60 protein-coding genes and 1 other RNA gene (2 of these 61 only partly in view) are annotated in these 53,403 nt (G+C 68.6%); 38 read left to right on the top strand and 23 right to left on the bottom strand.

Going from position 1 to position 53,403, the window contains the following annotated elements; all coding sequences use genetic code 11:
- The 10 genes from ACZ6ZD_RS24955 to ACZ6ZD_RS24910 all read left to right on the top strand — a co-directional run.
- Window positions 1-149, top strand: partial view of a Cgl0159 family (beta/alpha)8-fold protein gene (locus ACZ6ZD_RS24955; protein WP_465676010.1) — the final stretch only. 739 nt of this gene lie to the left of the window's left edge; only the last 149 of its 888 coding nucleotides appear in the window; its start codon lies beyond the left edge, outside the window; the stop codon is at window positions 147-149.
- Window positions 146-1,045 carry a 5-deoxy-glucuronate isomerase gene (gene iolB / locus ACZ6ZD_RS24950; RefSeq protein ID WP_465676008.1) on the top strand — a complete coding sequence of 300 codons (900 nt, stop codon included), beginning with the start codon at window positions 146-148 and terminating at the stop codon, window positions 1,043-1,045. Before ACZ6ZD_RS24955 ends, iolB begins: the two co-directional genes overlap by 4 nt.
- Window positions 1,042-2,949 carry a 3D-(3,5/4)-trihydroxycyclohexane-1,2-dione acylhydrolase (decyclizing) gene (gene iolD, locus ACZ6ZD_RS24945; RefSeq protein WP_465676006.1) on the top strand — a complete coding sequence of 636 codons (1,908 nt, stop codon included), beginning with the start codon at window positions 1,042-1,044 and terminating at the stop codon, window positions 2,947-2,949. Before iolB ends, iolD begins: the two co-directional genes overlap by 4 nt.
- 1 nt (window position 2,950) lies before the next feature.
- Window positions 2,951-3,844, top strand: coding sequence for a sugar phosphate isomerase/epimerase family protein (locus ACZ6ZD_RS24940; protein ID WP_465676004.1), 894 nt, complete (start codon window positions 2,951-2,953; stop codon window positions 3,842-3,844).
- Window positions 3,845-3,924: 80 nt separating this feature from the next.
- Window positions 3,925-4,920 (top strand): sugar ABC transporter substrate-binding protein, encoded by a 996-nt coding sequence (locus tag ACZ6ZD_RS24935; protein WP_465676002.1) that lies wholly within the window; start codon window positions 3,925-3,927, stop codon window positions 4,918-4,920.
- 9 nt (window positions 4,921-4,929) lie between these two features.
- On the top strand, window positions 4,930-5,976 hold the full coding sequence (locus ACZ6ZD_RS24930) for an ABC transporter permease (protein WP_465676000.1): 1,047 nt from the start codon (window positions 4,930-4,932) through the stop codon (window positions 5,974-5,976).
- Window positions 5,973-6,836 carry an ATP-binding cassette domain-containing protein gene (locus ACZ6ZD_RS24925; protein WP_465675998.1) on the top strand — a complete coding sequence of 288 codons (864 nt, stop codon included), beginning with the start codon at window positions 5,973-5,975 and terminating at the stop codon, window positions 6,834-6,836. Before ACZ6ZD_RS24930 ends, ACZ6ZD_RS24925 begins: the two co-directional genes overlap by 4 nt.
- Window positions 6,833-7,852 carry a Gfo/Idh/MocA family protein gene (locus tag ACZ6ZD_RS24920; protein ID WP_465675996.1) on the top strand — a complete coding sequence of 340 codons (1,020 nt, stop codon included), beginning with the start codon at window positions 6,833-6,835 and terminating at the stop codon, window positions 7,850-7,852. The genes ACZ6ZD_RS24925 and ACZ6ZD_RS24920 overlap by 4 nt, the downstream gene beginning before the upstream one ends.
- 18 nt (window positions 7,853-7,870) lie before the next feature.
- On the top strand, window positions 7,871-9,373 hold the full coding sequence (locus tag ACZ6ZD_RS24915; RefSeq protein ID WP_465675994.1) for a CoA-acylating methylmalonate-semialdehyde dehydrogenase: 1,503 nt from the start codon (window positions 7,871-7,873) through the stop codon (window positions 9,371-9,373).
- An 80-nt stretch (window positions 9,374-9,453) separates the two neighbouring features.
- Complete coding sequence (locus tag ACZ6ZD_RS24910; RefSeq protein ID WP_465675992.1) at window positions 9,454-11,523, top strand: family 43 glycosylhydrolase; 2,070 nt, start codon at window positions 9,454-9,456, stop codon at window positions 11,521-11,523.
- Here ACZ6ZD_RS24910 and ACZ6ZD_RS24905 read toward each other — a convergent pair.
- The gene (locus ACZ6ZD_RS24905) at window positions 11,504-11,941 is read right to left on the bottom strand and encodes an RICIN domain-containing protein (protein WP_465675990.1); all 438 of its coding nucleotides are present in this window, start codon (window positions 11,939-11,941) and stop codon (window positions 11,504-11,506) included. The genes ACZ6ZD_RS24910 and ACZ6ZD_RS24905 overlap by 20 nt on opposite strands.
- A gap of 113 nt (window positions 11,942-12,054) precedes the next feature.
- Window positions 12,055-13,050, bottom strand: a complete 996-nt coding sequence (locus tag ACZ6ZD_RS24900) for a Gfo/Idh/MocA family protein (protein WP_465675988.1) — start codon at window positions 13,048-13,050, stop codon at window positions 12,055-12,057.
- A 200-nt stretch (window positions 13,051-13,250) separates the two neighbouring features.
- Between ACZ6ZD_RS24900 and ACZ6ZD_RS24895 the strand changes: the two genes are divergently transcribed.
- The 8 genes from ACZ6ZD_RS24895 (at window position 13,251) to ACZ6ZD_RS24860 (ending at window position 18,749) form a co-directional block, all read left to right on the top strand.
- Window positions 13,251-13,994, top strand: a complete 744-nt coding sequence (locus ACZ6ZD_RS24895; RefSeq protein ID WP_465675986.1) for a GntR family transcriptional regulator — start codon at window positions 13,251-13,253, stop codon at window positions 13,992-13,994.
- Window positions 13,995-14,193: 199 nt separating this feature from the next.
- Window positions 14,194-15,471 carry a CpaF family protein gene (locus ACZ6ZD_RS24890; protein WP_465675984.1) on the top strand — a complete coding sequence of 426 codons (1,278 nt, stop codon included), beginning with the start codon at window positions 14,194-14,196 and terminating at the stop codon, window positions 15,469-15,471.
- Complete coding sequence (locus ACZ6ZD_RS24885; RefSeq protein ID WP_465675982.1) at window positions 15,471-16,331, top strand: type II secretion system F family protein; 861 nt, start codon at window positions 15,471-15,473, stop codon at window positions 16,329-16,331. The genes ACZ6ZD_RS24890 and ACZ6ZD_RS24885 overlap by 1 nt, the downstream gene beginning before the upstream one ends.
- A complete protein-coding gene (locus ACZ6ZD_RS24880) occupies window positions 16,328-17,266 on the top strand; it encodes a type II secretion system F family protein (protein ID WP_465675980.1) in 939 nt (312 codons plus the stop codon). Before ACZ6ZD_RS24885 ends, ACZ6ZD_RS24880 begins: the two co-directional genes overlap by 4 nt.
- Window positions 17,267-17,280: 14 nt before the next feature.
- Window positions 17,281-17,475 carry a hypothetical protein gene (locus ACZ6ZD_RS24875; RefSeq protein WP_465675978.1) on the top strand — a complete coding sequence of 65 codons (195 nt, stop codon included), beginning with the start codon at window positions 17,281-17,283 and terminating at the stop codon, window positions 17,473-17,475.
- A gap of 49 nt (window positions 17,476-17,524) precedes the next feature.
- Window positions 17,525-17,875, top strand: a complete 351-nt coding sequence (locus ACZ6ZD_RS24870; protein ID WP_465675976.1) for a TadE family protein — start codon at window positions 17,525-17,527, stop codon at window positions 17,873-17,875.
- Window positions 17,872-18,321 (top strand): TadE/TadG family type IV pilus assembly protein, encoded by a 450-nt coding sequence (locus ACZ6ZD_RS24865; protein ID WP_465675974.1) that lies wholly within the window; start codon window positions 17,872-17,874, stop codon window positions 18,319-18,321. The genes ACZ6ZD_RS24870 and ACZ6ZD_RS24865 overlap by 4 nt, the downstream gene beginning before the upstream one ends.
- Window positions 18,318-18,749 carry a pilus assembly protein TadG-related protein gene (locus ACZ6ZD_RS24860; RefSeq protein WP_465675973.1) on the top strand — a complete coding sequence of 144 codons (432 nt, stop codon included), beginning with the start codon at window positions 18,318-18,320 and terminating at the stop codon, window positions 18,747-18,749. Before ACZ6ZD_RS24865 ends, ACZ6ZD_RS24860 begins: the two co-directional genes overlap by 4 nt.
- On the opposite strand, the gene ACZ6ZD_RS24855 is transcribed toward ACZ6ZD_RS24860, so the two are convergent.
- Window positions 18,726-19,310: a dihydrofolate reductase family protein gene (locus ACZ6ZD_RS24855; protein WP_465675970.1), complete on the bottom strand. Its 585-nt coding sequence runs from the start codon at window positions 19,308-19,310 to the stop codon at window positions 18,726-18,728. The two genes, ACZ6ZD_RS24860 and ACZ6ZD_RS24855, sit on opposite strands and share 24 nt — an antisense overlap.
- An 83-nt stretch (window positions 19,311-19,393) precedes the next feature.
- Between ACZ6ZD_RS24855 and ACZ6ZD_RS24850 the strand changes: the two genes are divergently transcribed.
- On the top strand, window positions 19,394-20,188 hold the full coding sequence (locus ACZ6ZD_RS24850; RefSeq protein WP_465675968.1) for an SDR family NAD(P)-dependent oxidoreductase: 795 nt from the start codon (window positions 19,394-19,396) through the stop codon (window positions 20,186-20,188).
- A 97-nt stretch (window positions 20,189-20,285) separates the two neighbouring features.
- Entirely contained in the window at window positions 20,286-21,578 is a 1,293-nt protein-coding gene (locus tag ACZ6ZD_RS24845) for a carbohydrate-binding protein (protein WP_465675966.1), read from the top strand.
- Here the strand turns inward: ACZ6ZD_RS24845 and ACZ6ZD_RS24840 are convergent.
- The gene (locus ACZ6ZD_RS24840; protein WP_465675964.1) at window positions 21,575-22,363 is read right to left on the bottom strand and encodes an SDR family oxidoreductase; all 789 of its coding nucleotides are present in this window, start codon (window positions 22,361-22,363) and stop codon (window positions 21,575-21,577) included. The two genes, ACZ6ZD_RS24845 and ACZ6ZD_RS24840, sit on opposite strands and share 4 nt — an antisense overlap.
- 70 nt (window positions 22,364-22,433) lie before the next feature.
- Here ACZ6ZD_RS24840 and ACZ6ZD_RS24835 point away from each other — a divergent pair, with 70 nt between their 5' ends.
- Genes ACZ6ZD_RS24835 through ACZ6ZD_RS24825 form a run of 3 tightly spaced genes read left to right on the top strand, consistent with a single transcriptional unit; the run spans window position 22,434 to window position 24,957 of the window.
- Window positions 22,434-23,051, top strand: coding sequence for a TetR/AcrR family transcriptional regulator (locus tag ACZ6ZD_RS24835; RefSeq protein WP_465675962.1), 618 nt, complete (start codon window positions 22,434-22,436; stop codon window positions 23,049-23,051).
- 18 nt (window positions 23,052-23,069) lie between these two features.
- Window positions 23,070-24,191 (top strand): peptide chain release factor 2, encoded by a 1,122-nt coding sequence (gene prfB, locus ACZ6ZD_RS24830; protein WP_465675960.1) that lies wholly within the window; start codon window positions 23,070-23,072, stop codon window positions 24,189-24,191.
- A complete protein-coding gene (locus ACZ6ZD_RS24825) occupies window positions 24,175-24,957 on the top strand; it encodes a pentapeptide repeat-containing protein (protein WP_465675958.1) in 783 nt (260 codons plus the stop codon). Before prfB ends, ACZ6ZD_RS24825 begins: the two co-directional genes overlap by 17 nt.
- On the opposite strand, the gene ACZ6ZD_RS24820 is transcribed toward ACZ6ZD_RS24825, so the two are convergent.
- Together ACZ6ZD_RS24820 and ACZ6ZD_RS24815 are read right to left on the bottom strand one after the other, a co-directional pair.
- Complete coding sequence (locus tag ACZ6ZD_RS24820) at window positions 24,935-25,411, bottom strand: hypothetical protein (RefSeq protein WP_465675956.1); 477 nt, start codon at window positions 25,409-25,411, stop codon at window positions 24,935-24,937. The two genes, ACZ6ZD_RS24825 and ACZ6ZD_RS24820, sit on opposite strands and share 23 nt — an antisense overlap.
- Before the next feature lie 38 nt (window positions 25,412-25,449).
- A complete protein-coding gene (locus ACZ6ZD_RS24815) occupies window positions 25,450-26,868 on the bottom strand; it encodes an MFS transporter (RefSeq protein ID WP_465675954.1) in 1,419 nt (472 codons plus the stop codon).
- A gap of 101 nt (window positions 26,869-26,969) precedes the next feature.
- Here ACZ6ZD_RS24815 and ACZ6ZD_RS24810 point away from each other — a divergent pair, with 101 nt between their 5' ends.
- Window positions 26,970-27,812 (top strand): helix-turn-helix transcriptional regulator, encoded by an 843-nt coding sequence (locus tag ACZ6ZD_RS24810; RefSeq protein ID WP_465675952.1) that lies wholly within the window; start codon window positions 26,970-26,972, stop codon window positions 27,810-27,812.
- Between the two features lie 130 nt (window positions 27,813-27,942).
- Here the strand turns inward: ACZ6ZD_RS24810 and ACZ6ZD_RS24805 are convergent, their stop codons facing one another.
- The 4 genes from ACZ6ZD_RS24805 to ACZ6ZD_RS24790 form a co-directional block, all read right to left on the bottom strand.
- Complete coding sequence (locus tag ACZ6ZD_RS24805; RefSeq protein WP_465675950.1) at window positions 27,943-28,953, bottom strand: glycoside hydrolase family 5 protein; 1,011 nt, start codon at window positions 28,951-28,953, stop codon at window positions 27,943-27,945.
- A gap of 38 nt (window positions 28,954-28,991) precedes the next feature.
- Window positions 28,992-30,008, bottom strand: coding sequence for a glycoside hydrolase family 5 protein (locus tag ACZ6ZD_RS24800; RefSeq protein ID WP_465675948.1), 1,017 nt, complete (start codon window positions 30,006-30,008; stop codon window positions 28,992-28,994).
- 84 nt (window positions 30,009-30,092) lie between these two features.
- Window positions 30,093-31,136, bottom strand: coding sequence for a glycoside hydrolase family 5 protein (locus tag ACZ6ZD_RS24795; RefSeq protein WP_465675946.1), 1,044 nt, complete (start codon window positions 31,134-31,136; stop codon window positions 30,093-30,095).
- A 131-nt stretch (window positions 31,137-31,267) separates the two neighbouring features.
- A complete protein-coding gene (locus ACZ6ZD_RS24790; RefSeq protein WP_465675944.1) occupies window positions 31,268-32,176 on the bottom strand; it encodes a LysR family transcriptional regulator in 909 nt (302 codons plus the stop codon).
- Between the two features lie 74 nt (window positions 32,177-32,250).
- On the opposite strand from ACZ6ZD_RS24790, the gene ACZ6ZD_RS24785 reads away from it, so the two are divergent.
- Entirely contained in the window at window positions 32,251-33,174 is a 924-nt protein-coding gene (locus ACZ6ZD_RS24785; protein WP_465675942.1) for an EamA family transporter, read from the top strand.
- Here the strand turns inward: ACZ6ZD_RS24785 and ACZ6ZD_RS24780 are convergent.
- The 3 genes from ACZ6ZD_RS24780 to ACZ6ZD_RS24770 are packed head-to-tail and all read right to left on the bottom strand — an operon-like array spanning window position 33,089 to window position 35,487.
- On the bottom strand, window positions 33,089-33,715 hold the full coding sequence (locus ACZ6ZD_RS24780) for a flavin reductase family protein (RefSeq protein ID WP_465675940.1): 627 nt from the start codon (window positions 33,713-33,715) through the stop codon (window positions 33,089-33,091). The genes ACZ6ZD_RS24785 and ACZ6ZD_RS24780 overlap by 86 nt on opposite strands.
- Window positions 33,716-33,751: 36 nt before the next feature.
- A complete protein-coding gene (locus tag ACZ6ZD_RS24775; RefSeq protein ID WP_465675938.1) occupies window positions 33,752-34,480 on the bottom strand; it encodes a TIGR03943 family putative permease subunit in 729 nt (242 codons plus the stop codon).
- Window positions 34,477-35,487 carry a permease gene (locus ACZ6ZD_RS24770; RefSeq protein ID WP_465675936.1) on the bottom strand — a complete coding sequence of 337 codons (1,011 nt, stop codon included), beginning with the start codon at window positions 35,485-35,487 and terminating at the stop codon, window positions 34,477-34,479. The genes ACZ6ZD_RS24775 and ACZ6ZD_RS24770 overlap by 4 nt, the downstream gene beginning before the upstream one ends.
- Before the next feature lie 193 nt (window positions 35,488-35,680).
- On the opposite strand from ACZ6ZD_RS24770, the gene ACZ6ZD_RS24765 reads away from it, so the two are divergent.
- Window positions 35,681-36,814: a serpin family protein gene (locus ACZ6ZD_RS24765; RefSeq protein WP_465675934.1), complete on the top strand. Its 1,134-nt coding sequence runs from the start codon at window positions 35,681-35,683 to the stop codon at window positions 36,812-36,814.
- Here ACZ6ZD_RS24765 and ACZ6ZD_RS24760 read toward each other — a convergent pair.
- A complete protein-coding gene (locus ACZ6ZD_RS24760) occupies window positions 36,798-37,328 on the bottom strand; it encodes a TetR family transcriptional regulator (RefSeq protein WP_465675932.1) in 531 nt (176 codons plus the stop codon). The genes ACZ6ZD_RS24765 and ACZ6ZD_RS24760 overlap by 17 nt on opposite strands.
- Window positions 37,325-37,741, bottom strand: coding sequence for an SRPBCC family protein (locus tag ACZ6ZD_RS24755; protein ID WP_465675930.1), 417 nt, complete (start codon window positions 37,739-37,741; stop codon window positions 37,325-37,327). The genes ACZ6ZD_RS24760 and ACZ6ZD_RS24755 overlap by 4 nt, the downstream gene beginning before the upstream one ends.
- A 128-nt stretch (window positions 37,742-37,869) precedes the next feature.
- On the opposite strand from ACZ6ZD_RS24755, the gene ACZ6ZD_RS24750 reads away from it, so the two are divergent.
- The 5 genes from ACZ6ZD_RS24750 (at window position 37,870) to ACZ6ZD_RS24730 (ending at window position 41,653) form a co-directional block, all read left to right on the top strand.
- Window positions 37,870-38,049, top strand: coding sequence for a hypothetical protein (locus ACZ6ZD_RS24750; protein WP_465675928.1), 180 nt, complete (start codon window positions 37,870-37,872; stop codon window positions 38,047-38,049).
- A gap of 91 nt (window positions 38,050-38,140) precedes the next feature.
- Complete coding sequence (locus tag ACZ6ZD_RS24745) at window positions 38,141-38,317, top strand: hypothetical protein (RefSeq protein ID WP_465675926.1); 177 nt, start codon at window positions 38,141-38,143, stop codon at window positions 38,315-38,317.
- Window positions 38,318-38,380: 63 nt separating this feature from the next.
- The gene (locus ACZ6ZD_RS24740) at window positions 38,381-39,223 is read left to right on the top strand and encodes a nitrilase-related carbon-nitrogen hydrolase (RefSeq protein WP_171672098.1); all 843 of its coding nucleotides are present in this window, start codon (window positions 38,381-38,383) and stop codon (window positions 39,221-39,223) included.
- Window positions 39,224-39,235: 12 nt separating this feature from the next.
- The gene (hydA, locus tag ACZ6ZD_RS24735; RefSeq protein WP_465675924.1) at window positions 39,236-40,639 is read left to right on the top strand and encodes a dihydropyrimidinase; all 1,404 of its coding nucleotides are present in this window, start codon (window positions 39,236-39,238) and stop codon (window positions 40,637-40,639) included.
- A gap of 9 nt (window positions 40,640-40,648) precedes the next feature.
- Entirely contained in the window at window positions 40,649-41,653 is a 1,005-nt protein-coding gene (locus ACZ6ZD_RS24730) for a TIGR03842 family LLM class F420-dependent oxidoreductase (RefSeq protein WP_465675922.1), read from the top strand.
- Window positions 41,654-41,894: 241 nt separating this feature from the next.
- Here the strand turns inward: ACZ6ZD_RS24730 and ACZ6ZD_RS24725 are convergent, their stop codons facing one another.
- The 4 genes from ACZ6ZD_RS24725 to ACZ6ZD_RS24710 form a co-directional block, all read right to left on the bottom strand.
- Window positions 41,895-42,299: a cytidine deaminase family protein gene (locus ACZ6ZD_RS24725; RefSeq protein WP_465675920.1), complete on the bottom strand. Its 405-nt coding sequence runs from the start codon at window positions 42,297-42,299 to the stop codon at window positions 41,895-41,897.
- Window positions 42,299-43,567, bottom strand: a complete 1,269-nt coding sequence (locus ACZ6ZD_RS24720; protein ID WP_465675918.1) for an ABC transporter substrate-binding protein — start codon at window positions 43,565-43,567, stop codon at window positions 42,299-42,301. The genes ACZ6ZD_RS24725 and ACZ6ZD_RS24720 overlap by 1 nt, the downstream gene beginning before the upstream one ends.
- Before the next feature lie 85 nt (window positions 43,568-43,652).
- Window positions 43,653-43,817, bottom strand: a complete 165-nt coding sequence (locus ACZ6ZD_RS24715; protein WP_465675916.1) for a hypothetical protein — start codon at window positions 43,815-43,817, stop codon at window positions 43,653-43,655.
- On the bottom strand, window positions 43,810-44,187 hold the full coding sequence (locus ACZ6ZD_RS24710; RefSeq protein WP_465675914.1) for a hypothetical protein: 378 nt from the start codon (window positions 44,185-44,187) through the stop codon (window positions 43,810-43,812). The genes ACZ6ZD_RS24715 and ACZ6ZD_RS24710 overlap by 8 nt, the downstream gene beginning before the upstream one ends.
- Window positions 44,188-44,305: 118 nt before the next feature.
- On the opposite strand from ACZ6ZD_RS24710, the gene ACZ6ZD_RS24705 reads away from it, so the two are divergent.
- The 5 genes from ACZ6ZD_RS24705 to smpB all read left to right on the top strand — a co-directional run bounded on the left by ACZ6ZD_RS24705 (window position 44,306) and on the right by smpB (window position 49,163).
- On the top strand, window positions 44,306-45,370 hold the full coding sequence (locus tag ACZ6ZD_RS24705; protein ID WP_465675912.1) for a carbohydrate kinase family protein: 1,065 nt from the start codon (window positions 44,306-44,308) through the stop codon (window positions 45,368-45,370).
- Between the two features lie 160 nt (window positions 45,371-45,530).
- Window positions 45,531-46,220, top strand: a complete 690-nt coding sequence (gene ftsE, locus ACZ6ZD_RS24700; protein WP_465675910.1) for a cell division ATP-binding protein FtsE — start codon at window positions 45,531-45,533, stop codon at window positions 46,218-46,220.
- Between the two features lie 30 nt (window positions 46,221-46,250).
- Entirely contained in the window at window positions 46,251-47,162 is a 912-nt protein-coding gene (ftsX, locus tag ACZ6ZD_RS24695) for a permease-like cell division protein FtsX (protein ID WP_465675908.1), read from the top strand.
- A 69-nt stretch (window positions 47,163-47,231) separates the two neighbouring features.
- Window positions 47,232-48,662, top strand: coding sequence for a peptidoglycan DD-metalloendopeptidase family protein (locus ACZ6ZD_RS24690; RefSeq protein ID WP_465675906.1), 1,431 nt, complete (start codon window positions 47,232-47,234; stop codon window positions 48,660-48,662).
- Between the two features lie 21 nt (window positions 48,663-48,683).
- Complete coding sequence (gene smpB, locus ACZ6ZD_RS24685) at window positions 48,684-49,163, top strand: SsrA-binding protein SmpB (protein ID WP_465675904.1); 480 nt, start codon at window positions 48,684-48,686, stop codon at window positions 49,161-49,163.
- 107 nt (window positions 49,164-49,270) lie between these two features.
- On the opposite strand, the gene ACZ6ZD_RS24680 is transcribed toward smpB, so the two are convergent.
- Window positions 49,271-50,233, bottom strand: a complete 963-nt coding sequence (locus ACZ6ZD_RS24680) for an SDR family oxidoreductase (protein WP_465675902.1) — start codon at window positions 50,231-50,233, stop codon at window positions 49,271-49,273.
- Entirely contained in the window at window positions 50,230-50,661 is a 432-nt protein-coding gene (locus ACZ6ZD_RS24675; protein WP_465675900.1) for a MerR family transcriptional regulator, read from the bottom strand. Before ACZ6ZD_RS24675 ends, ACZ6ZD_RS24680 begins: the two co-directional genes overlap by 4 nt.
- A gap of 119 nt (window positions 50,662-50,780) precedes the next feature.
- On the opposite strand from ACZ6ZD_RS24675, the gene ACZ6ZD_RS24670 reads away from it, so the two are divergent.
- Both ACZ6ZD_RS24670 and ssrA read left to right on the top strand, forming a co-directional pair.
- Window positions 50,781-51,341, top strand: coding sequence for a magnetosome magnetite crystal formation protein family (locus ACZ6ZD_RS24670; RefSeq protein ID WP_465675898.1), 561 nt, complete (start codon window positions 50,781-50,783; stop codon window positions 51,339-51,341).
- Between the two features lie 85 nt (window positions 51,342-51,426).
- Window positions 51,427-51,807, top strand: a transfer-messenger RNA (tmRNA) gene (gene ssrA, locus ACZ6ZD_RS24665).
- Window positions 51,808-51,853: 46 nt separating this feature from the next.
- Here ssrA and ACZ6ZD_RS24660 read toward each other — a convergent pair.
- Window positions 51,854-52,504 carry a hypothetical protein gene (locus tag ACZ6ZD_RS24660; RefSeq protein ID WP_465675896.1) on the bottom strand — a complete coding sequence of 217 codons (651 nt, stop codon included), beginning with the start codon at window positions 52,502-52,504 and terminating at the stop codon, window positions 51,854-51,856.
- 316 nt (window positions 52,505-52,820) lie between these two features.
- Window positions 52,821-53,403 carry the 3' portion of a hypothetical protein gene (locus tag ACZ6ZD_RS24655; RefSeq protein WP_465676107.1) on the bottom strand. 533 nt of this gene lie beyond the right edge of the window, so the window shows 583 of its 1,116 coding nt (coding positions 534-1,116); its start codon lies beyond the right edge, outside the window; it ends in the stop codon at window positions 52,821-52,823.

The following is a 53,403-nucleotide window of genomic DNA, read 5'->3' as shown; positions in this document are numbered from 1 at the left end:
AAGAAACCTATGCACGCTGGGGTAAAGCACTGACCCTCCCGTCCGTCCGCGGTCTGGTCGTCGGCCGCGCACTGCTCTTCCCGCCGGACGGCGACGTCGCCTACGCCGTCGACCAAGCTGCTGCTCTCGTTCACGGAGGCGCCGAATGACCGAGTGGTTCAGGCCGGCCGGTACGACGGCCCGCGACGGCTTCGACGTCGCGGTGACACCCGGCGAGCAGGACTGGGAGCACACCGGCCTGTACGTCGCGACGCTCCGCCCCGGCCAGACGATCGAGTTCGCCACCGGCGACTGCGAGTACCTCGTCCTGCCGCTCAGCGGATCGGCCGAAGTGATCGTGGACGGCGAAATGCTGCCGCTCGGCGGTCGGGCCGACGTCTTCGCCGGCCCGACCGACCTCGCGTACGTCCCGCGCGCCGTCACCGTCGCCGTCACCAGCGCCGGTGGAGCGCGCATCGCCTTCCCGCACGCAAGAGCCGCCAACGATTACCCCTTCCGGCGGATCGGCGTCGAGCAGGTGGAATCCGAGCTGCGCGGCGCGGGGGTCGCCTCACGCCAGGTGCGCAACTTCGGTACGCCGGGCGTCCTGGACGCCGACTCGATCATCGCCTGCGAGGTGCTCACCCCGGCCGGGAACTGGTCCTCCTACCCGCCGCACAAGCACGACGAGCACAAGCCCGGTCAGGAGAGCGTGCTCGAGGAGATCTACTACTTCGAGCTGCAGCTCTCGGACGCGGCCCCGGAAGGTGTCCAGGGCAACGATCCGATCGGCTACCAGCGGGTGTACGGCACCGGCGACCGCCCGATCGACGTCCTCGCGGAGGTCCGCAACGGCGATCTGGTCCTGGTACCGCATGGTTGGCATGGTCCGGCAATGGCGCCTCCTGGTTACGACATGTACTACCTGAACGTGATGGCCGGCCCCGGCGCGCAGCGCGAGTGGCTGATCACCGACGACCCCCAGCACGGCTGGGTTCGTGAGTTGTGGCCGAGCCAGCAGATCGACCCGCGCCTGCCTTTCGGAGCTGAAGGAGAAGAGTCATGACGGTGCGTCTCACGGTCGCGCAGGCCTTGGTGCGATTCCTGAGCGTCCAGTACTCGGAGCGCGACGGCGTGCGCCAGCGGCTGATCGCCGGCACCCTGGGCATCTTCGGCCACGGCAATGTCGCCGGTGTCGGCCAGGCGCTGCTCCAGGCCGAGCTGCAGGACCCGACGGCGCTCCCGTACATCCTGTCCCGCAACGAGCAGGCCATGGTGCACACGGCCGCCGCCTTCGCCCGCACCCGGGACCGGCTGCAGACCTACGCCTGCACGGCGAGCGTCGGCCCGGGCTCGACCAACATGGTGACCGGCGCGGCCTTGGCCACGATCAATCGGCTGCCCGTCCTGATCCTCCCTTCGGATGTGTTCGCAACGCGGGTGGCGACCCCCGTGCTGCAGGAGCTGGAGAGCTTCGGCGCCGGTGACGTCTCGGTCAACGACGCCTTCCGCCCGGTGTCGAAGTACTTCGATCGCGTCTGGCGCCCCGAGCAGCTCCCCTCGGCGCTGCTGAACGCGATGCGCGTGCTGACCGATCCGGTCGAGACCGGCGCGGTCACGCTGGCGCTGCCGCAGGACGTGCAGGCCGAGGCCTACGACTGGCCCGAGGAGCTCTTCGCCGAGCGCACCTGGTACGTCGCCCGCCCGTTGCCGGAAGCATCAATTGTCGACAAGGCGGTAGATCTCCTACGGTCCGCGCAGCGGCCGCTGATCGTCGCCGGCGGCGGTGTGCACTACTCCGGCGCCGAGGACGCGCTCCGGGCGTTCGCCGAGCAGACCGGTATCCCGGTGGCCGAAACCCAGGCCGGTAAGGGATCTCTGCGCTACGACCACCCGCAGGCGATGGGCGCGGTCGGCTCGACCGGGACGACGGCGGCGAACGCGCTGGCCCGCGAGGCCGACCTGGTGATCGGGATCGGCACCCGCTACAGCGACTTCACCACCGCCTCCCGGACCGCCTTCCAGCAGCCGGGGGTCAAGTTCCTCAACATCAACGTGGCGCGTTTCGACAGCGCAAAACATGCCGGCCTCCCTCTCGTGGCAGATGCGCGGGAAGCCCTTGTTTCCTTGGGCTCCGCACTTGGCGACTGGTCCGTCGACGTCCAGTACACGTCGCACGGCACGGAACTTTCAAGGAACTGGGACGGAACTGTTTCGGCCCATTACGGACCCCCGGCCGAGGTGACCGCGAAACTCGCGGACGGGCTGCTCACCCAGGGCCAGGTCCTCGGCGCCGTCAACGAATTGTCGGCGCCGTCTGATGTGGTGGTGTGCGCGGCCGGATCGATGCCCGGCGACCTGCACAAACTCTGGCGGACTCGCGACCCGAAGGGATACCACGTCGAATATGGCTTCTCCTGTATGGGTTACGAGATCGCCGGTGGGCTGGGCGTCCGGCTCGGCGCGCCGGAGCGCGACGTGTTCGTCATGGTCGGCGACGGGTCGTACCTGATGATGTCCAGTGAGCTGGCCACCGCCGTCCAGGAGAACCTGAAGATCATCGTCGTCCTGGTGCAGAACCACGGCTTCGCCTCGATCGGCGCGCTCTCGGAGTCCCTGGGCTCGCAGCGGTTCGGGACGGCGTACCGCAAACGCAGCGGTGACGGCCGTCTCGACGGCGACTACCTGCCGGTCGATCTCGCGGCCAACGTGCGCAGCTTCGGGATCGAGGTTCTGGATGTCCGCAGCCTCGACGAGCTGGAGAAGGCCATCGGGACGGCGAAGGCCGCCACCGGGCCGATCGCGATCCATGTCACGACCGATCCGCTGATCGGCGCGCCCGACAGCGATTCCTGGTGGGATGTCCCGGTCAGCGAGGTCTCCGAGCTCGAGAGCACCCGGGCCGCCGCCGCGGCGTACGAGGAGAGCAAGAAGGTCCAGCAGCCCTACGTCACCCCCGCGGAGGGCTGACATGGGCGCGATCAACGTCGGTACGGCGCCGGACTCGTGGGGAGTCTGGTTCGCCGACGACCCGAAGCAGACGCCGTGGGCGCGGTTCCTCGACGAGGTCGTCGCGGCCGGTTACCGGCGGATCGAGCTGGGCCCCTACGGCTACCTGCCGACCGATCCGCAGCAGCTCAAGGCCGAGCTCGACCAGCGTGGCCTGACGATGACCGCCGGGACGACGTTCGAGCAGTTGCATCGGCCTGACGGCTGGGAGTCGACGTGGCAGGGTGTCGCGCCGACCGCCGAACTGGCGGCGGCGATGGGCGCGAAGCATCTGGTCGTGATGCCCTCCATGTGGCGGGACGCCGACGGCAGCATCGTCGAGGAGCGCCTGGACCACGCCGCGCAGGCCGCGCACGGCAAGCAGGTGACGGAGCTCGGTCGTCGCGTCGCGGCGGAGTTCGGCGTCCGCCTGCAGTATCACCCACATGCCGATGGCCACGTCGACAACCAGCAGACCGTCGAGCGCTTCCTCGAGGAGACCGACCCCGAGCATGTGGGCCTGTGTCTCGACACCGGTCACATCAGCTACTGCGGCGGTGACAATCTCGACCTGATCCGCAAGTACCCGGAGCGGATCGGCTACCTGCACCTCAAGCAGGTGAATCCCGAGGTGCTGGCCGCGATCGAGGGCCAGGAGCTGAGTTTCGACCAGGCGATCGAGCGCGGCGTGATGGCCGAGCCGCCGGCCGGCGTCCCGGAGTTCCCGCCGTTGCTCGACGAGCTGGCGAAGCTCGGCGCCGACCTGTTCGCGATCGTCGAGCAGGACATGTATCCCTGCCCGCCGGAGGTGCCGTTGCCGATCGCGGCGCGGACCGCGGCCTATCTGAGATCCCACGGGGGTGGCGTATCGCTGTGACGGCCAGCAGTGTGAGACTCGCTGGTCCCAACCCAAACCCGCGGAACGGCCGCGGATCACTCGAAAGGCTGGTTGGAGTCATGGTTCGGTGGCACAAGAAGGCGGTGGCCGCGGGCGCGGTGCTCACGCTCGCCGCGGCGCTGGCCGCATGTAGTTCCTCCGGGGGCAAGCAGGAGGAGCAGGGTTCGGGCGGCAGCGGCAGCGGGGTCGCCGACACACCGCGGATGAAGGTCGCGCTGATCACCCACTCGGGTCCGGGTGACACCTTCTGGGACATCGTCCGGCGCGGCGCCGAGGTGGCCGCGAAGAAGGACAACGTCGAGCTGCAGTACTCCTCCGACCCCGACGGCGCCGCCCAGGCGAACCTGGTGCAGACGGCGATCGACGCGAAGGTCGACGGGATCGCCGTCACGCTGAGCAAGCCGGACGCCGTCATCCCGAACGTCAAGAAGGCCGTCGAGGCGGGAATCCCGGTGACGATCCTGAACGGCGGCCTGGACACCTGGAAGACCACCGGCGCGGTCGGCTACTTCGGCCAGGACGAGCGGATCGCCGGCCAGGCGACCGGTGACAAGCTCAAGCAGCTCGGCGCCAAGAAGGTCATCTGCGTCATCCACGAGCAGGGCAACGTCAGTCTCGAGGCCCGCTGCCAGGGCATCAAGGACCGGCTCGGCGCCGTCGAGAACGTCAACGTCAACGGCACCGACCAGCCCGCCACGCAGGCGACGCTGACCTCGAAGCTGCAGCAGGACAAGGCCGCGGACTACGTCGTCGCGCTGAACGCCGGGATCGCGCTGACCGCGGTCACCGCCGCCAAGGACGCCGGTTCGGCGGCCAAGATCGGCAGCTTCGACATGAGCAAGGAGATGGCCAAGGCGGTCAAGGACGGCACCGTCCAGTTCGCCGTCGACCAGCAGCCGTACCTGCAGGGCTACCTGGCGATCGACGCGCTCTGGCTCTACAAGACCAACGGCGACACCATCGGCGGCGGCGAGGCCACCCTGACCGGACCGGCCTTCATCGACAAGTCGAATATCGACGCCGTCGAGAAGTACGCCGCCGCCGGGACGCGCTGAGGTAGCGGCATGGCATCGACCATCACTTCACCCGCCACGGCGGACGACCGCGTCGCCGCGCGCTCCGTCGGGGCCCGGTTGCTGAGCCGGCCGGAGATCGGATCGCTGGTCGGCGCGGCGGTCATCCTGGTGTTCTTCCTGATCGCCGCACCGCCGTTCCGCGATATCAACAACACCGGCACGATCCTGTACGGCGCCGCGCTGATCGGAGTGATGGCGGTGCCGGTCGCGCTGCTGATGATCGGCGGTGAGTTCGACCTGTCGGCCGGTGTCGCGGTGACGACGTCCGGGCTGACCGCCGGGATCTTCGCCTACCAGCTCAGCCTGAACGTGTGGGCCGGCATCCTGCTGGCGCTGGTCGTCTCGGTCGCCGTCGGCGCGTTCAACGGCTGGCTGCTGATGCGAACCGGGCTGCCCAGCTTCCTGGTGACGCTGGGCACCTTCTTCATCCTGCAAGGTGTGAACCTCGCGGTCACCCGGCTCACCTCGGGCGCCGTCGCGTCGAACTCGATCAGCGACATGGACGGCTTCAACGCCGCGAAGGCGATCTTCGCCTCCGAGTTCAAACTCGGCGGGATCACGATCAAGATCATCATCGTCTGGTGGATCGTGTTCGTGGCGATCGCCGCCTGGGTGCTGCTGAAGACCCAGATCGGTAACTGGATCTTCGCCGTCGGCGGGGACGCCGCGGCCGCGCGGGCGGTCGGCGTCCCGGTGAAGAAGGTGAAGATCGGGCTGTTCATGACGGTCGGCTTCTTCGCCTGGTTCACCGGGATGCAGCTGCTGTTCGTGCAGAACGGCGTCGTCCAGTCCGGTGAGGGCGTCGGCAAGGAGTTCCTCTACATCATCGCCGCGGTGGTCGGCGGCTGTCTGCTGACCGGCGGCTACGGCTCGGTGGTCGGCGGCGCGGTCGGCGCGCTGATCTTCGGCATGGTGCAGCTCGGCGTCGTCTACGCCGGCTGGAACGCGGACTGGTTCAAGGCGTTCCTCGGCGTGATGCTGCTGCTGGCCACGATCGTCAACCTGGTCGTTCGGAGCAAGGCGGAGGCACGATGAGCACCACGCAGAGCTTCGCGGACGAGGCGACGACCAGCCCGAACACGCCGATCGTCCTGCTCGAGGACGTCGGTAAGAGCTACGGGAATGTGCATGCGCTGCGTGGTGTGTCGCTGTCGGTGCGGCAGGGCGAGATCACCTGTGTGCTCGGGGACAACGGCGCCGGTAAGTCGACGCTGATCAAGATCGTCGCCGGGCTGCACGACTACACCTCGGGCCGGATGTCGGTGAACGGCGAGGAGCGGCACTTCTCCTCACCGCGCGAGTCGCTGGACAGCGGGATCGCGACCGTCTACCAGGATCTCGCGCTGGCGCCGCTGATGTCGGTCTGGCGGAACTTCTTCCTCGGTAACGAGCTCACCAAGGGCCCGTTCAAACAGCTCGACGTCGCGGCGATGAAGCGGATCGCCCAGGAGGAGCTGACCAAGATGGGGATCTCGATCCCCAACCTGGAGCAGCCGGTCGGGAAGCTGTCCGGCGGTCAGAAGCAGTGCGTCGCGATCGCCCGCGCGATCCACTTCGGCGCCAAGGTGCTGATCCTCGACGAGCCGACCGCGGCGCTCGGCGTGAACCAGTCCGGCGTCGTGCTGAAGTACATCGTGAAGGCCCGGGACGCCGGGATCGGCGTCATCTTCATCACCCACAACCCGCACCACGCGTACCTGGTCGGCAACCACTTCGTCGTGCTGAAACTCGGCCGCGTCGCGCTGGACACGCACCGCGCCGACATCACGCTGGAGCAGCTGACCACCGAGATGGCCGGCGGGTCCGAGCTCGAGGCGCTCAGCCACGAGTTGCGCGATCTCGCGCCGGCGGATCCGGTCGAGAAGAACCCCGCAGGGGAGAAGGAGCAGGAATGAGCGATCTGCGGATCGGCATCGTCGGGGTCGGCGCCATGGGCGCGGATCACGCCGAGCGGATCGTCCGGCGGATCTCCGGCGCGCGCCTGGTCGCGGTGTCGGACCCGGACACCGCGCGCGCCGAGGAGCTCGCGGGCCGATTGTCCAGCGGCGGCGCGGTCCGGGTGATCGCCGACCCGCTCGAGCTGATCGGCGCCCGGGAGGTGGATGCCGTGATCCTGGCGTCGCCCGGGTTCGCCCATGCGGAGCAGCTGTTCGCCTGCCTGGAGCACGGCAAACCGGTGCTCTGCGAGAAGCCGCTGACGATGGACGCCGCGTCCTCGCTGCAGGTCGTCGAGGCCGAGCACAAACTCGGCCGGACGCTGATCCAGGTCGGCTTCATGCGCCGCTTCGACCCGGAGTACGCCGCGCTCAAGCAGCTGCTCGACTCCGGGGAGCTCGGCCGGCCGCTGCTGCTGCACAACGTGCACCGCAACAAGGCGAACGGGCCCGGCTTCCGCAGCGAGATGATCGTCCGGGATTCGATGGTCCACGAGGTCGACGTGGCCCGGTGGCTGTTCGGCTCCGAGATCAGCCGGATCACCGTGCACGCCCCGAAGCCGACCGGCGCGGTACCGGACGGCGTCCTCGATCCGCAGTTCGCGGTCTTCGAGATGGCCAACGGCGCGATGGCCGACGTCGAGGTCTTCGTGAACTTCCAGGTCGGCTACGAGGTCCGGTGCGAGGCCGTCGCCGAGCGCGGCAGCGCGACGATCGGGCTCGGCTCGGGTGTCGTCACCCGGGCGGCCGGTCACTGGGGCGGCGTCGTCCCCGACGACTTCCGGGTCCGTTTCGACCTGGCCTACGACATCGAGGTCCAGCGCTGGATCGACGCCGCCGGCCGTGGTGAGATCGATGGGCCGAGCGCGTGGGACGGCTACGCGGCGGCCGCGGTCTGTGAGGCGGGGGTCGCCTCGCTGAGCACCGGGCAGCCCGTCGCCGTCGATCTTGCCGACCGCCGCACCGTGCTCGGCTGAAGCTGAAAGGGAAACACTGTGAGTACTGACATCAAGCGCATCACCCACCTGGTCGGCGGCAGCTCGTGGGCGGGCGTCGCCGAGCGTACGAGCGACGTCTACAACCCGGCCACCGGCGCCGTCACCGGGCAGCTCGACCTGGCCTCCGCGGCCACCGTCGACGAGGTCGTGAAGGTCGCCCACGAGGCCTCGAAGGCCTGGGCGGCGACGTCGCTGACCAAGCGCGCGCAGGTGCTGTTCGCCTACCGCCAGCTCGTCAACGAGCGGAAGGAGGAGATCGCGGCCCTGATCACCGCCGAGCACGGCAAGGTCCTGTCGGATGCCGTCGGCGAGGTCACCCGCGGTCTCGAGGTGATCGAGTTCGCCTGCGGGATCCCGCATCTGCTCAAGGGCGGTTTCAGCGAGGGCGTCTCGACCAAGGTCGACGTGTACTCGATCCGGCAGCCGCTCGGCGTCAGCGCGGTCATCTCGCCGTTCAACTTCCCGGCGATGGTGCCGATGTGGTTCGTACCGATCGCGGTCGCCTGCGGTAACGCCGTGGTGATCAAGCCGTCCGAGAAGGACCCGTCGGCGGCGAACGCGATGGCCGAGCTGTGGAAGGAGGCCGGCCTGCCGGACGGCGTCGTCAACGTCGTACACGGCGACAAGGAGACCGTCGACCGGCTGCTCGAGCACCCCGACATCAAGTCGGTCTCGTTCGTCGGTTCGACGCCGATCGCGAAGTACGTCTACGAGAACGGCACCCGGAACGGCAAACGCGTCCAGGCGCTCGGCGGCGCGAAGAACCACATGATCGTGCTGCCGGACGCCGATCTCGACCTGGCCGCCGACGCCGCGGTGAACGCGGGTTTCGGCTCGGCGGGTGAGCGCTGTATGGCGATCTCGGCGCTGGTCGCGATCGAGCCGATCGCCGACGAGCTGATCGCGAAGATCTCCGAGCGGATGGCGAAGCTGAAGACCGGCGACGGCACGCGCTCCTGCGACATGGGCCCGCTCGTCACCGGCGCGCACCGGGACAAGGTCTCCGGATACGTCGCCGCCGGTGTCGACGAGGGCGCGGAGCTGGTGGTCGACGGCCGCGCGGGCGACTTCGACGGCGGCGCGGACGGGTTCTGGCTCGGCCCCACGCTGTTCGACAAGGTCACCCCGGAGATGTCGATCTACACCGACGAGATCTTCGGTCCGGTGCTCTCGGTGCTCCGGCTGCCGTCGTACGACGCGGCGCTCGACCTGGTGAACTCGAACCCGTACGGCAACGGCACGGCGATCTTCACCAACGACGGCGGCGCGGCCCGCCGCTTCCAGAACGAGGTCGAGGTCGGGATGGTCGGGATCAACGTCCCGATCCCGGTCCCGATGGCGTACTACTCGTTCGGCGGCTGGAAGAACTCGCTGTTCGGCGACACCCACGCGCACGGTATGGACGGCGTGCACTTCTTCACCCGGACGAAGGTCGTCACCTCGCGCTGGCTCGACCCGAGCCACGGCGGGATCAACCTGGGCTTCCCGACGCACGACTGAACCACCGGCGGGCGACGTCCCTGGCCGATGCCGGTCAGGGACGTTGACCCCTGGTACGCCGTACCGCCACCGTCGGTCGGGTGAACGGACGAATCGCAGCCCTCGTCGCCCTGCTCGGCGTATTGATGCCGACGACTGCCGTTGCCGCAAGGCCGGACCAGCCACTCACGATCATCAATGGTGATGCGGCCGGCCCGACCGTGCGATTCGTCCCGGGCGGTGACGCGGTGGACGCGCACGATGGCGAGATCCGGCGGTTCGGCTCCCGGTACTACCTGTACGGGACGAGCTACGGCTGCGGCTACGAGTGGAACCGTGCCGGTACGCCGTTCTGCGGGTTCAAGGCCTACAGCTCGACCGACCTGCGCAGCTGGGTCGACGAGGGCTTCCTGTTCGACGGTACGACGTCCGCGTGGCAGCAACGGTGCAACGGCTCGACGTACGGGTGCTACCGCCCGCATGTGATGTACAACGAGGCCACGCGCAAGTACGTGCTGTGGATCAACTCGTACGACGTCGGTGTCGGCTATCACGTGTTCACGTCGAACCGCCCGACCGGTCCGTTCACCGAGCAGCCGCTGCCGACGCTCGCCGTCAACAACGACATCCCGCCCGGGGTGAACAACGGCGACCACGACCTGTTCCGCGACTCCGACGGTACGGCGTACCTCGCGTACACGGACTGGCGCGCCGGTGGCGACATCATCGTGGAGAAGCTGGACGCGTCGTACCGGACCGGTACCGGGCAGCACGTCCGGCTCGGCGTCCGGTCTACGGAAGCGCCGTCCATGTTCAAACGCAACGGCAGCTACTACCTGACCCTGTCGGACCCGAACTGCGGCTACTGCACGACCGGGACGTCGTACTTCCGCGCAACCAGCCCGTTGGGGCCATGGGTCGGTAGCACGGCCGATGCGGCTTGGCAGATCGAGAACCAGGCGCTACACGCGAACGGCGGCGGTGTCGGCCTCAGCAAGGCTGGTGCGGCGTGGGCTGACTACGACCTGACGTTCAAGACCACACCGCTGCAGACCGGCGGCGGCGGTAGCTATGCCCAAGCCGGCTGGACTTTTCGGGCGACTGATGGTGGGACTGGCTACCAATGGCTCTTGGGTAACTACGCCCATCCCGGAGCCGAGGGTGGCAACCTGACGAAGATCGTCTACCGCGGCGGCGCTGTGCAGCGGCTTGAGGTTGTGAAGACGCCAATGGCGATCGTCGGCGGCCTGCCGTACGCCGTCCGGACGGAGGTGGTCGGCTCGACGATCCGGACCTGGGTGAACGACGTGCTCGTCGACACGACGACAGACGCGACGTACGCGACCGGACGGATCGGCTTCCGCCAGAGCGGCGGTAACGACGGTGAGAGCGCACTGTTCGACGACGTCCGCGTCACCGCGGCAGACGGCACCGTTCTGTTCGCCGACGACTTCAGCGGCGACCTGTCGGCCTGGAACGCACCGCCGGTCGCAGTCCGCGGCGTCAAGATCAGCACGAACTCCTGCGGCGGCCAACCTGCCGACGTCGCTGAACTCCCCGGCGGCACCTACCTCTACCAAAGCGACCTCTGGAACAACGGCGCCCCCAACGAAGCCCTAGCCAAGCACCACTGGGAACCCCTGCGCTTCACAGCGGACGGCGCCATCCAACCCCTCGAATGCGGCACCCGCTACGACCTCACCACCGCCAAGCGCCCCACCACGTCATCCGGCGACGAAGGTTTCCACACCTACTGCGACATCACCCGGTCCATCGCCCGCGCCCAAACCTTCACCCCAGGCGCCGGCCACCTGAAGTCCGTCACCTACACAACCTTCCAGTCCGGCCACCCCAACGGCCCCCTCACCCTCACCGTCACCCGCCTCAACCCTGACGGCACCCCAGGCGCAGCAGTCGCCACCCGAACCGTGCCTGCTGCTGAGGTGAGCTGGTCACCCCAGCAGCAGACAGTCCAGCTCAACGCCCCAGCAGCCCCCCGCGAGCAGTTCGCCATCGTCATCAAGACCACCGCAACCACCGGCTGCTACGGCCTCGCCCACAACGACGCCAACCCCCTACCCACCGGCGCCGCCCTCTACAGCGCCAACAACGGAACCACCTGGCGAACCGAACCCTCAAGAGACCTGAGGATCAGTACCACTTCTGGGTGAGGCTCGTGTTGTGCGGCCTGATGTGGACGCCAGGGCTGGGGTCGCTCGCAAGGTTCTTCTGGGTGAGGCCGTGCGCGATGTATCCGCCGTTGACGTAGACCCACCGCTGGTAGCCGTCATCGTTGCAGGCGATGGCGTAGACCGTCGTGCCGTTGCTGTCGAGGCAGTGCCCGGTCGAGCGATTCCACAACTTTCCCGAGAAGTCGGGACTCGACCACTCCCACTTCTGGTCGTTGTCGTTCGCGTTGCAGACCCGCATCGCGACTGCGGCACCGGGCAGTTCCTGAAGGCAGAGTCCGCTCGCCGAGTTCCTGATCTGGGCGTAGTAGGTGGTGCCGGCCTGGGCCGACGGGACAGTGGCTGCCAGGAGCGTCACCCCCGCGGTGAGCGCGAGGGCGGACCGGACGTACTTACGCATATTTTCCCCTCCAAGTTGCTTATTTCTTCGATATATCGAAGAAAGCTCCTGGAAGCCTAGTCGGGCGGGGATTCGGCTGCTGCCCGAATCCCCCGCCGGGACCTCCTTGGGGGCTACTGCGAGGGGCGAGGTGAGAGGCCTGCTGCTATGTATGCCGCGTCGATCAGCTCCATCGTGGCGACGGCGTCGTCCGCGTCGGTTGGTAGTGGGGCGCCGTTGCGCAGGTGGGCTGCGAAGGCCTCCAGCTGGTATGCGTACGACGACTTGCGGCCGAGGTGCTCGACCCAATGGTCTTCCTTGGTTGTAACGATCACTCGGTCGTCCTGGTGCGGCAGTACGAAGCTGGGCGCGAATGCCTCGCCGCGGGTGCCGACCAGCTTGCAGCTGAATTCGAGTGTTTCCGCGCCCATGCTCGTCCGCACCGCACCCGTGGCGCCGTTGGGGAACTCCAGGTCGGCGTTCAGCCATTCGTCCACGCCGGGCAGCCGCTTGCGCTCACCGGCCCGTGCACTGACCAGACGCGGCGCACCGCCCGCCCAGGGCGCGATTGTGCGCTGCGCGTGCAGTGCGTAGCAGCCGACGTCCATCAGCGCGCCTCCCGCGAGCGGCAGCGACCAGCGCGGGTCGTCGTCGGCGGGCGGCGGCATCACCATCGTGGTCTCGACGTGCTGCAGCTCACCCAGCTCGCCCTTGGCCAGCAGCTCGTGCAGCCGCCGGGTGACCGGGTGGAACAGATAGTGGAAGCCCTCCATCACGGCCAGTCCGCGCTCCGCGGCAGCGTCGCGCACCGCCACTGCCTCGGTCGCGTTGCTGGCCGAGGGTTTCTCGGTGAGCACGTGCTTGCCCGCGGCAAGCGCCTTCAGGTTCCACGGGCCGTGCAGCGCGTTGGCCAGCGGGTTGTAGACGGCCTCGACCTCGGGGTCGGCCAGCACGTCGTCGTACGTCGCGTGGACGCGCTCGACTCCGTGCTCGGCCGCGAAGGCCGCGGCCCGATCCCGGTCGCGGGCGGCGACGGCGACCAGCCGGGCCCCGGTCAGCCGGGCCGGCTCGGCGATCGCGCGCCCGGCGATCCGGGCAGCGCCGAGGATCCCGATCCGCAGCGGTTCCATACGTGTCCTCATCTCAGCCGTACTGCCAGCACAGCCCCCCGAGCGGGCCGGCGGATGAATTGGAAGCCGTCATCCTGCCGCACGCGCGCTCCGGCAGATACGGCCGGACCGCCATCCGGACCTCCTGATCGGCCGGGGGCGATCTGATCAAATCACCGTGGTGGGTCGACTGATCACGGTGCAGGCCTCAGGATGTCCGCATGAACACCGTGCAGGTCCAGGTTGACCGGAGTAGCCGTACGCCGTTGCACGTCCAGCTGGCACAGCAGCTCGAGGCGGCAATCCAGGGCGGCGAGCTACCGGTCGGCTCTCGCCTCAGCAACGAGGTGGACCTCGCGGAGGCGTACGGGCTCAGCCGGCCCACAGTGCGGCAGGCGATCGCCAGACTGGTCGACCAGGGCCTTCTGGTCCGCAAACGCGGCGTCGGCACCCAGGTGGTCGGCAGCTCCGGCCAGGTACGCCGTTCGCTCGAGCTGACCAGCCTGTACGACGACCTGTCCGCAGCACACCGCAAACCGGAGACCGAGGTACTGCGGTTCGGCATCGCACCAGCCACCGCAGATGTGGCTTCAGCGCTGCTCTGTGAGGTGGGGGACCGCGTACTGCGTCTGGAGCGGCTACGCCGGGCGGACGGTGAGCCCCTGGCCCTGATGCGTAACTGGCTGCCGCCGGACCTGCTGGAGACAGACCCGACCACGCTGGCCGAGCGAGGTCTCTACCAGCTGCTCCGCGCTGAGGGCGTCCGGCTCAAGGTCGCGCACCAGACCATCTCCGCCGTCCCGGCGTCCCCGGAGCAGGCCCGGCTGCTCGCCGAGGATCCCGGCCACCCGCTGCTCGCCACCACCCGGATCACGTACGACGACCACGGCCAGCCGGTCGAGTTCGGGTCGCATCTCTACCGCGCCAGCCGCTACTCCTTCGAGCACACGCTCGTCCATCGCTGAGCGCTCAACCGCTCCTGCAGCAAGGTGCAACTTTCTGGACCGGGCCGTCCCGGCGTGGATACGCTCGGTGAGCCTTTCGCATGTCACGGTTATCCACAGGCAGCCGTGAGCCGGTGGCGCGAGGTGCCCCGGGGTTGAAAGGATGGTCGCGCATGGTGACCGCATGTGGTCGCCGGACGGGACACACACGGGGAGACCGATGACAGCCGACAGACTTGCCCCGCGCCGGGCGGGCTGGGACGGCGCCGTCGAGCTCATCGACGCCCAGGTGCGCGACGTCGTCCGCCGGGAGGGGATCGACCCGCTCCGCGATCCGGCGGCCGTCAATGCGATCGTCGCGACCGTCGTCCGGGAGTACGACGAGCGCAGTCTGACCGGCGTGGTACCGCCGATCGGCGATCTGGAGGCGGTCAGCCGCGAGGTGCACGACCGGGTCGCCGGGTTCGGCCCGCTGCAGCGCTACCTGGACGACCCGAAGGTCGAGGAGATCTGGATCAACGAGCCGAGCCGGGTCTTCATCGCCCGTGACGGCCGGCACGAGCTGACCACGACGGTGCTGACCGAGGAGGAGGTCAGCGACCTGGTCGAGCGGATGCTGAAGACCACCGGACGCCGGATCGACGTCTCGCAGCCGTTCACCGACGCCCGGCTGCCCGACGGCAGCCGCGTGCACATCGTCCTCGGCGGCATCACCCAGCGCTACGCGGCGATCAACATCCGCAAATTCACCGTCCGCGCCACCCGGCTGACCGACCTGGTCCAGCTCGGCTCCCTGACTCCGCACGCGGCCGCCGTCCTGGACGCCGCGGTAGCCGTCGGGCTGAACATCCTGGTCTCCGGCGGCACGCAGGCCGGTAAGACCACCATGCTGAACGCGCTGGCCGGCTCGATCCCGGGCAGCGAGCGGGTGATCAGCTGTGAGGAAGTCTTCGAGATCAAGCTCCCGATCCCGGACTGGGTCTCCATGCAGACCCGGCAGGCCGGGCTCGAGGGCACCGGCGAGGTCCGCCTGCGGGATCTGGTCAAGGAGTCGCTGCGGATGCGGCCGTCCCGGGTGATCGTCGGCGAGGTTCGCGGTGAGGAGTGTCTCGACCTGCTCCTCGCGCTGAATTCGGGCCTGCCCGGTATGTGCACGATCCACGCCAACTCGGCGCGCGAGGCGCTGACCAAGATGTGCACGCTGCCGCTGCTCGCGGGCGAGAACATCGGTTCCCGATTCGTGCTGCCGACGGTGGCCGGCTGTGTGGACCTCGTCGTCCACCTCGGGGTCGGGGCCGACGGACGCCGTCGCGTGCGCGAGATCCTGGCGGTCAGCGGCCGGATCGAGGAGCAGGCGATCGAGACCGAGACCCTGTTCGGCACGGTCGACGGCCGGTTGCGCCGGGCCGAGGGGCAGCTGCCGCATCCCGAGCGGTTCCAGCAGGCCGGGTACAACCTGGCCGGTCTGCTGACCGAGCTGCCCGGAGGTGTCGGCTGATGGGGTTGCTGCTCGGGTTGTTCTTCGGGATCGGTTTGCTGCTGATCATCGCGACGTTCGTGGCGCCGGCGGAGAGTCGGCCACCGCAGGACGGCCGGCTGATCAGCCGCAGCCGGGAGCTGCTCGCGAGCGCCGGCGTGGAGGGCGTGACACCAGGGGCCTTCATCGGCGCCTGCCTGATCACCGGTCTGCTCGGGTTCGTGCTGATGTTCGCGGTCTCGGGCGCGCTGCCGATCGGCGCCGTCTTCGGGCTGATGGCCGGCGCCGCGCCGATCGCTCTGGTGAAGAGCCGGGCCCGGCGGCGGCTGGCCGAGTTCCGCGAGCTCTGGCCGGATGTGGTCGACAACATCGCGTCCGCCGTCCGGGCCGGGTTGTCGCTGTCCGAGGCGCTGGCGCAGGTCGGTGAGCGCGGGCCGTTGCCGCTGCGCGAGCCGTTCCGTCGGTTCGGGGCGGACTACGCCTCGACCGGCCGCTTCGCCGAGTCGCTGGACCGGTTGAAGGAGCGGCTGGCCGATCCGGTCGGTGACCGGGTGATCGAGGCGTTGCGGATCGCGCGTGAGGTCGGCGGCGGTGATCTCGGCCGGTTGCTGCGCTCCCTGTCGACGTTCCTGCGCGACGACGCGCGGACGAGATCCGAGCTGGAGTCTCGACAGTCCTGGTCGGTGAACGGCGCCCGCGTCGCGGTCGCCGCGCCCTGGCTGGTGCTGGCGCTGCTGTCCTTCCAGGGCGATGTCATCGAGCGGTACAACTCGCCGGTCGGCGCGATCATCATCGGCGCGGGCGCGGTCATCTGCGTGTTCGCGTACCGGTTGATGCTGCGGATCGGCCGGTTGCCCGAGCCCGAGCGGGTGCTGCGATGAGCCCGATCCTGCTCGGCGGCGTCCTCGGCGCGCTGTTCGGCCTCGGCCTGGTGGTCGTCGTCCGCCGGTTGCCGTTCCTGCGCAAACCCACGGCTGACGACCGGATCTCGCCGTACCTGCGCGATCTCGGCGGCTCCGAGGTGTTCCTCGGCGTCGCGGATTCGGGCTCGCCGTTCTACGCGATCCTGCGGTTGTTCGGGCCGTCGCTGCGCTCGGGCGCCCAGCGGCTGGAGCGGTTGCTCGGCGGCGCGTCGTCGATCCGGCGGCGGCTCGCGCGGGCCGGCCTGGAGCGCACGGTCGAGGAGTTCCGGATCGAGCAGCTGCTGTGGGGGACGGCGTTGTTCGGCGCGGGTCTGATCGTCTCGCTGATCGCCGTCTCACTCGGCGTCGGCAACCCGATCGGCATGCTGGTCTTCTGTGCGTTGCTCGGCGTCCTCGGAGTCCTTGCCCGGGACACCTACCTGAGCACCCAGGTGCGGAACCGGGAGCGGCGGCTGCTCGCCGAGCTGCCGACCGTGGCCGAGCTGCTCGCGCTGTCGGTCGCGGCCGGAGAAGGCCCGGCCGCCGCGCTCGACCGGGTCGCGCGGTCCTGCCGAGGTGACCTGGCCGACGAGCTGAAACGGGTCCTGGCCGAGACCCGCGCGGGCGAAACGCTCGTCCGCGCGCTGGATGCGCTCGCGGATCGCACCGGCCTGCTGGCCCTGTCCCGCTTCGCTGATGGTTTGGCCGTGGCGCTCGAGCGGGGGACGCCGCTCGCCGACGTACTGCGGGCGCAGGCCGGCGATATTCGTGAGGCCGGTCGGCGCGAGCTGATCGAGTCGGGCGCCCGGCGCGAGGTCGCCATGATGGTCCCGGTGATCTTCCTGGTGCTGCCGGTCACCATCGCCTTCGCCTTCTACCCGGGCGCTGTCGGAATCCGGCTGATCGCCGGATGAATCGAGGAGAAACCATGTCCCTGTTGATGACGAGAATGCTCGTGGCGCTGACGACGTCGCGACCCGCGCGCAAGGAGCGCGGTGACGTACCCGGCTGGGTGCTGATCACGGTGATGACGGCCGGTCTGGTGATCGGGATCTGGACACTCGCCGGCGAGCAACTCGAGGCGATGCTGCGTAAGGCGCTGGACTCCGTCGGCAACAAGTAGACCGGTGCGCCTGACCAGCCGAGTTCGCGACGACCGTGGTTCCGCGGTCGTGGACTTCGTGCTGGTCTCGATGCTCGTGGTGCCGTTGTTCCTCGGCATCCTGCAGGTCGGCCTCTATCTCTACGTGCGGAACACGGTAACCGCGGCCGCGTCGGAGGGCGCCCACTACGCCGCCGTCCTGAACCGCGACCCCGGCGACGGCCAAGCGCGGACGCGCGAGCTGATCAGCGGTGTCGTGAACGACCGCCTGGTGGACGCCGTCGAAGCGAGTGCCACCGACATCGACGGCCAGCCTGGCGTCGAGGTGACCGTCCGGGCCCATATGCCCGCCCTCGGTCTCTGGGGCCCGGCCGTCGAGTTCAGCGTCTCCGGCCATGCCATCAAGGAGACCGGCGAATGACCCGCCGACGCGAGGAGCGGGGGAGTGCGGTGGTGGAGTTCTCCTGGTTGGCGTTGCTGTTGATGGTGCCGTTGATCTATGTGCTGCTGGGGGTTTTCGATGTGCAGCGGGCGTCGTACGGCGCGACGGCGGCGACTCGGGCGGCCGGGCGGGCGTTCATCATCGTGCCGGACGGGTTGACCGAGCAGGAGGCGCGAGCGCGCGCGTTCGAGGCGGCGAAGCTGGCGATGAAGGACCAGGGGATGGAGCTGTCGCCGGGTGAGCTGTCGATCAGTTGCAACCCGGCCTGTCTGCAGCCTGGCTCGACGGTGACGGTCACCCTCGAGACGAGGGTGCGGCTGCCGCTGATCCCCGACGCGCTCGGCGGCGAGCCCCCGGCGATCCGGATCAGCTCCGAACACACCGAGCCGTACGGCGACTACCGCGAAGCCAAGGGCGACGGATGAGCCGCCCGCGCCGTGACGAGCAAGGCCAGATGACCGTGCTGATCATCGGCTTCACCTTCGTCATCCTGCTGCTGATCGTCGTCGTCACCGACATCTCCAAGGTCTTCCTGGTCCGCCGCGACCTCGACGCCACCGCGGACGGCGCCGTCCTCGCCGCGGCCAACGGCCTGGCCGCGATCTACGCCCAGCCGGCCGCCGGCGGCAACGCCGAGCTCGATCCCGAGCAGGCCCGCCGGCTGACCGCGGAGTACCTCGACCAAGTTGCCGCCAGCAACCGTTTCGACGGCCTCGACTGGTCCGCCGACGTCACCGGAACAACGGTGACCGTCCAGCTCACCTCAACCGTGCAGCTCCCCTTCCAACCGCCCGGCTTCCCCGGCTCCTCCGACATCGCCACCGAAGCCTCAGCCGTCGTACCGATCCGCTGACACCGCCGGCCGGTAGTGCGAGACCACGATCTGGCCGTCCACCACCGCGGTGTCGATCAGCCGAAGGTGCCCGCGCGCGGCCGGGTGCGCGAACAGCGGCCGCCCGCCGCCTAGCACGACCGGGTGGACGGCGATGTGGAACTCGTCGATCAACCCCAGCTCGGCCAGTGCCCCGGCGAGCGCGGAGCCGCCGGTCAGCAGCAAATCCCCACCCGGCTCGGCCTTCAGCGCACCGACCTCCGTCGCCAGATCGCCGCGGATCACCCGCGACGCCCACTCGTCACCCGCATAGTCGCGCGAGAACACCACCTTCGGCGTCGCCCGCCAAAACGGCGCGAACGCTGCGACGTGCGGGTCGTCGGTGTGGGCTTCGGCGTCCGGCCAGAAGGCGACCATCATCTGCCAGACCGGACGACCGAACAGCAGCGTGTCCACAGCCTTGCCCAGGCCCTCGGAGTACGCCGAGAGCCCCGGCCCCATCGCCGGCCAATCGAACTCCCCGTTCGGCCCGTCGATGAACCCGTCGACCGAGGTGTGGACCCAGTGGATGAGCTTGCGCATGATCTTCTCCTTTTCGGTGCGGTCAGCTCTCAGTCGGAGCCGCTGGCGGCGTTTTGACATCGTCGCGTGGGCACTATGGGGAAATGAAGATCGATTTGAGCGGACGGCGGGCGCTGGTTTCGGGGTCGAGTCAGGGGATTGGGCTGGCGATTGCGACTGAGTTGGCCAGGGCTGGTGCTTCGGTGGTGGTGAACGGGCGGACGGCGGACAAGACCGAGGCGGCTGCTGCGCAGGTGCGTAAGGAGGTGGCTGGGGCTGAGGTGGTTGCCGTGGGCGCTGATTTGGCGTCGGCTGAGGGGGCCGGGCAGTTGCGGGAGCAGGTGCCTGAACTGGATATTTTGGTCAACAACTTGGGGATCTTCGGGGCGAAGCCGGTGCTGGAGATCGACGATGACGAGTGGCGCCGGTACTTCGAGGTCAACGTGTTGTCCGCCGTCCGGCTGATTCGGATGTATCTGCCGGGGATGATCGAGCGCGGTTTCGGTCGGGTGCAGAACATTGCCAGCGACTCGGCCGTGGTGACGCCGATCGAGATGGTCCACTACGGCGTGACGAAGACGGCGCTGCTCGCTGTTACCCGCGGCTACGCGAAGGCGGCGGCCGGTACTGGGGTGACGGTCAACTCGGTGATCGCCGGGCCGACGCATACGCCCGGTGTCGAGGACTTCGTGCACGAGCTGGTCGGCGAAGATCAGGAGTGGGACGCCGCGCAGCGGCAGTTCATGCGTGAGCACCGGCCGTACTCGCTGATCGAGCGGCTGATCGAGCCGCATGAGATCGGCAATCTGGTCGTCTATCTCAGCTCCGAGCAGGCCTCCGCGACCACGGGCGGCGCCCTCCGTGTCGACGGCGGCTACGTCGACGCGATCCTGCCCTAAACCTGAGTGGCGGGTTTCCGCCATGTCGTAGCAGCCGCCGTGAGCACGCCCTACGGTGAAGAAACGAAAGGTCGCTGCGTATTGGATGGGAGTCGCCATGAATCGACGAGCCGGTGTGGTCGCTGCGAGTGCTGTCGCGATCGGACTCCTGTTCGGGTCGGCCGGGCTGGTCGCCCAGGCCGGGCAGACCAGCTCAGCCGCGGTGACGGTGGCCTGTACGGCACCGGCCTGGGCCGAAGGCAATACTTATGCGGTCGGCGCCCAGGTGACCTATCAGGGCCGGCTCTACCAGGCACGGTCGGCGCACACGGCCCACCCTGGCGCCGGTTGGACGCCGGCCTCGACCCCCTCGCTCTGGCAGGACCTCGGCGCGTGTGACAACACCCCGCCGACCACACCGCCCACGACGCCACCGACTACCCCGCCGAACGACGTCACCTGCGCGGTGAAGTCGCGCCCGGCCGGCAAGGTGCTGCACGGCTACTGGGAGAACTGGGACGGCGCGTCGAACGGCGTCCACCCGCCGTTCGGCTGGACGCCGATCACCGACGCGCGGATCGGTCAGCACGGCTACAACGTCATCAACGCGGCCTTCCCGGTGATCCTGTCCGACGGCACGGTCAAGTGGGAGGACGGGATGGACTCGACCGTCAAGGTCGCGACGCCCGCGGAGATGTGCCAGGCGAAGGCCGCCGGGCAGACCATCCTGCTCTCGATCGGCGGCGCCACCGCCGGCATCGACCTCAGCTCGTCGGCCGTCGCGGACCGGTTCGTCGCGACCGTAGTCCCGATCCTGAAGCGGTACAACTTCGACGGGATCGACATCGACATCGAGACCGGCCTGACCGGTAGCGGCAATATCAACCAGCTGTCGACCTCGCAGGCGAACCTGATCCGGATCATCGACGGAGTACTCGCCCAGATGCCGTCGAACTTCGGTCTGACGATGGCGCCGGAGACGGCGTACGTGACCGGTGGCAGCGTCACCTACGGCTCCATCTGGGGCTCGTACCTGCCGATCATCAAGAAGTACGCCGACAACGGGCGCCTCTGGTGGCTGAACATGCAGTACTACAACGGCAGCATGTACGGCTGTTCTGGCGACTCGTACAACGCCGGCACGGTCCAGGGCTTCGTGGCGCAGACGACCTGTCTGAACAACGGTCTGGTCATTCAGGGCGTCACCATCCGCGTTCCGTACGACAAGCAGGTCCCCGGGCTGCCTGCTCAGGTCGGCGCCGGCGGTGGCCACATGTCGCCGTCACTCGTCTCGCAGTCCTGGAACAGCTTCAACGGCCAGCTCAAGGGTCTGATGACCTGGTCGATCAACTGGGACGGCTCGAAGAACTGGACCTTCGGCGACAACGTGAAGGCACTGCAGGGTCGCTAGTCGAACAGACCTGGATGGTCCGCCAGCCAGGTCTGCCAGCTCCGGGCCGGGTGACCAGTGAGCAGTTCGACACCCGGCTCGATCGGATGCGGTGAGCCGACGCGCGAGGCCCAGTACGCCAACAGGGTCTCGCGCTGGCCCGCGTCCCGGATGCCCATCTCCTCCCGCGCCTGTTCGGCTGTCAGATCGACCGCCTCGATCGGTACGCCGATCCGCGCGATCTGCTCGCGTCGGGTCATGGACTCCGGCCCGGTGAGCGGATAGCCGCGGCCGTCGTGTCCGCTGCCCGGTCCGTCGAGCAGAACCCGGACGGCGGCGTCCGCGATGTCCTGCTCATGGATCGGCGCCTCCTCGGCCTCCAGATACGGCAACCGGATCTGACCGGTCGCACGGGCCTGGTACGCCCAGAAACGCGCGTTGCTCATGAAGGCGCCCGGCTGCAGGTAGGTGGTCGCGTACGAGCCCGCACCGACCGCGCGCTCGGCTTTGGCATGCGGGTCGGCCGGTCCGTCGAGTGCGGACAGCGATGAGAGCAGGACGACGTGCTTCACACCCGCGGCCTCGGATGCCGCGACGAATGCGCCCGGGGCCGAGCGATCGGCGTACAGGAAGACCTGACTGATGCCTTCGAGCGCCGGACGCGGGTCCTCGGGGTCGTAGGCGACCGCGCCGGGGACGTCGTCCGGTGCGCGAGAGGCGATGCGGACGTCGTGGCCGGCATCGCGGAGACCGGCGATGACGGCGCGGGCGATCGCACCGCGACCGCCGGTGACGAGGATTGTCATTGTATGAGCTCCAAAATTGTAGTCACTCTAAGATTGGGCTCAGTAAAGCAGATCCGCTAAGGTGCCCGCAATGGAGATCGGGCGGCGGGAACGCAAGAAGCAGCAGACGCGGCAGGCCATCTCGGACGTCGCGACCGGGCTGTTCCTCGAGCGCGGGTTCGACGCGGTGACGGTGGCCGAGGTGGCCCGCGCCGCGGACGTCGCCGTCCAGACTGTCTTCAATCACTTCCCGGCCAAGGAAGATCTGTTCTTCGACGAGGACGGCTGGTGGGTCGGCCCTGCGCGCGCGGTCCGGGCGGCGTCCGGCGATCCGCTGGACGCGCTGCAGGCGCACTACCTGGCCTCGATCCGGGAGCGGCTGGCTGTCGGGCATCTGGCGACCTGGCGGCTGTTCGTCCGGACGATCGACGGCAGCCCCGCGCTGTCGGCCCGGCGTCGGCTGCAGGCCGACGAGTTGGTCGTCGACCTGGCCGCGGCCCTCGACGAGCGCGGGCCGGACCGGCTGCGCAACCGTCTGCTCGCCGCCCAGTACGCCGCCGCCCAGAATGTCCTGGAGGACGAGCTGCTGCACCTCCTCCCCGAAGACGCCGGCGCGGCCGAGCTGGTCGCCGCGCAGGAGCAGCTGGAGCTCGCTGTGACGAAGGTCTTCGCGATCCTCAGAAACGGTTTAACGGCTACGACCGCGTAGCGGGTACGCTGCATGGTTGTGGCTGGACTGGATTTCGACGCTGAGCAGAAGCAGCTCGACGCAACGCTGACCTCGATCGAGAAGGTGATGGATCTCCCTGCCCTGCGCACGGAGATCGCCGGGCTCGGTGAGGAGGTCGCCGCGCCGGACCTGTGGGACGACCAGGCGAACGCGCAGAAGGTGACGTCGCGGCTGTCCAGCCTGCAGGCCGACCTGGAGCGGGTCACCGGGTTGCGCGGCCGGCTCGAGGACCTCGGCGTCCTGGTCGAGCTCGGCCGCGAGGAGAACGACGCCGACAGCCTGGCCGAGGCGGAGAAGGAGATCGGCTCGCTGGCCAAGGCGATCCAGTCCCTCGAGGTCCGCACGCTGCTGTCCGGCGAGTACGACGAGCGCGAGGCGCTGGTGACGATCCGCTCCGGCGCCGGTGGCGTCGACGCCGCGGACTTCGCCGAGATGCTGCAGCGGATGTACCTGCGCTGGGCCGAGCGGCACGGCTACCCGACCGAGGTCTACGACACGTCGTACGCCGAGGAGGCCGGGCTCAAGTCGACCACGTTCGCGGTCAAGGCGCCGTACGCCTACGGAACGCTGAGCGTCGAGTCGGGGACGCACCGGCTGGTCCGGATCTCGCCGTTCGACAACCAGGGCCGCCGGCAGACGTCGTTCGCGGCGGTCGAGGTGGTTCCGGTGCTGGAGCAGACCGACGAGATCGACGTCCCGGACGAGGAGATCCGGGTCGACGTGTACCGGTCGTCCGGCCCGGGTGGGCAGAGCGTCAACACGACCGACTCCGCCGTCCGGCTCACGCACATCCCGACCGGCACCGTGGTCTCCTGCCAGAACGAGAAGTCGCAGCTGCAGAACAAGGCCTCCGCGATGGTCATCCTGAAGGCCAAGCTGCTCGCGCTGAAGAAGGCCGAGGAGCGGGCCCAGATCGACGCGCTGCGCGGTGACGTCGCCGGCTCGTGGGGTGACCAGATGCGCTCCTACGTCCTGCACCCGTACCAGATGGTGAAGGACCTGCGGACGCAGTTCGAGTCCGGCAACACCTCCAGCGTCTTCGACGGCGAGATCGACGAGTTCGTCGAAGCCGGTATCCGCTGGCGCCGGACCGGCCAGACGGTTGCCGACCAGAACTGAGCTCCGCGCCGACTGCGGTAGCTGTTTCGGGCTCTGCTGTGTCGCACTGACCTTCGCGCGGTCGGCCGACTTCGCGATCGACAAACCGGCCGGCTCGCCCTGCCCGAATCTGGACGACGGTTTCGGTTGCTCGATTCACCGTGACCTGCGGCCGAAAGGCTTTCAGGGCTGCACGGTCTACGACTGTTTCGGCGCCGGCCAGGAGATCTCGCGCCGGGCCGGTGTCAGCTGGCGCGAGCAGCCGGGGCAGGAGATGTTCGCCGCGCTGCCGATCCTGCGCCAACTGCACGAGCTGCTCTGGTACCTCGCCGAAGCCCTCGAGTACGACGTGGCCCGCAGCATCCACGCCGACCTGCGCGCCGCCGCCGATCGCGTCGAAACCGTTGCCCGGACGCCGGATCTCGCGACCGTCGACGTCCCCGCGGAACGGGCCGCGGTCAACACGTTGCTCCTGGCAACTTCTTCCCTCGTTCGCGGCAATCAGCCGAAGAAGAAGGACCGCCGGGGCGCCGACCTGATCGGCAAACGCCTCCGCAACGCCGACCTCGCCAACGCCAACCTCCGCGGCGCCTACCTGATCGCCGCCGACCTGACCGGCGCCAACCTCCGCCAAGCAGACCTCATCGGCGCCGACCTCCGCGATGCGGACCTCACCGCAGCCGACCTCACCAACGCCCTCTTCCTCACCCAATCCCAGGTCAACGCCGCCCACGGCAACCACGCGACCAAACTCCCGGCCGCGATCAGCCGCCCTTCGCGCTGGTAGTCCTGCGCCGCCAGCTCACGATCTTCCAGCCGCAGTAGACGAGGTAGCCGGCTGCGGCGAATGCCATCAGCAGGATGAGGATCCAGTCGTCCGACCCCGGTGGGTAGACGACGCCGGGGTCTGTCGAGCCCACGTCTTGGGCTCGGACCGTGCCGCCGATCGGAGCGCCGTCGCCTTCGAGCAGCACGTTGGTACGGCGTACGCTGCCGTCGTCGCTGGTGAAGTCGCCGTGGTAGGTGCAGCCGCCGCCGCCCTTCTCCCACCACGGCCGGCACTCCTTGCGCACTGTGGTGAAGGTGCCGGGGGTGCCCTCGTTCTGTGTGGCCCGAATGGCGCCCGGCAGCGCGAGGATGAGGATCACCAGGCCGAACGCGGCGGCGCAGGCGACGACTGTTCTCCCGACGGCGGGGGCGAGCTCGTCGACGCGCCGGCCGATCCTGCGTAGTCGGTCCATCAACCCCCCATCCTTCTCCGGGGAGTCTAAGGGAACGGTCAGCGGCGGAGTTTGTTGGTGAGGGGGGCCATGGTCAAGGTGATGGCGGCTAGGGCGAGGGTGGTGGCGGCTAGGGCGCCGTTGTGGTTCCAGGGGGTGGTGGCGAGGGTGAGGTAGACGGTGCCTACGGTGGCGGCGCCGAAGGCGAGGCAGGTTTGTTGGCTGGTGAGGAGGATGCCGCTGCCGAGGCCGGCCTGGGCGGGTGGGACCTGGCTGATGACGAGGCCGATCAGGGGGACCATGACGAGGCCGCCGCCGAAGCCGATCACGAGCATCGGGAGGGCGAGGCGGAAGACGGTCACGTCGGGCCAGAGGGTGAGGGCGGCGACGGCGAGCAGGACGAAACCGGCCGCCTCGATGATCCAGCCCCAGACGACCATGGCGACGCCGTACCGGCGCTGGAGTGCGGGGCCCCAGATGCAGGTGATCAGGAAGCCGATCGCGAGGGGGAGCAGGCTGAGGCCGCCTTCGAGGGCGGTCAGGTGCGCGCCGGCCTGGGTGGCGAGGGCGAAGGTGAACATGAAGCCGCCGAAGCTGGTGAAGAAGCCGACCGCCATCAACAGGCCGATCCGCATCGCGCGGTGCTGGAGCACGCTCGGCGGGATCAGCGGCGCGTGTCCGGCGCGTTCCGCGCGGCGTTGGTGGACGGCGAGCAGGGCGACCGCCGGGACGACGGCGGCGAGGCTGAGCCAGGTCCAGAGCGGCCAGCCGAGGGCGCGACCTTCGGTCAGCGGGAGGAGCAGCAGGACGAGCGTCGCCGCGAGCAGGGCGGCGCCGACGAGGTCGACGCGATGCGCTTGGACGGCCTTGCTGTCCGGGACGGAGATCGCGATCGCGATCAGTGCGAGCAGGCTGCCGAGCGCGAGGACGATGAAGACCGAGCGCCAGCCGAGGCCGAACGGGTCGGCGTCCACGAATACGCCGCCGAGGATCTGCCCGAGCGCGGCGGAGATGCCGTTGGCGACGCCGAACATCGCCATCCCGCGGGTGCGGTGCTCGCCGGTCATCAGGCTGGTGATCGACGCGAGGACCTGTGGGGTGACCGCCGCCGCGGCCGCGCCCTGGGCGACGCGCGCGAGCAGCAGGACCGGGACGGACGGCGCGATCGCACAGATCACCGAGGCGACGGTGAACCCGGCGAGGCCGAGCAGGAGCAGCCGGCGGCGGCCGAACCCGTCGCCGAGCCGGCCGCCGACGACCAGCAGGGTCGCGACTGCGATCCCGTACGTGCCGACGACGAGCTGGAGCTCACCGGCGTCCGCGTGCAGGTCGGCGCCGATCGCGGGGAGCGAGACGTTGATCATGAAGAACGAGAGCATCGGCAGCAGCGAGCCGAACAAGAGCGAGGTCAGGGCCACTCCCGAGAGCCCGGACGGCGCGGCGACCGGGGTGGCGGTGGCCTGAAGCTGGTCAGTCATGGAACCAGGCTGCGGCCGAGCTGATCCTGGTGGTGAGAGCCTGGTTATCCTAGTACTCGCAGCACCTGGCACCAGGTTGAGCGCTCGGGCACGATGAGAACATGTCCACTGTGTCAGCGGCCGGCGTCGAGCGCCGGCGGGAGCTCGGGGTCTTCCTGCGCAGCCGGCGGGAGCGGATCCAGCCGGAGGAGGTCGGCTTCGCGCCGGGCCAGCGACGCCGGACGCCGGGGCTCCGGCGCGAGGAGGTCGCGCTGCTCGCCGGGGTCGGTGTGACCTGGTACACGTGGCTGGAGCAGGGGCGCGACATCAACGTGTCGGCGCAGGTGCTGGAGGCGATCGCCGGCACGCTCCGGCTCGATCGCCAGGAGGCCAATCACCTGTTCACGCTGTCCGGGCTGCGGGTCGGCCCGGCGTCCGCGGAGTGCACGCTGTTGCCGGAGTCCATCCAGAAGACGCTGGACGCCGTCTCGCCGTATCCGGCGATCGTCGTGAACGAGCGGTACGACATCCTCGCGTTCAACGAGGCCTACTGCCGGGTCGTGATCGATCTGCGCGAGGTCGACCTGCTCGAGCGGAACATGCTCTGGCTGATGTTCGTCTCCGACCGCTGGCACTGCTACTTCACCGACACCGAGTCCACCCGGCACCACATGGTCGCCGCCTACCGCGCCGCCCTGGCCAACCACCTCACCGAGCCCTCCTGGCAAGAGCTCACCCAAAGCCTCCAGGCCCGTTCCCCCGAGTTCGCCACCCTCTGGGAACGCTACGACGTCGCCGCCCCCAGCACCCGCATCAAACTCCTGGACCACCCCACCGCGGGCCTCCTCAAAGTAGACCCCGCCGTCCTCTACCTGACCCAATCCAGCCAACTCCGCCTCACCATCTACACCCCCACCGACCCCACCACCGAATCCAAACTCCACCACCTGCTCAACACCCCCTGAATCCGGTGGGAGAACGCAGCCGGCCTCGGCCGGGGCGACTGGGGCGGTCGCGCCGGACGAGGCCGGGGGCCGGCCGCGGGGCGGTGCGGCCGGCTTCGCGTGGGCCCGGGACGAGGCCCACGCGAGGTTTTCAGCGGTTGCGGATCTGGTTGCGGACCCAGATGCCGGCTTCCTTCAGTTTGGAGGTGCCGGTGAAGGAGTTGCCCGCGCAGGTGCCGGTCTTGAAGACGGCGCCGGAGCGGTGGTCGTCGGAGAAGTTCCAGTTGGTCCAGCCGATCTGCTTGCTGGCCAGGAAATCGAGGTACTTCTTCGACCAGACGAAGTCGTTGGCGTCTTCGCCCTTGTAGTTCTGGGTGCCGAACTCGGTCACGAAGATCGGGATCTTCGCGGCCGCGCGGGACAACGCGTCGAAGTACTCCTGGTGGTGCGACGCGGCGTAGAAGTGGAAGGTGTACATCAGGTTCGAGGCGTTGATCTTGTTGTTGATGACATCGGCCTCGGTCCGGTCCTCGGAGACGCCGAGCGACGACCACGCGTGCGTGCCGACGAAGATCACGCTGTCGGAGTCCTTCGCGCGAATGGTCGGAATGACCTGCTCGGCGTACGACTTGACGGCCGACCAGCTGACCCCGTTGGGCTCGTTGGCGATGTCGTAGATGATGTTGTTCTTGTCCTTGTGCCGTTCGGCGATCTCGGCGAAGAACGTCTTGGCCTTGGCGGTGTAGATGTTCGGGTCGCCGGGGTCGAGCTGGTGCCAGTCGACCAGCGCGTACATGCCGCGTTTGGTCGCCTCTTCGATGTAGCCGTGCACCATGTCGGTGAACTTGCGCGGGTCGCTCTCGTAACCGCCGTCCTCCGCGGCGACGTACATCGAGATGCGGAGGATGTCGGCCTTCCAGTCGTAGGCCAGCGCGTCCAGCGACGCGGTCTTGATGCAGTTGGCGAACCAGTTGATGCCGTGCGTGCTCATCCCGCGCAGCTGCACGGGCTTACCACTCTGGTTGCACAGCTTCAGGCCGCAGACCCGCAGCTGACCGTTTCGCGACACCGGAGTGTCCGCGGCCGGGGCAGCCGTGGCGGGAACCGAAGGAACTACGAGGGCGGCGGCGAGCAGGGCGCCGGCCATCAGGGAGCGAATCATGAAGAAGTCCTCTACGTACGTCGGGGGCGGCGGGCGGATCAGAGGTTGCGGTTGATGATCCGTTCCCGGATCCAGACCCCGGCGGGCTTCAGCTTCGACGTACCGGTGAAGCTGTTCCCCGAACAGGTCCCCTCCTTGAAGACGGCGCCGGAGCGCTCGTCGTCGGAGAAGTTCCAGTTCGTCCAGCCGATCTGCTTGCTCTTCAGGAAGTCGAGGTACTTCTTCGACCAGGTGAAGTCGTTCGGGCCCTCGCCGGCGTAGTCCTGGGTGCCGAACTCGGTGACGAAGATCGGGATCTTCGCCGCCGCCCGGGACAGGGCGTCGAAGTACTCCTGGTGATGTGACGCGGCGTAGAAGTGGAACGTGTACATGATGTTCGACGCGTTGATCTTGTTGTTCAGGACGTCGGCCTCGGTCCGGCCGTCGGAGACGCCGAGCGACGACCACGCGTGCGTGCCGACGAAGATCACGCTGTCCGGGTCCTTGGCGCGAATGGTCGGGATCACCTGCTCGGCGTACGACTTCACCTTCGACCAGCTGACGCCGTTCGGCTCGTTGGCGATGTCGTAGATGATGTTGTTCTTGTCCTTGTGCCGTTCGGCGATCTCCGCGAAGAAGGTCTTCGCCTTCGCCGTGTAGATGTTCGGGTCGCCCGGGCTGAGCTGGTGCCAGTCGACCAGGGCGTACATCCCGCGTTTGGTGGCCTCTTCGATGTAGCCGTGCACCATGTCGGTGAACTTGCGCGGGTTGGTCTCGTAGCCGCCCTCCTGCTTGGCGACGTACATCGAGATCCGGAGGATGTCGGCCTTCCAGTCGGTCGCGAGGGCGTCCAGCGACGCCTTCTTGAGACAGCTGGAGTACCACTGGATGCCGTGGCTGCTCATGCCGCGCAGCTGCACGGGCTGGTCGTTCTCGTTACAGAGCTTCAGCCCGCACACGTGGAGCTGGCCGTTGCGGGATACCGGCGTGTCCGCGGTGGGCGCCGCCTGAGCGGTGGCGACCGGGACCAAGGTGGCTGCGGCGAGCATGGCACCGGCCACGAGGGAGCGGATCAAGGTACTGCCTCCAACTGCGTCATGGCGGGGACGAAGTGGGATCCTGCGCGGGCCGGGCTGCGGCCCGCGCAGGGTGATGCTATCTCACAGGTTGCGGTTGATGATGCGATCGCGGATCCAGACGCCGGCGGGCTTCAGGGGGCCCGTTCCGGTGAAGCTGTTCCCCGCGCAGGTGCCCTGCTTGAAGACCGCGCCGGAGCGGAAGTCGTCGGAGAAGTTCCAGTTGGTCCACCCGATCTGCTTGCTCTTCAGGAAGTCCAGGTACTTCTTCGACCAGGTGAAGTCGTTGCCGCCGTCACCGGTGTAGGTCTGGGTGCCGAACTCCGTGACGAAGATCGGGATCTGGTTCGAGGCCCGGGACAGGGCGTCGAAGTACTCCTGCTTGTGCGACGCGGCGTAGAAGTGGAACGTGTACATCAGGTTCGTCGCGTTGATCTTGTTGTTGATGATGTCGGACTCGTTGCGGCCGTCGGAGACGCCGAGCGAGGCCCAGCCGTGGGTGCCGACGAAGATCACCGAGTCGGCGTCCTTGGCCCGGATCACCGGCACCATCTGCTCGGCGTACGCCTTGATACCGGCCCAGCTGACGCCGTTCGGCTCGTTGGCGATGTCGTAGATGATGTTGTTCTTGTTCTTGTGCCGATCGGCGATCTCGGTGAAGAACGTCTTCGCCCTGGCCAGGTTGGCGTTCGGGTCGCCCGGCGTGAGCTGGTGCCAGTCGACCAGGGCGTACATCCCGCGTTTGGTGGCTTCCTCGATGTACCCGTGCACCATGTCGGTGAACTTGCGCGGGTTCGTCTCGTAACCGCCTTCCTGCACGTACATCGAGATGCGCAGGATGTCGGCTTTCCAGTCGTAGGCCAGCGCGTCCAGGGACGCCGTCTTCAGACAGCTGGAATACCACTGGATACCATGCGTGCTCATCCCGCGCAGTTGCACGGGCTGGCCGTTCTGATTACAGAGTTTCAGACCGCAGACCCGCAGTTGCCCGTTCCGGGATACTGGGGTGTCGGCGGCCGGTGCTGCGACCGATGCCTCTGCCGCAGGGGCAGCGGTGGCGGTCGTGGTCAGCACGGGGAACAGTGCGGCGGCGGCGAGGAGCGCGCCGGCCAAGGAGCGAATCTGCATTCGGAGACCTCCTACTGCGTCGGGGCGGGGACGAAGCAGACAACTATTAGGAAAGTTTCCTGATAGTTTCAGAGGAACCTAATGTTGGCGCTGAGTGTTGTCAACGGGTCGCGCAAGGTAATCAATTTCGATCACGCGGTGACGCGTTCCGGCCAGGCCCGCTGCAACATCGCCAGCGTCACCGCGATCGCCGGCCGCCGGGACGTTATTTCCCGCCAGACCGCGTAAATCCGCCGGGACGGCGCCGGCTGCAGCGGGACCGCGACCACCTCGCCGGGTACCGGGCCGCGACCGAGTCGCGGAATCATCGCGATGCCGATGCCCTGGGCAAGTAACGCCAATTGGGTCTGGTACTCAGCCACTGAGCAAACCACCTCCGGCTCGACGCCGACCCGCCGCATCGTCCGTACCAGCCAGTCGTGGCAGATCGAGCCCGGCACCTGGCAGATCCAGCGCTCGCCGACCAGATCCTGTGCGCGGACGAACTCCTTCCCCGCGAGCCGGTGGGTGACGTGCACCAGGACGTCGGCCGGATCGGACCCGAGCTCGACCCGGGTCAGCCCCTCCGGCAGCGCGAGCGGGGTGTCGTGCCAGTCGTGCACGATCGCGATGTCGCTCTCGCCCCGGCTGACGGCCGCGACGGCGTCGTACGGGTCGATCTCGGTCAGCCGGATGTCCAGGCCGGGATGCTCGGCGATCAGCCGGCTGAGGGCGGTCGGCAACAATCCGCGCGCGGACGTCGCGAACGCGGTGATCCGCAGGGTGCCGATCGCCGCGCCGCGGTGCTCCTCCAGCGTGAGCTCGGCGTCCTCGACCAGCTCCAGGATGCGCGCCGCGGTCGCGGCCAGCTCGCGGGCGGCGTCGGTGAGCGCGATCCCGCGGCCCTGCCGCTCGATCAGCGTCGTCCGGGTCTCGCGCTCGAGTTTGGCGAGCTGCTGGGAGACGGCGGACGGCGTGTAGCCGAGGACGTCGGCCGCCCGGTTGACCGAGCCGTACCGCGCGACGGCGTCCAGGGCGCGGAGCCGGCCGAGATCCATCATGTAGCACTCCTACATCGAGGGCGGTAGCAATCGGTGCTGGTGCTTAAGTCTAGACCCGGCTCAGACTTGACCGCATGACGCCTCGTGACCTCCTCCTCGCCCTGACCGTCGTCACGATCTGGGGGGTCAACTTCGTGGTGATCGAGGTCGGCCTGGAGGACTTCCCGCCGTTGCTGTTCACCGCGCTGCGGTTCTTCTTCGCGGCCGTCCCCGCGATCTTCCTGCTCGGCCGGCCGCGGGTCGCCTGGCGGTACGTCGTCGGCGTCGGACTCGCGCTCGGGGTCGCGAAGTTCGGCCTGGTCTTCTTCGCGATGGATCGCGGCGTCCCGGCCGGGCTGGCCTCACTCGTCCTGCAGTGCCAGGTGATCTTCACAGTGGTGTTCGCGATCGCCGTCCTCCGGGAGCGGCCCCGGCCGGCCCAGCTCGCCGGGATCGCGATCGCCTGCGTGGGCATGCTGGTGATCCTGTTCGACCGGGGCTTGTCGGCCCCGGTCGGCGCGGTCGCGCTGGTGATCCTGGCCGGCGCCTGCTGGGGCGTCTCGAACACAATCACCCGGTACGCGAAACCACAGGACACCCTGCGCTTCATGGTCTGGGTGAGCGCGGTCGCCGTCGTCCCGCTGCTCGGCCTGTCACTGGCCACCGAAGGGCCGCAGGCCGACCTCGACGCGCTCCGCGGTATCGACCTGACCGGTGTCGGCGCGCTGGCCTTCCTGGCCTTCGTCGCCACCCTGTTCGGCTTCGGTGTCTGGGGTTACCTGCTCCGCCAGTACGACGCCAGTACGGTCGCGCCGTTCTCCCTGCTCGTCCCAGTCGTCGGGATGGCGACCGCCTGGCTGCTGCGCGGCGAAGCTGTCGGCGTCCAGCAGGCCGTTGCCGCCGCGCTCATCATCGGCGGCATGGCCTGCACCGTCATCCGACCTGCAGCGGCGGCATCTGCCAGCCCCGCGCCAGCGACGACTCGTACGCCGGAGCTCCACCAGCGAAGTACTCGGTGAACTTCATGATCAGCGGATCCCAGCGGAGCGGATCGATGTAGTGATCGCCGAGCAGCAGGTCCTCGCGAACCTGGACCTGCTCGACCTTCATTGCCAGCGCGCACAGATGGTCGTCCGGGTCGCCGATCGGATGGATGGCCTCGATCCGGCCCTCGAGCGTGATCGGGCTCTCCTCGACGGTGTCGAGGCCGGTCAGCTCGCCGGGGGAGCGGGTCAGGCCGGCGGCGCGGAACTTGTCCGGCTCGTAGCGGTAGCCGCGGGCGCGTTTGGACGCCGACATCTGCTCGGCGCCGGTCAGCAGCGCGATCCGGTCCAGGGCGGCGACCATCGCGGGGTCGGCCAGGTTGAGGACGAGCTCCGGACGGTCGACGAGGTTCTGGACCGTCTGCGAGCTCGTTCCCATCCCGAGCATGGCGTGGTAGCCGAGCCACCAGGCCGACGACATCGGTGCGAGGTTCGTGGTGCCGTCGGGGTTGCGGCTGCTGATCAGGACGACCGGGGTGCCGAAGTACAGGACCTTGGGCTCGACTGTGCGCTTCATACCCAAGGAACGGCGCGGCGTCCGGTTGTGTGAGGGCTACTCGTACTGGTTGGCGGGCGTGGGGATCGGGCTGACCGACGTCACGGTGAGGGCGGCGACGTCGCCGTCCGCGCGCTTGGTCGGCTCGGCCCACTCGCCGGTGACCTTGACCCACTGGTTCTTGGCCGGCGCGGTGGTCTGGCCGCGAGCCTCGACCATGAACGCCGTCGCGTCGGCGACACAGCAGTTCAGGCCCATCCGGGTGACGTACCAGCTGCCGTTCTTGCCGGGGGTGACGAAACCGGACAGCTCGAAGGAGCGGCCCTTCATGCTCTCCTTCTCCCAGACCGCCCAGACGGAGTAGTCGCGGACGGGGAGCTGGACCGGGCCGCCGGACGGGTTGTCGGCCAGCCAGGAGTTGCTCTTCGGCTGGATCGGTTTCGAGGCGACCGGCGACTGGCGCTCCGCGGCGGCCGCGCCGAGGGCGGGCGGGTCGACGACGAGCAGCGCGAAGATCGGGATCAGCAGCAGCCAGGCCGCGCGGGGCAGGCCGTGGTGACCGTGGCCGTCGTCGGCCAGAGCATGGTCGTGTTCGTCCTCGGGATTCTTCTTCCGGGTGTCCGCGAGGACGTCGGCGACCGCGAGCGCGATCAGGATGATGCCGGCGGCCAGCAGCATCCAGCGCATCCCGGGTTTGACGTACCGCAGGTAGGTGTTCGAGACCGCGAGCTGAACCACCGCGGCGCCGACGAACACGATCACGAGACCGGCGACATTGCGCTTCACAGCAACCACCACCCCACTCCGAGACTGACCAAGATCGCGATGACGAACGTGGCGGGCGCGAACCGGATTGCGAACTTCGGACCGAACGTCCCGGCCTGCAGGGCGATCAGCTTCACGTCGACGATCGGGCCGACGACCATGAAGGCCAGCCGGGCGGTCATCGAGAACTGCGACAGGCTGGCGGCGACGAACGCGTCCGCCTCCGAGCAGATCGCCAGCAGGACGGCGAGCAGGCCGAGCACCAGCACCGACAGCAGCAGGTTACTGGCGACGTGGTCGAGCCAGGCCCGCGGGACGATCACGTTCAGCGTGGCGGCCGCGGCGGCGCCGACCACCAGGAAACCGCCGGCGTGCAGGAAGTCGTGCAGCATCGACGAGCGGAACACCTCGAGTTTGCCGGTGCCCTCGGCATGCCGGTTCTTCGGGATCCGCATCCACGAGCCGCCCTTGCCGGTCATCAGCCACAGCCAGCCGATGATCATCGAGATCGCCATCGAGGCGACCGCCCGCGCGACCACGACCTTCGGCTGGCCCGGGAAGGCGACCGCGGTCGACGCGAGGACGACCGGGTTGATCGCCGGCGCCGACAGCAGGAACGCGATCGCCGCCGCCGGCGTCACGCCGCGGGCCATCAACGCGGCCGACACCGGCACCGACGCGCACTCGCACCCGGGCAGGATCACCCCGGACGCGCTGGCCACCGGCACCGCGAGCGCCGGGTGCTTCGGCAGCGCCTTCGCGAAGAAGGACGCCGGGACGAACGCCGTCAGCGCCGCCGACAGCAACACCCCCAGCACCAGGAACGGCAGCGCCTGGACGGTCACGCCGACGAACATGGTCGCCCACGTCCGGATCGTCTCGTCGGTGAACGCTCCGGCGAAGATCCGGCGTCCGAACAACGCCAGTCCCACCAGCAACACCAACGTCAACGTGAACGCGATCGAGGAGCCAAGCGGCTCTTTCGGCGTCTTCTCGGCCTTTTCGGCGACCCCCACAGGCGCACTCATGGGCGGAATCCTGACACAACGCAACGCACCCGGACGAGTACTGACCGCGTCAATGAAATGAAAACCACCGTCATCCCGCCAAATAGTCGTCGTCTCAGCCATCTCTCGCGGCCGAAGGTTTCCCTTCCGGATCAGCCCTCCCAGGCCGTCGTGCCGGGCAAAGTCTGTGGTCGGGCGTGGCAGTGTGGAGGGTATGGATGCGGACGTGGTGAAGGCCGTGAACGAGCTGACCCGGCGGTGGGCGGGGAGCCTGCCGGAGGGCAACACCGTCGTGTCGGGGCTGGGGTTGTGGCCGTTGCTGGCGATGCTGGCCACGGCGGCGGACGAGCCGGGGCGCGCCGAGCTGGCTGCGGCGGCGGGGGTTCGCGCGGAGGATGGAGCCCAGGCAGCGACCGCGTTGATCGGTGCGATCGACACGGCGTCCGATCTGCATGCCGCGCTGGGGGTGTGGGTCAGCGAGCGGCTGAAGCTGGCCGAGTCCTTTGACGCGGTGCTGCCGGCACCGCTGGTCGGGATGCTGACCGGCGATCCGGCGGTCGACAAGCCGAAGCTGGACGCGTGGGCCGCCGAGCACACCGCAGACCTGATCCGCGAGATGCCGGTCGACGTCGATCCTGACGTGATGCTCGTGCTCGCCTCGGCGCTCTCGCTGCGGACGACGTGGGTCCGCCCGTTCACCGAGCAGATCAAACGCATCCCCTCCGGCGCCTGGGCCGGCTCCTGGCACTGGCTCGAACGCGCCGACCCCGACCTCGACTCCGTCCGCCGGTACGACGACGTCACCGTGATCACCGTCCGCGGCGATGCCGATGTCGACGTCCTCCTCGGCGTCGGCTCCCTTGATGCGCTCCTCGACGCGGCCGCTCGACCGGACGACGGCGTACCGGGTAGCCAGTTGATCCTGCGTGAGGGCAAGGTCGCGCCCGGCGTCCAGATCGGCCGGACGACGGCGCCCCGGCCCGACGTCCGGTTGTCGCTGCCGTCGTTCCGGGTTGAGGCGTCGCACGACCTACTGGAGCGGCGCGAGCTGTTCGGCCTGACGACCGTGACGACCAACCCGGGCGAGCGCGGCCACTTCAGCGCGATCAGCCCGACCCCGCTCGCGATCGGGCAGGCCAAACAGGAGGTGCTGGCGCGCTTCTTCGCGACCGGGTTCGAGGCCGCCGCCGTGACGGCGATGGCGATGACTCGGGCCGCGATGATCACCCAGCACGAACGCCGGCTGGACGTCGTCCTCGATCGGCCGTTCGCGTTCACCGCCGTCCAGCGGGAGTCGCGACTGCCTGTCGTCGCCGGCTGGATCGACGCGCCTACCGAGGGAGCCTGAACAACCGGTCGAGCAGGCGGGACGCCTCGTCGACCTGCTCGCGATCGCCGGTGAGCAGCAGATCGTGCAGTAACCCACGGGCCGCTGCGAGCCCGAGCCGCGCGTACGCCGGGGCCTCGGCCGGGTCGATCCCCGCCCGGACACACAGCTCGACCAGCGGCGGCAGCCACACGTGCACGAGGTCCGGCGCCTTGGCGCCGCGCATCGCGTACGCCGTGACCTCGAAGAACAGCGGCCCGTAGATCAAGGTGGCCTCGGTGACCCGCCGCCAGAACTGCGCCGACTGCTCCGCGATCGGCAGCTCGGACGCCGCCAGCTCCGCGAGCAACTCACGCTGCTGCTGCTCGACCGCCCGGACGACCTCGGCCAGCAACCCCTCGCGAGAGTTGAAGTGATAGATCAGCATCCGATGGCTGGTGCCGATCCCGGCCGCGATCGCGCGCAGACTGGCATCGCCGATCCCGTGCTTCGCGAAATGCTCGACCGCGTCGCTCAGCAGCGTCTCGCGGCTCACCCTTCGACGACCGCCTTCAGCTGCTCGACCTCGGTGGTCACATAACGCCGCGTCAGCCCGGCGTACAGCTTCCCGAAGACCCAACCCAGCGGGCCCTCCTGAGTGACCGCCGCCGTGATCACGGTCCCCTCCGCGGTCGCGACCACGCGGTGTTCGCCGGTCGTCCGGGTCCCCGGGCCCGTGGAGACCCACGCGAAGTAGCTCCCGGCGTCCAGCTCGGTCACCTCCCAGACCGCGACCGGCAGCTTCGGCTGCCGAATCCGCGCCCGGGCCCCGACCCGCAACGGCCCGTCGTCCAGCCGCTCGACCGACGTCACCGTCGGCGTCCACTCCGCCCACCGCTCGACGTCGCTGAACACCCGCCACACCCGCTCCGCCGGCGCCTGCGCCGTCACGCTCGCCTCGAACCTCATGTACCAAACGGTACACGGACCGCCAGTGCATCACAATCGCCCGGCTCCTGGCTCCGCACGCTCGACGCGCGCGCGGAATGGCGATTGATGAGCGCTGGGCGTCCGCCCGGCAGGTAGGGTCAGGGGCCATGGCAGACCAGAACCTCCCCGAGAACGAGCAGGACCCGGGAGCGAACACCCAGATGTTCCGCGCCTTCGTCAGCGAAGGCGAGACCGCGGCGCAGCCGAAGTCCAACGGCCGCCTCTTCGCGATCGTCGGCGCCGCAGCCGTCCTCGTGCTCGTCGTCGTCCTGATCGCGGTCCTCTGACCTCGAAGCTCCCCATCGACGTCGTCCGGGTCTTCACCGACCCCGACGGCGCCTTCGGCAACCCCTTGGGCATCGTCTGGTCGCCCCCGCCATGGGTGTCGCCGAAGACGAGGCCACCGGCTCCGCCGCCACGCAACTGACCGCCGCCCTCGCCCGCTCGCTGCACATCACTCAAGGCACCGGCTCCCACCTCCACACCACCCACCTCCCCCCGACCCGAGCCACCGTGGGCGGCCGCGTCGTCCCCCTGGAGCCCCGCACCCTCTGACATCCGTTGACTCTGTTGGGGTGCGGATGGAGGATGAGTGCCTGTCGACTTCGGGAGGCTCTGGTGGCGGAGGTTGTGCGGGCGGCGTTGGTGCAGACTTCTTGGACTGGTGACAAGGAGTCGATGATCAAGGCGCATGAGGAGTACGCGCGGCAGGCGGCCGCGGCGGGGGCGAAGGTGATCTGCTTCCAGGAGCTGTTCTACGGGCCGTACTTCTGCCAGCTGCAGGATCCGAAGTTCTACGAGTACGCCGAGGCGGTGCCGGGGCCGACGACGGAGCGGTTCCAGGCACTGGCGGCGGAGCTCGGGCTGGTGATGGTGCTGCCGATGTACGAGCAGGAGCAGCCGGGGGTGCTGTACAACACGGCGGCGGTGATCGATGCCGACGGCAAGTACCTGGGGAAGTACCGGAAGAACCACATCCCGCAGGTGAAGGGGTTCTGGGAGAAGTTCTACTTCCGCCCGGGCAACCTGGGGTATCCGGTCTTCGACACCGCGGTCGGCCGGATCGGCGTCTACATCTGTTACGACCGGCACTTCCCGGAGGGGTGGCGGGCGCTCGGCCTGGCCGGGGCGAAGATCGTGTTCAACCCGTCGGCGACCAGTCGCGGGCTGTCGGCGTACCTGTGGCAGCTGGAGCAGCCGGCCTCGGCGGTCGCGAACGAGTACTTCATCGGTGCGATCAACCGGGTCGGGATCGAGTCCGACTACGGGGACAACGACTTCTACGGTACGTCGTACTTCGTCGACCCGGAGGGCAAGTTCGTCGGCGAGGTCGGGCACGACCACGACCCCGAGCTGATCGTCCGGGACCTGGATCTGGGCCTGCTCGACACCGTGCGCGATCGGTGGCAGTTCTATCGTGATCGCCGGCCGGACGCCTACGGGGACCTGACCAAGCCGTAGGGGGGAGCGGACATGACGTTACTGGTCAAGGGCGGGACGGTCGTCGGGCCGACCGGGACGCAGCTCGCGGACGTGCTGGTGCAGGGCGAGAAGATCGTCGCGCTGCTCGATCCGGCGTTCAGCGGCGCGATCACGCCGGACGAGATCATCGATGCCGCCGGCAAGTACGTGATCCCGGGCGGGATCGACGCCCACACCCATATGGAGCTGCCCTTCGGCGGGACGGCCGCCAGCGACACGTTCGACACCGGCACCCGGGCGGCGGCGTACGGCGGGACGACGACCATCATCGACTTCGCCGTCCAGAAGACCGGTGAGGTCGTCCAGGACGGGCTCGCGGCCTGGCATGCCAAGGCCGAGGGCAACTGCCATGTCGACTACGCCTTCCACATGATCCTCGGCGGCGTCGACGACGAGTCGCTGAAGGCGATGGACCAGCTGGTGGGCGAGGGGATCACCAGTTTCAAGCTGTTCATGGCCTATCCCGGGGTGTTCTACTCCGACGACGGGCAGATCCTGCGCGCGATGCAGACCGCGCGGGAGAACGGCGCGATGATCATGATGCACGCCGAGAACGGGATCGCGATCGACGTCCTCGTCCAGCAGGCGCTGGCCCGCGGCGAGACGGACCCGATCTACCACGGCATCACCCGGCCGGCCGCGCTGGAGACCGAGGCGACCAGCCGCGCGATCGCGCTCGCCGACGTCGCGCGCGACTGCCCGCTCTACATCGTCCACCTGTCGGCGAGCGGCGCTCTGCGCGCGGTCGCCGAGGCGCGGGACGCCGGGCGGAACGTCTTCGCCGAGACCTGCCCGCAGTACCTGTACCTGACGCTGGAGGACCAGCTCGGTGCGCCTGGTTTCGAAGGCGCGAAATGGGTCTGCAGTACGCCGTTGCGCAGTAAGCACGAGTCACATGCGAAGGACCTGTGGAAAGGGTTGCGCAGCAACGATCTCGCGATTGTCTCGACCGACCACTGCCCGTTCTGCATGAAGGACCAGAAGGAGCTCGGGCTCGGCGACTTCTCCAAGATCCCGAACGGGATCGGCGGCGTCGAGCATCGCGTCGACCTGATCTACCAAGGCGTCGTCGACGGACAGCTGTCGCTGGAGCGCTGGGTGGAGACGATCGCGACCACCCCGGCGCGGATGTTCGGGCTCTATCCGCAGAAGGGCATCATCGCCCCCGGCTCGGACGCCGACCTGGTCGTCTACGACCCGAACGGCCGCACCCGGATCGGCGTCGAGACGCACCACATGAACATGGACTACTCGGCGTACGAAGGGGTCGAGATCCAGGGCCGCGTGGGCACGGTGCTCTCCCGTGGCGAGGTGATCGTGGCTGACGGCAACTACCATGGCCGCAAGGGCCGCGGCCGGTACCTGCAACGCGGCTTGTCGTCGTACCTGGTCTAGGGGGCTGCTGTGGACTTCGGAGTGGTGTTCCAGTGTGATCCGCCGGCGTCCGCGGTCGTGGAGCTGGCGGTCAAGGCGGAGGACGCCGGGTTCGACTACGTGTGGACGTTCGACTCGCATCTGCTCTGGCAGGAGCCGTTCGTCATCTACAGCCAGATCCTCGCGAGTACTCGCCGGGTGATCGTCGGCCCGATGGTGACGAACCCCGGTACGCGGGACTGGACCGTGATCGCGTCCCAGTTCGCCACGCTGAACGAGATGTTCGGGAACCGGACCGTCTGCGGGATGGGCCGTGGCGACTCCGCGCTGCGGACGCTCGGCGCTCAGCCGGGCACGGTCGAGGAGATGAAGCAGAGCGTCGAGGTGATCCGCTCGCTGGCCCGCGGCGAGACCGTGACGTATCGCGGCCGGGAGCTGAAGTTCGCCTGGGTCGACGACGGCGCGCTCGAGATCTGGGTGGCGGCGTACGGCCCGAAGGCGCTCGCCGCGACCGGCCAGGTCGGCGACGGGTACATCCTCCAGCTGGCCGACCCCGACATCGCCGCCTGGATGATCGCCGCCGTCCGCCGCTCCGCCGAAGAAGCCGGCCGCGACCCGGACGCGATCACCTTCTGCGTCGCGGCCCCGGCGTACGTCGGCGACGACCTCGCCCACCAGCGCGACCAGACCCGCTGGTTCGGCGGCATGGTCGGCAACCACGTCGCCGACATCGTCGCCCGCTACGGCGCCACCGGCGGCGGCGTCCCCAAAGCCCTCACCGACTACATCGAAGGCCGCAAAGGCTACGACTACGCCCAGCACGGCCGCGCCGGCAACACCCACACCGACTTCGTCCCCGACGAGGTAGTGGACCGCTTCTGCCTCCTCGGCCCCGTCGAGAACCACCTGGCCCGCCTCGAAGAACTCAAATCCCTCGGCGTCGACCAGTTCGCCCTCTACCTCCAACACGACGCCAAAGACCAAACCCTCACCACCTACGGCAAAACCATCATCCCCACCTTCCGCACGACGTAGGCAATCTCATCGGCCGTACCACCTCCCCGCCGCAACCAACCCGACCATCACTCGACAGCCGGTCGATCGCTCGAACCCCAGCCGTTCCCACCTCACGAACGAACCCCAGCCGTTCCCACCTCACGAACGAACCCCAGCCGTTCCCACCTCACGAACGAACCCCAGCCGCTCCCACCCCCACGAACGAACCGCGTCCGCCGTCCCGGCACGCAAGGGACCGTCGCTGGAAGGTTGACTGAGCTCAGGGGCTCCAGTGGAAGGCGGCGGGGAGGAGGTCGGTGATGAGGGCGGTGGCGCCGCCTTCGGGGGTTGGGAGGATGACTCGGATGGTGGGGTGGTAGTCGGCGAGGATCTGGCGGTCGCGGCCGCAGGGGGCGAAGATACCGCGGTTTTCGTTGCCTACGGCGACTATGGTGGTGAGTTCGCGGGCGCCGGCGGCGCGGGCGTGGCCGAGGGCGACGAGCTCGGCGCAGGGGCCGCCGGTGAAGTGGTAGAGGTTGATACCGGTGTATGTGCGGCCGTCGGCGCCGCGGACCGCGGCGCCCATCGTGTGGATACCGTCGGGGCCGTCGGTGTTCTCGTCGACGGTACGCCGAGCCAACTCGATCAGCTCGTGGTCGTCGGCGGTGAGGGGCTGGAGCTCCATCAGCCGGCGATGCGTTTCAACTCGGCCTCGACGACGGATTTGACCGCCTTGATCTCGGTCGCCGGGTCGGAGCCGCTGCGGATGATGCGGTTGAGGGCGTCGGTGTAGGCGGTGCCCGACTTGGGGGACCAGAGGACGGGCGTCTGGGCGTGCCCGTTCTCGTTGACGAACTTCACCGCGTCGGCACCCACACCGGATTTCAGCTTCTCGGCCTGCGCGGCCAGGCTCTTGCGGGCCGGGATGTGGAAGCCGTACGCCTGGGCGAAGTCGAGCTGTTTGTCGGTCTGATCGACCCAGAGCCACTTGACGAACTTCTTCGCGGCGTCGACGTTCTTCGACTTGGCGTTGACACACGCGCCGTAGGCGCCGACCGGGACGCTCGGGGCGCCGGTGGTCGCGTTCAGCTTGGGCCAGGGGAGGACGCCGAAGTCGTCCTTGAAGGCCTTCTCGATCGCGGGCAGCGTCCACAGGCCGGTGAACTGCATCGCCGTCAGGCCCTGGGTGAACGCGGCCGGGTCGGACCAGTCGGTCGGGGCGCCGAGCAGCAGCGTCTTCGACGTGAACAGCTCGCGCAGCTTCTTCAACGCCTCCGCGGCCAGCGGGTCGTCGAACCCGAACTTCCCGTCGTCGGTCAGGTAGTCCAGCCCGGCGGACCACAGGGCCGGACCGCCGAGGACGCCGACGCCGCCGTCGTTCCCGACGAACAGGCCCTTGACCTTGTCGGTGGTCAGCTTCTTCGCCGCGTCGAACAGCTCGTCGAAGGTCTGCGGCGGCTGCAGACCGGCCGCGCTCAGCAGGCTCTTGCGGTAGACGAGCAGCTGCATGTCGGTGACCTGCGGGATCGCGTACAGCTTGTCCTGGTAGGACATTCGAGCGATCAGCGACGGCGTGAAGTCTTCCTTCGCCGCACCCGGCAGGTCGCTCAGGTCGACCACCTGGCCGCCCTTGATCATGTCGATCGTCGGGCCGTTGCCGTACTCGAAGACATCCGGACCCTGGTCGGTGAGCAGGGTCGTCGAGACCTTCTTGTCGTAGTCACCCGGCGACCAGTCGATCGTGACGGTCGCGTCGGGGTACTCCTTGGCGTAGCGCTCGACGGCCTGCTGCGTCCCGGCTTCGCCGTACTGGTGGTACCACTGCGAGAGCGTCGCCTTACCTCCGCCGTCGCCCCCGGACGGACGCCCCGTGTTGGAGCCGCACCCGGCCACGGCCAGCGCGGCCAGCCCGCCGCCCACCGTCAGAACCTGCCGCCGACTGAATCCCGTCATCTCGCGCCTCCGTCACACCCTGCCAACACCTGACCACCAAGAGACTATTGCTTTTCAGGGGCCGGGCGACGGAGTTTTCCACAGGTCAGGCTGGTGCGACGGCCGGCCCGCTGTCGGCGGCCGGGCGGGCGCCCGCGATCCGGGCGACGGCGGCGTCCGGTTTGCGGCCCGCGCGCCGGGCCGCCTCGACGTGGAGGCGGGCCAGCTCCACCGCCTGGCGGGAGACCTTCACGGTCTTCTTCTCAGCCATCACCGTCTCCTTCGACGACCTCGATCTCGGCATCCGCAATCTCAGCGTACGCGGCCGCGCCGACCCGGTCGATCGCCACGGCGGCGGTCAGCGCGGCGACCAGGTCGTAGTCCTCCGGTTGTAACAGCTCCGACCGCATCAGTGAGCGGAGTGTGACGACGCCGGCGTCCGTCCCCGCTTCGTCACCCTCGAGGATCTGCTCGACGGCCCAGCGGACCATCCGCATCGTCTCCTCGCGATGCCGCCAGGTGTCGAGCTCGCGATCGGACTTCCGCGTCAGGTAGGCGCCCAGGATGACGCCGCCGAGCGCGAGCAGCGGGCTCAGCACGGTCATCACCACGCCGACCACCGAGATCCAGACCGGAATCATGCCGACACCTCACAAACCATCACGTTTCCTCACCGCTGCGCGCCGTTGACCGGTCGATGATGTTACGTAGGAGCATTCCATCCGGCACCGACAGGTTCGCGCGCCCCCGCGAGTCAGCATGACAAGGAGCGAGGTCACCGTGAACGACGAGGCGTACGACGTATTCGTGCAGGGGACCGTGTTCCTCGACATCGTGCTCACCGGGCTCGAGACCGCGCCGACGACCGGGACCGAGATCTTCGCCGAGGGGATGGGCTCGTGCCCCGGCGGCGTCGCGAACTTCGCCATCGCGGCCAGCCGGCTCGGTCTGAAGAGCGGGCTCGCCGCGGTCTTCGGCGACGACGTGTACGCCGACTTCTGCTGGCGGACCCTGGCCGACCAGGAGGGCGTCGACCTCTCGCACTCGCGCCGGATCGGCCACTGGCACTCCCCGGTCACCGTCTCGATGTCGATCGACCGGGACCGGGCGATGGTCACCCACGCCCACGAGGCCCCCGGCAACCCGAGCAAACTGGTCGGCCCGGGGCTGAACACCCGCTCCGCGATCGTGCCCGTCGCCGACGAGCTGCCCGACTGGACGCTGGAGGCCAAGCAGTCCGGCGCGCTGCTGTTCGGCGACGTCGGCTGGGATCCGACCGACGAATGGTCGCCCGCCGTCCTCGACGTCCTGGACGGCTTCCACGCCTTCACCCCGAACGCCTCCGAGGCGATGGCCTACACCCGGACCGACACCCCGAAGGCCGCCCTGCACAAACTCGCCGGCCGCGTCCCGCTCGCGGTGGTGACCAACGGCGCGGACGGCGTCCTGGCCATCGATTCGACCACCGGCGAGGAAGAGCACATCCCGGCCCTGCCCGTGAACTCCTACGACCCCACCGGCGCCGGCGACGTCTTCCTCGCCTCGCTCGTCCTGGGCACTCTGCGCGGCTGGCCGCTGGCTCATCGCCTCGCCTTCGGCAACCTCTGCGCCGGCCTCTCTGTCCAGCACTTCGGCGGCTCCCTCGCCGCCCCCGGCTGGGGCGACATCATCGACTGGGTCCGCGATCACAGCCGGCACCGCCCCGGCGATGTCGACCCCGAGATCCTCAAGCACTACACCTTCATCGGCGACGTCCTCCCGGCCGGCCCCGTCCCGATCGTCCGCCGCGCCTCCGCCACCATCGCCCGCCTCTCCGACGCCTGACACCCTGAGCACGATTCCCGGTTAGCGGACGCGTGGGAGTGGGTGGTCGGCGGCGCGCCGGGAGCGGGCTAGGCTTAGCGCGGCCGCTTCGGTGGCGTACGGTGCACCTCGTGGTTACCGCTGCGTCGCTCCCTGTTCCCGACCACGGCCGGATGAACCCGTGATCCGCTTCGAGAATGTTTCCAAGACGTACGAGGGCCAGTCCAAGGCCGCTCTGCTGAACATCAACGTCGAGATCGAGAAAGGCGAGTTCGTCTTTCTGGTCGGCACCTCCGGGTCCGGCAAGTCGACGTTCCTGCGGCTGGTGCTGCGTGAGCACCGGACGTCCAAGGGCCACATCATGGTGGCCGGCAAGGATCTGAACCGGCTCGCCAGCTGGCGGATCCCGCAGATGCGCCGCCAGATCGGCACCGTGTTCCAGGACTTCCGGCTGCTGCCGAACAAGACGGTCGCTGAGAACGTGGCGTTCGCGCTGCAGGTGATCGGCAAGCCGCGGTCGCACATCCGCAAGACGGTGCCCGAGGTGCTGGAGCTGGTCGGCCTGGAGGGTAAACAGGACCGCCTGCCGGACGAGCTGTCCGGCGGTGAGCAGCAGCGGGTCGCGATCGCTCGTGCGTTCGTGAACCGGCCGATGATCCTGATCGCCGACGAGCCGACCGGAAACCTGGACCCGGCGACGTCCGAGGGCATCATGAAACTGCTCGACCGGATCAACCGGACCGGGACGACCGTGGTGATGGCCACCCACGACGTGTCGATCGTCAACCAGATGCGCAAGCGCGTGATCGAGCTGGAGAACGGTCATGTCGTCCGCGACGAGTCGCGCGGCGTCTACGGCTACCAGCACTGACCGCTGCCGAGTACAGGGACTGACTGAACAATGCGTTTGAACTACATCCTCTCCGACCTCGGGATCGGCCTGAAGCGGAACCTGTCGATGACGATCGCGGTCGTCGTCACGATCTGGGTCTCGCTGTCGCTGTTCGGCAGCGCGCTGCTGGCGCGCGAGCAGGTCGAGCTGATGAAGGGCAACTGGTACGACAAGATCCAGATCTCGGTCTTCATGTGCACCAAGGACTCCGGTGGCCGCGGCTGCTCGGGCGCCGAGGTGACGCAGGAGCAGAAGAACCGGATCCGCCAGGTGATCGAGTCGAACCCGGACACCGCGCCGGACGGCGTCTTCGGCGAGTCGAAGAAGGAAGCGTTCACCCAGTTCAAGAAGCTGTACAAGGACTCGCCGATCGTCTCGACGGTCACCGAGGACCAGATGCAGGAGTCGTTCCGGGTCAAACTCCGAGATCCGCAGCGCTACCAGAACCTGGTCAGCGCGGTCGCCGGCTTACCCGGGGTGGATACCGTCCAGGACCTCCGGCAATACCTCGATCCGTTGTTCAAAGCCCTCGAAGGCCTTCAATTCGGCGCCTATATCGCCGCGGCGCTGCTGTTGATCGCGGCGCTGATGCAGATCTCGAACACGATCCGGCTGGCGGCGTACGCCCGAAGACGAGAGATAGGCATCATGCGCCTGGTGGGCGCCTCGAACTTCTACATCCAGCTACCGTTCCTGCTCGAAGCGGTGCTGGCGGCGCTGATCGGGGCGGCCTTTGCCTGCGGCACCCTTTGGCTCGGGGTGTACTTCGTCGTGATGCGGCGCGCCCAGGAGACGTTCCGGGTCTGGGAGTGGGTCGGCGCGACCGAAACCTTCCGCGCCACGCTCATCATGGTGGTCGTCGGCCTGGTGCTCGCCGTCGTCCCGACATTCCTGACGACCCGGAAATACCTCAAAGTCTGAGCTGGGTGACTTATCGTGCAGTAGAAGTCTCTCCGCACGAACCCAACTCAAGACGCAAGGGGTCGACCTGTGGTCCCGCACTTCCCCGGTGCGAACCCGCGTGAGCGGGGGAGCATCAAGCGAGACGACAGCACCGACAACCCGGCCACTCCGCACCCGCGTTCCCGCACGAGACCGCAGGGGCGGCAGCCGGTCGTTGCCGCATGCTGCCTTGTCCTGTCCCTGTCCGCCGGAGTCCTGGCGGCGGTTCCCGCTGCCCAGGCGGATCCGCCGGATCCAGCCGCCAAGAAGAAGCAACTGGACGCCGATCTCGGCAAGTCCAAGACCGAGCTCGCGGAAGCGTCCGACCAGCTCGGGAAATCCGTTGCCTCCTACACCAAAGCGCAGGCCAAGTTCGAGGTCGTCCAGGTCCGGTACGCCGCCGCGCAGGGCCGACTCGCCGCTGCGAAGGCCGCCGACCTGGTTGCCGCGAGCAAGCTCGCCGCCGCTGAACAGGCCCTGCGGGGTGCGGTCGCGGACGTCGAGGAGGGCGAACGGCAGATCGCGGAGCGGCGTGCGCTCGCGGGCCGTGCGGTGCGATCGGCGTACCAGCAGCAGAACAGCCTGGTCGGGCTGAGTATCGCTCTCCGCGGCGCCTCGCCGGCGGATGTTGCCACCGGCATCCAGGTGCAGCGGAACGTGTTCGGCATCCAGAGCAACGCGCTGACCAACCTGAACAACGCCCAGGCGCAGCTCGCCAGCAAGCGGGTCAAGGTCGCCGCCGCGGAGAAGGCGGCCGCCGCCGCGCGCGCGGAGTCCGCCAAGACGGTCAAGCAGGTCACCGAGCTGACCAAGCAGGTCGCGGCCGACAAGGCCGAGGCGGACGCGATCCGGGTCGAGAAGCTGACGCTGTACAAGCGCGCCGAGCGGGAGAAGAACTCCGAGCAGGCGCAGTACAACGCGTTACTTGCCGAGCGCAACCGGGTCGAGCAGATCCTGATCGCGCGCGCCCGCGCCGAGAAGGCCGCCGCCGAGCGCCGTAAGGCTGCCCGGGAGAAGGCCGAGCGCGACAAGGCCCGCCGCGAGGGCCGGCCGCCGCGCCAGGTCCCGGACGATCCGGACGACGGCGGGCGGCTCAGCCGGCCGGTCGACACCTACATCACCTCGCCGTTCGGGATGCGGTTCCACCCGATCCTGCACTACTGGAAGCTGCACGACGGCACCGACTTCGGCGCCGGCTGCGGTACGCCGATCCGCGCCGCCGCCAGCGGGCGCGTCACCGACCGCTACTACAACGGCGGGTACGGCAACCGGATCTTCATCTCACACGGCGTGATCGACGGGCACTCCGTCACCAGCGTCTACAACCACCTGTCCCGCTACAAGGCGCGCGTCGGCGAACGCGTCACCCGCGGCGAGATCATCGGGTACGTCGGCACCACCGGCTACTCGACCGGGTGCCACCTGCACTTCATGGTCTACCAGGACGGGCGCGTCGTTAATCCGATGAAGTGGCTGTAGCGCGTCTGAGATACTGGTCGGATGGTGAAACAGACCGGCCAGAGCAAGCCGATCGCGCAGAACCGCAAGGCGCGACACGACTACCACATCGATGATGTCGTGGAGGCCGGGCTGGTGCTGACCGGGACCGAGGTGAAGTCCCTGCGGCAGGGCCGGGCCTCCCTCGTCGACGCCTTCGCCGCCGTCCGCGGCAGCGAGCTGTGGCTGCAGGGTATGCACATCCCCGAGTACAAACACGGCACCTGGACCAACCACGAGCCCCGCCGTACCCGCAAACTGCTGCTCCACAAAGAAGAAGTCCAGAAACTCATCAAAGCCGTCGAGCAACAGGGCGTCTCCCTCATCCCCCTGTCCCTCTACTTCAAAGACGGCTACGCCAAGGTCGAGCTCGCCACCGGCCGCGGCAAGAAGGACTACGACAAACGCCACGCCCTCGCCGAACGCCAAGCCTCCCGCGAAGCCCAGCGAGCCCTCTCCGACCGCACCCGCCACCGCGACTAGCCGGACGCCCCGCACTCACCAACTCCCTCCGGAGCCCACTTTCCGGCTTCCGCTGAGCGTGCCGACTCGCATCTCTGCAGTGTTGGTGAGTGGTGGCGGTCCACCCCTCAGCGCGCTTCGAGTAGGCCGAGTTCGCGGAGGCTGTGGGCGGTGTCGAGGATGGTTTGGGTGGCGGGGCGTGGGGTCCAGTTGAGGTGGGTGCGGGCTTGGGTGTTGTGGATGGTGGGGCGGGGGATGTCGTTGCCGGGGGCCTCTTGGGTGGGTGGGTTGGTGGTGCCTAGGTGGGTTCGGAGGAGGGTGGCGACCTCGAGGAAGCTGGTGGCGGGGTCGTTGGAGACGGCTAGGTAGCGGTTGCCGGCGGCTTGGGGTGCGGCCATGGCGCGGAGGTGGAGGTCGGCGACGTCGCGGACGTCGACGATGCCGAAGCGGACCCGGGGAGCGACGGGCATACCGCCGTCGAGCATGAGTTTGATGAGCTGGGCGGAGGAGCCGAGCTTGGTGGTCAGGGTCGGGCCGAAGATGCCGGTGGGGTTCACGACGACGAGTTCGGTGTCGGCGTCCCGCATGAAGTCCCAGGCGGCGCGTTCGGCGAGGGTCTTGGAGCGGGGGTACGCGGCGAGGCCTGGGGTGTCCGGGCCTGTCCAGTCGTCCTCGGTGTACTCGGCGCCGGGTTTCGGGGTGTAGCCGACGGCGGCGAAGGACGAGGTGAGGACGACGCGGCGGACGTCGGCGTCGCGCGCGGCCCGGAGTACGCGGAGGGCGCCGTCGCGGGCCGGGCGGATCAGTTCCTCGGGGTCGTCCGGGGCGACGATCGGGATCGGGGAGGCGACGTGATGGACCTCCTCGACGCCCTTGACCGCGACGTCCCAGCCGTCGTCCGCGGAGAGATCGGCGACGACGAGTTCGAGACCTGAGTCATCGGCGTCGCCTCGGCGTACGGCGGCGCGGAGCTCGGGTTCGCGATCCAGCGAGCGGACGGTCGCGCGGACCTCGTGGCCCGCGCGCAGCAGCGCCGCGATGACGTGGGTGCTCAGGTAACCGGATCCGCCGGTGACCAGGGTGGGACTCATGTGACTGGCTCCAATCGGGTGATGACCTCCAGGACGCGCTCGGTGACGGCCGCCTCCGCGGCGGCGTCCCCGCGGTCCCGGGCGTCCCAGAGCGCCGCCTTCTGGCGGAGGTACTCCAGGCGCACGTGCTGGGCGGCGATCTCGGCCTCGATCCGCTCGGCGTGCCGCAGCAGCAGCTCGCGCTGCTCCGCCGCGGCTGCGCGGCCTCGGGCGCGGTTGGCCTGGTAGGTGCGCATGTCCTCGATACCGACCCCGGTCGCCCGCAGGCACGCCAGCGACTCCAGGGTGTGCAGGTCGGCGTCGTCGTACCGGCGGTGGCCGCTGCTCTCGTCACGCCGGATCGGGCCGATCAGCCCGACCTGTTCGTAGTACCGGACGGTCGGCTCGCTCAGCCCGGACCGGCGGGATACGTCCTGAATGGTGAACATGTCATCAGCCTGACAAACTTCAAGCGCTTGAAGTCAAGGCCGCGCTTCCGGGTCCGCTCAGGGGTGCTTCCGGGGCGCACCCGATGGGGTGGACGGCGTCCGGCGGCGACAGTGGGTACATGTCCACTTCAGAGCTGCTGGTGACGCCGGAACAACGGGATCGGGCCGTCGAGATCCTGAAAGAGATGTACGCCGACGGGCGCATCGACCACATGGAGTTCGACACCCGGGTCGACCTGGCGCTGAAGGCGCGCACGCGGGCCGAGCTGAACGGCTCGTTCGACGGCGTCGTCGCGCGTCCGGTCCCGACGTACGTCCCGGCGGCCTTCGCCCGCCCGGCGCCCGTCCAGCGCTACACCGGCGACGGCCGGGGGATGGGCACCGTCGCGCACTGGCTCGGGTACCCGACCTTCTTCGTCGGCCCCGCGATCGTCGTCGCGACCGCCGGCAAGCAGAACCCCGCCGTCCGCCGGCACGCCGTCGAGGCGCTCAACTTCCAGCTCACGGCGCTGCTCGCGTTCATGACCGCGGGCATCGCGACCGGCATCGTCGGCTCCTGGCTCGGCTTCGTCTTCCCGATCCTCGGCCTGATGTGGTTCATCCTCACCGGCATCGGCGGGATCGCCACCGCGGCCGGCTCGAACTTCCGCTACCCGTTCACCCTGCGCCTGATCAAGTAGGGGAATCCCAGGTGCGCCCGGCTTGTTGGACTTGATAGTGTGGATCTTCCACCCGAGGTCTGGGTGGGAGTTTGACAACTCAACAGGGGGTGAACGGTTTCGACTTTGGACGTTAGTTCCAAGAGAAGCGGGCCGAGGATCCAGGGTTATCTCGTAAACGATCTCTGGAAACCAATAACTGCCAACGCTAAGTCGCGCAGTAGCTTCGCTCTCGCCGCCTGACGGCCTGAGCACTTAAAGAAGCGGTCAGCCCGGGGATGCTTCCGACCCGGTTCCTGGCCTCAGCTAGGGAGCTTGCTGCACTAACCCGGTCACGGGGTTGGTGTGGGACATTCACAGTGACTGAGTCTGTCAGCGACATGTCTGTATGAGCGCTGGGACTGAGAAAACGACTTAACAGACTGCGCCCGGAGAAGTCTTGGAGCGACGCTGAAGGACGCGGGTTCGATTCCCGCCACCTCCACCCCTTGGAGTTAGGCCGGCCCCCTCGTGGGGCCGGCCTTTTGTCGTCTTCAGGCGACCTGCCAGCTGAAGGGCTGGTCCTTCCAGATCTCGGCGGTGAGTTTGGTGCCGGGCGGGAGGGTCGGCGGGATCTGGAAGAGGAGGACGCCGTTGCCGGGTGGCAAGGGGTGCTTGATGTGTGTCATGGGTTTGGAGTCGCTGACGGGGTTGTAGTCGTTGGGCAGATAGGCGCCGTTGGCGTCCTGGTCGTACTCGGTGCCGTCGGGGGCGACGAGTTTGAAGTGGTCGTTCCAGAGGGTGAAGGGGTCCGCGGTGATCAGGGTGCGGATGTCGGCGCTGGCGTAGACCCTGCCGGGGTCGGGTTTGATGTGGGCGGGGATGCCGGGGACGGTCTTGGAGATCCGGAAGGATCGCAGGGTGACGGTCGCGGCGGCCCACTTCGGCGGGTCGTAGCTGGAGAGCTTGACGTTGCCGAGCTCGTGGACCCGGATCGACTCGCCGACCTTCGCGACCGCGGGCTCCGGCGCCGGGGGCGCGGTCGGCCGCGGGTCCTGCGTGGTCGGACGGATCGCGGGCTGCTGCGGCGTCACCGTCGTCGGCGCGTTCGGGTCGAAGTTCGGGACCTTGGAGCAGGCCGACAGAACGGTGACCGAGGCAACGATCAGCGAAATGGCTGTACTGGCAACGACTGTGCGCGACATGACGTGAACCTACCGAGCAGCCAGGGTCAGGAGATCTGCCAGGTGAACGGCCGGGCCGCCGACCACTTCGCCGCTGAGAACCGAGCCCGTCGGTCGGCGGTGGACGCCGTGGTCGGCTGGGTGCTCGGGGCCTATCTCTCGGCCTTCGTGTGTGCGTGTGGACCGGGGCCGGGCGCGAACGGTGATCGGGGCAACGAATTTCTGGAAGCTAGTGCGGGGGCCGGGTCGGTAAGGACATGAGGTGGTGTCGGGTTGACGCGGGGGTCAGGCGTGCGGTGGGGGCGCGGGGGTGACTAGTACATGTCGTTGGCGACGGTCAGTTGCTGAGGGCGATGCCGCCGAGGGCGATCGGGGCTTCGCCGGGGCGGAGGGTGAGGGTGGCGGTCTTGAGGCCTTTGGGGAGGTGGCCTTTGAAGACGATGGTGGTTTCCTGGGTGCTGCCGGGTGGGAAGTTGCCGGGCCAGTTGCTGCGGCCGGGGTCGGCGCGGACGGAGTTGCCGTCGGCGCTGGTGAAGGTGGCGTCGGTGTCCAGGGGGAGTTTGGCGGTGTCGTTGCCCTTGTTGACGATGACGAGCTCGACGCGGGTGAAGTGGCTGGTGTAGGTGACGTTGCTGACCGTGAAGGTGAAACCGGCGGCGGTTTTGCTGACGGGTTTGACCAGGCGGTCCTCGCCGGACTCGTTGCCGCTGAGGTAGCCGGCGGTGTACTCGACTCCGGCGGTGATCGCGAAGCCGCCGACGCCGACGCCGAGCAGGACGGCGGCGATCGCGACGACGACCGAGACGTCGAGGCGGCCGGGCTCGCGGTCGGTGGGGTTGAGGGCGTCTAGGAGGGCGACGACCATCGCGGTGATCAGGGCGATCGTCGGCGCGACGAGCCAGCGGAGCAGGCTGTTCGGG

This window comes from Kribbella sp. NPDC104218 (assembly GCF_055584105.1).
This window is presented reverse-complemented; position numbering and strand designations above follow the sequence as displayed.

Coding starts and splice junctions, on each gene's coding strand:
- ACZ6ZD_RS24905 (WP_465675990.1), bottom strand. CDS start 11,941: ATGCGTAAGTACGTCCGGTCCGCCCTCGCGCTCACCGCGGGGGTGACG.
- ACZ6ZD_RS24890 (WP_465675984.1), top strand. CDS start 14,194: ATGACAGCCGACAGACTTGCCCCGCGCCGGGCGGGCTGGGACGGCGCC.
- ACZ6ZD_RS24785 (WP_465675942.1), top strand. CDS start 32,251: ATGACGCCTCGTGACCTCCTCCTCGCCCTGACCGTCGTCACGATCTGG.
- ACZ6ZD_RS24920 (WP_465675996.1), top strand. CDS start 6,833: ATGAGCGATCTGCGGATCGGCATCGTCGGGGTCGGCGCCATGGGCGCG.
- ACZ6ZD_RS24820 (WP_465675956.1), bottom strand. CDS start 25,411: ATGGACCGACTACGCAGGATCGGCCGGCGCGTCGACGAGCTCGCCCCC.
- hydA (WP_465675924.1), top strand. CDS start 39,236: ATGACGTTACTGGTCAAGGGCGGGACGGTCGTCGGGCCGACCGGGACG.
- ACZ6ZD_RS24750 (WP_465675928.1), top strand. CDS start 37,870: ATGGCAGACCAGAACCTCCCCGAGAACGAGCAGGACCCGGGAGCGAAC.
- ACZ6ZD_RS24725 (WP_465675920.1), bottom strand. CDS start 42,299: ATGGAGCTCCAGCCCCTCACCGCCGACGACCACGAGCTGATCGAGTTG.
- ftsX (WP_465675908.1), top strand. CDS start 46,251: ATGCGTTTGAACTACATCCTCTCCGACCTCGGGATCGGCCTGAAGCGG.
- ACZ6ZD_RS24675 (WP_465675900.1), bottom strand. CDS start 50,661: ATGTTCACCATTCAGGACGTATCCCGCCGGTCCGGGCTGAGCGAGCCG.
- ACZ6ZD_RS24935 (WP_465676002.1), top strand. CDS start 3,925: ATGGTTCGGTGGCACAAGAAGGCGGTGGCCGCGGGCGCGGTGCTCACG.
- ACZ6ZD_RS24880 (WP_465675980.1), top strand. CDS start 16,328: ATGAGCCCGATCCTGCTCGGCGGCGTCCTCGGCGCGCTGTTCGGCCTC.
- ACZ6ZD_RS24770 (WP_465675936.1), bottom strand. CDS start 35,487: ATGAGTGCGCCTGTGGGGGTCGCCGAAAAGGCCGAGAAGACGCCGAAA.
- ACZ6ZD_RS24925 (WP_465675998.1), top strand. CDS start 5,973: ATGAGCACCACGCAGAGCTTCGCGGACGAGGCGACGACCAGCCCGAAC.
- ACZ6ZD_RS24850 (WP_465675968.1), top strand. CDS start 19,394: ATGAAGATCGATTTGAGCGGACGGCGGGCGCTGGTTTCGGGGTCGAGT.
- ACZ6ZD_RS24670 (WP_465675898.1), top strand. CDS start 50,781: ATGTCCACTTCAGAGCTGCTGGTGACGCCGGAACAACGGGATCGGGCC.
- smpB (WP_465675904.1), top strand. CDS start 48,684: ATGGTGAAACAGACCGGCCAGAGCAAGCCGATCGCGCAGAACCGCAAG.
- ACZ6ZD_RS24805 (WP_465675950.1), bottom strand. CDS start 28,953: ATGATTCGCTCCCTGATGGCCGGCGCCCTGCTCGCCGCCGCCCTCGTA.
- iolB (WP_465676008.1), top strand. CDS start 146: ATGACCGAGTGGTTCAGGCCGGCCGGTACGACGGCCCGCGACGGCTTC.
- ACZ6ZD_RS24940 (WP_465676004.1), top strand. CDS start 2,951: ATGGGCGCGATCAACGTCGGTACGGCGCCGGACTCGTGGGGAGTCTGG.
- ACZ6ZD_RS24895 (WP_465675986.1), top strand. CDS start 13,251: ATGAACACCGTGCAGGTCCAGGTTGACCGGAGTAGCCGTACGCCGTTG.
- ACZ6ZD_RS24875 (WP_465675978.1), top strand. CDS start 17,281: ATGTCCCTGTTGATGACGAGAATGCTCGTGGCGCTGACGACGTCGCGA.
- ACZ6ZD_RS24865 (WP_465675974.1), top strand. CDS start 17,872: ATGACCCGCCGACGCGAGGAGCGGGGGAGTGCGGTGGTGGAGTTCTCC.
- ACZ6ZD_RS24720 (WP_465675918.1), bottom strand. CDS start 43,567: ATGACGGGATTCAGTCGGCGGCAGGTTCTGACGGTGGGCGGCGGGCTG.
- ACZ6ZD_RS24815 (WP_465675954.1), bottom strand. CDS start 26,868: ATGACTGACCAGCTTCAGGCCACCGCCACCCCGGTCGCCGCGCCGTCC.
- iolD (WP_465676006.1), top strand. CDS start 1,042: ATGACGGTGCGTCTCACGGTCGCGCAGGCCTTGGTGCGATTCCTGAGC.
- ACZ6ZD_RS24715 (WP_465675916.1), bottom strand. CDS start 43,817: ATGGCTGAGAAGAAGACCGTGAAGGTCTCCCGCCAGGCGGTGGAGCTG.
- ACZ6ZD_RS24900 (WP_465675988.1), bottom strand. CDS start 13,050: ATGGAACCGCTGCGGATCGGGATCCTCGGCGCTGCCCGGATCGCCGGG.
- ACZ6ZD_RS24810 (WP_465675952.1), top strand. CDS start 26,970: ATGTCCACTGTGTCAGCGGCCGGCGTCGAGCGCCGGCGGGAGCTCGGG.
- ACZ6ZD_RS24835 (WP_465675962.1), top strand. CDS start 22,434: ATGGAGATCGGGCGGCGGGAACGCAAGAAGCAGCAGACGCGGCAGGCC.
- ACZ6ZD_RS24885 (WP_465675982.1), top strand. CDS start 15,471: ATGGGGTTGCTGCTCGGGTTGTTCTTCGGGATCGGTTTGCTGCTGATC.
- ACZ6ZD_RS24795 (WP_465675946.1), bottom strand. CDS start 31,136: ATGCAGATTCGCTCCTTGGCCGGCGCGCTCCTCGCCGCCGCCGCACTG.
- ACZ6ZD_RS24705 (WP_465675912.1), top strand. CDS start 44,306: ATGACAAGGAGCGAGGTCACCGTGAACGACGAGGCGTACGACGTATTC.
- ACZ6ZD_RS24680 (WP_465675902.1), bottom strand. CDS start 50,233: ATGAGTCCCACCCTGGTCACCGGCGGATCCGGTTACCTGAGCACCCAC.
- ACZ6ZD_RS24745 (WP_465675926.1), top strand. CDS start 38,141: ATGGGTGTCGCCGAAGACGAGGCCACCGGCTCCGCCGCCACGCAACTG.
- ACZ6ZD_RS24855 (WP_465675970.1), bottom strand. CDS start 19,310: ATGCGCAAGCTCATCCACTGGGTCCACACCTCGGTCGACGGGTTCATC.
- ACZ6ZD_RS24840 (WP_465675964.1), bottom strand. CDS start 22,363: ATGACAATCCTCGTCACCGGCGGTCGCGGTGCGATCGCCCGCGCCGTC.
- ACZ6ZD_RS24860 (WP_465675973.1), top strand. CDS start 18,318: ATGAGCCGCCCGCGCCGTGACGAGCAAGGCCAGATGACCGTGCTGATC.
- ACZ6ZD_RS24765 (WP_465675934.1), top strand. CDS start 35,681: ATGGATGCGGACGTGGTGAAGGCCGTGAACGAGCTGACCCGGCGGTGG.
- ACZ6ZD_RS24660 (WP_465675896.1), bottom strand. CDS start 52,504: ATGTCGCGCACAGTCGTTGCCAGTACAGCCATTTCGCTGATCGTTGCC.
- ACZ6ZD_RS24710 (WP_465675914.1), bottom strand. CDS start 44,187: ATGATTCCGGTCTGGATCTCGGTGGTCGGCGTGGTGATGACCGTGCTG.
- ACZ6ZD_RS24930 (WP_465676000.1), top strand. CDS start 4,930: ATGGCATCGACCATCACTTCACCCGCCACGGCGGACGACCGCGTCGCC.
- ACZ6ZD_RS24780 (WP_465675940.1), bottom strand. CDS start 33,715: ATGAAGCGCACAGTCGAGCCCAAGGTCCTGTACTTCGGCACCCCGGTC.
- ACZ6ZD_RS24790 (WP_465675944.1), bottom strand. CDS start 32,176: ATGATGGATCTCGGCCGGCTCCGCGCCCTGGACGCCGTCGCGCGGTAC.
- ACZ6ZD_RS24845 (WP_465675966.1), top strand. CDS start 20,286: ATGAATCGACGAGCCGGTGTGGTCGCTGCGAGTGCTGTCGCGATCGGA.
- ACZ6ZD_RS24755 (WP_465675930.1), bottom strand. CDS start 37,741: ATGAGGTTCGAGGCGAGCGTGACGGCGCAGGCGCCGGCGGAGCGGGTG.